The sequence below is a fragment of the Sphaerisporangium album genome (assembly GCF_003323745.1).
GTDB classification, from domain to species: domain Bacteria; phylum Actinomycetota; class Actinomycetes; order Streptosporangiales; family Streptosporangiaceae; genus Sphaerisporangium; species Sphaerisporangium album.
In genome coordinates this window covers 228,637-283,152 of sequence record NZ_QOIL01000014.1, presented here as the reverse complement: position 1 = coordinate 283,152, position 54,516 = coordinate 228,637, and the positions used below count along the sequence as shown (strand labels likewise).

The following is a 54,516-nucleotide window of genomic DNA, read 5'->3' as shown; positions in this document are numbered from 1 at the left end:
TGATCAGGGTCTCGACCGCGACGCGGCTCTTCGGGTCGCCCTTGAGCATGGCGTCGAGAACGGCGTCGCTGATCTGGTCGGCGATCTTGTCCGGGTGGCCTTCCGTGACCGACTCGGAGGTGAACAGGCGGCGGGTCAACTCAGTGGCTCCTCATGCAGCGGCTGCTGACGTCGTCGTGGCTTTGGCGTTTGGGCGGCCAAGGCACTGCGCCGAGTGTAGCCCGATGGGGTGCACCACCGCGCAGGCGTCTCGCTTCGTGGCGGCGGCCTAGAGATCGGGAAGTGGATCCTTCGGCAGATCGCCCGGAGAGAACGCCTCGGTGTCCGCCGCTCCGACGACGGCGACGTATTCATCGTCGACCTCGAAAACGGTATCACCCAACCGTATCGTCGGCCCCTCACCGGGCCGCACGGGACCGAGTCGCGTTCTGCGCGGGTACCTGGCCCACACCACGGCCGGCTCGTTGTGGCTGAAGACCTTCGTCGCCATCACCGTCACCGACAGGCCGGTCACGACGACGATGTAGTGGGCCACTCCTCCCGACCCGACCAGGGTCACGGGGAAGACGTAGTGCAGTTCCTCGCCCGGGGGCAACAGGGATCGGCAGCGCTCTCTGACGGCGGCGGTGACCGGCATGGGATGGCCCTCTCGCTCCAGCGTCCAACTGGAGTATCCGCCCGGGGACGACCGTCATCAAGGCGTCGCCAGGCACGACGAGGTCACAATGGGCCATACCTCGTTAAATCGCCCCGTGGGAAGCGCCACGTCGGGGAGCCCCGCGTCAGGCGAGACGGGCGGCCACGAGATCCCAGACGACGTCGGCGAGGTCTTCCTTGGGGCCGCGCGGCACCTCGACGGGGTCGCCGCCGGCGACCAGGACCACGGCCGCGTTGTCGGGCGTGCCGAAGGCGAGGTTCGGCCCCACCTGGTTGACGACGAGCAGATCGCACCCCTTACGCGCCAGCTTGGCCTGGCCGTTGGCGAGGACGTCGTCGGTCTCGGCGGCGAAGCCCGCGATGACGGCGGGCGAGGGCTTGTGCCCCTCCCGGCGCCGGTCGCACAGCTCCGCGAGAATGTCTGGATTCTTCGTGAGATGAATGGGGTCAGGCTCGGCGGACGACTTCTTGATCTTCGAGTCGCTCCGCGCGGCGGGCCGGAAGTCGGCCACCGCCGCCGCCATGACGACCGCGTCGGCGGACTCGGCGGCCTCCAGCATCGCCGCCCGCAGGTCCAGCGCCGACTCCACGCGCACCACCGTGGCCCCCGCCGGGTCGGGCAGGGCGACGTTGGCGGCGACCATCGTCACCTGGGCGCCCCGCGCCACCGCCGTGCGCGCCAGCGCGTACCCCTGGAGCCCGGACGAGCGGTTGCCGATGAACCGCACCGGGTCGATCGCCTCACGGGTGCCGCCCGCCGACACCGCCACGCGGCGGCCGGCGAGATCGAGCGCGCGCCCGCCGAGGACGCGGCGGCAGACCTCGAAGATCTGGAGAGGATCGGGCAGCCGCCCCCGGCCGGTGTCGGCGCCGGTCAGGCGGCCCACGGCCGGGTCGATGACCAGGCAGCCGCGCTCGCGCAGGGTGGCGACGTTCGCGCGCGTGGCGGGGTGCTCCCACATCTCGGTGTGCATCGCCGGGGCGAACACCACTGGGCAGCGCGCGGTCAGCAGCGTGTTGGTGAGGAGGTCGCCGGCCAGGCCGTGCGCGGCCTTGGCCATGATGTCGGCGGTGGCCGGGGCGACGACGACCAGATCGGCGGCCTGGCCGATGCGGACGTGCGGCACCTCGTGCACGGACTCCCAGACCTCGCTGGTCACGGGGTTGCCGGACAGGGCCGCCCAGGTCGGCTCGCCGACGAACCGCAGCGCGTCCCGCGTGGGGACGACGCGGACGTCGTGGCCGGACTCGGTGAACAGCCGCAGCAGCTCACACGCCTTGTACGCCGCGATGCCCGCGCCGACGCCGAGGACGACCCTGGGCCTGGCGGAGGCCTGGATGTTCATCACGGGTGCGCGGACGGCGGTCGCGTCAGGTGCCCTCGACGGCCTCGGAGGTCAGCAGGCCCTCGGAGACCTCGCGCAGCGCGATGGAGAGGGGCTTCTCCTGGGCGTGGGTCTCGACGAGCGGCCCGACGTACTCCAGAAGGCCCTCGCCGAGCTGGGAGTAGTAGGCGTTGATCTGGCGCGCCCGCTTCGCGCCCATGATGACCAGGCTGTACTTGCTGTCGACGACCTCAAGCAACTGGTCGATCGGCGGGTTGGTGATGCCTTCGGCAACCGGGGCAGTGCCTGCCACGTCGTCGGCCTCTCAGTCGGATGTCGGATCGATCGAAGAATCGGTCTCGGCCTCGAAGAATACCAAGCGCGAAAGGCGCGCAGGTCGCGCGCGCGTGGCCGATCTTCACTTCATCAAGGCTATCAGCCGGACGCATACCTCGTTGACGGCCGTGTTGACCAGCGAAAGGTCGAACTCCTTCTCGGCGGCGAGCTCGACCCGGCCGGCGGCCAGACGGCGCTCGATGACGTGCTCCGGCTCGGTGCCGCGACCGCGCAGGCGGCTTTCCAGTTCCTCCCAGCTCGGCGGGGCCAGGAAGACCAGGAGCGCCTCGGGCATGGTCTCGCGCACCTGACGGGCGCCCTGGAGGTCGATCTCCAGGAGCGTGGGGACTCCGTCGGCGAGCTTGCGCTCGACGGGCGCGCGCGGCGTCCCGTAGCGGTTGCCGGCGAACTCCGCCCATTCGAGGAGCTCACCCGCGGCGACCAGGCGATCGAACTCCTCGTCGGAGACGAAGTAGTACTCGACTCCGTGCGTCTCGCCGGGACGGGGGGCCCGGGTGGTCACCGAGACCGACAGCCACACCTCGGGGTGGGACCGCCGAAGCTCGGCGACGACCGTGGACTTTCCCACGCCGGACGGCCCGGAGAGGACCGTCAGGCGATTGCCCGTCGGTCCGGAGGAGACGTGCGCCGCCTCCGGACTCCCGGATGAAGGCATACAGTCACCGCTACGTGTCCCGAACCCCCCGAAAACGGGCACCTCGTGGGCGCCGCCCTCTTCGGGCCAGGACGTACCGGTCACTCCACACCCCCGTAGATCTTGCTCCAGCTAACCGAGAATCAGCTCTCGGCGCCGCCGAACTCACGCTCCAGAGCGGCCCGCTGGTTGGCGCCGAGACCCCGCACGCGGCGGGACTCGGCGATACCGAGCCGCTCCATGAGCTGCTTGGCGCGGACCTTGCCCACGCCGGGGAGCGACTCCAAAAGTGCCGACACCTTCATCTTGCCGATGACGTCGTCGGTCTGACCATCCTTCAGCACCTCAGCCAGAGAAACCGCGCCGTGCTTGAGCCGGTTCTTGACCTCGGCACGCTCCTTGCGGGCTTTGGCAGCCTTCTCCAGGGCTGCGGCGCGCTGCTCGGGGGTCAGGGGAGGAAGAGCCACGCCGGGTCACCTCGAATTTCTGTCGATGTACTCGGACGGGAGGGGAAACTAGCTGGTCTTGGGCCTTCAAGCAACGTCAAGCCCAGTTTCTCCCCTCACAAAATTGTTTTCATCACTCTTCGTGTTCGAAGAATCGCATTCCGTCGACAAAACCCGCCTGTGCAGGCCCCTTTCGGGCTAGTCACCCCCGGACGGCCCGCCCCCGACCGGGCTAGTCCCGAAGGCCTTCGCGAACCACCCGCGGCGACGCCCGAACGGCGCGCGGGAACCGCCGGAACGGCGCCCGGAAAGCGTTCGCGAAGGCCCGCGCGGCGACGCCCGAAGCCCGCGCGGCACCGTCACGCGGGCCGGAGAACGGGTCGGGAGGAGGCCGCGGTGACGGGCGGCCGGGAGGAGGCGGCTCAGGCCGACAGGACGCGGCGCAGCGCCCCGGCGATGCGCGCGGCGGCGGCCCCGGGGTCGGCGGCCCCCGTGATGGGACGCCCGATCACGAGAAGATCGGCCCCGTCGGCGACGGCTTGCTCGGGAGTCGCTACTCTTGCCTGATCCTGGGTGTCGGAACCGGCGGGCCGCACCCCGGGTGTGATCAGCATGATGCCGGGCCCGACCTCCGCCCGCACCGCGGCGACCTCGCGGGGCGAGCAGACCAGGGCCTGGGCGCCCGCGCCCACGGCCTCGACGGCCAGACGGCGCACGGCGTCGCTCGCGGGTCCCCTGACTCCGATACGCTCCAGATCGGCCTCTGAGAGCGACGTCAGGGCCGTGACGGCGGCGATGCGCGTGTGCGGGGCGTTCTCGACCGCGGCCTTGATCATCGTGTGCCCGCCCGCGGCGTGCACGGTGAGGATGGCCGGCCTGAGACGCGCGACGGCGCGCGCGGCTCCGGCGACGGTGTTCGGGATGTCGTGCAGCTTGAGGTCGAGGAAGACCTGGACGCCCGTGGCGCCTCGCACCGAGGCGATCACGTCGGGGCCGTAACGGAGGTAGAGTTCGAGGCCGACCTTCACGGTGCTCACGTGCGGAGTGACCGCGGCCGCCCAGCGGGCCGCCGTCTCCAGGTCGGGTGCGTCCAGGGCGACGGCGATGGGTGCGGACGTCACAGAGAGCTCTCCTCGAGGTCGATACGGTGCCGGGGTCCCGCCCCGGGCGGACGGTGGGCCAGCCCGACCGCGTCGGCGAGACGCTCGAAGCCGCGCTCCTTGAGCAGGTCCTCGAGCTCCCGCAGGATGCGCAGGCAGGCGTAGGGGTCGTGGAAGAGTGCGGTGCCGACGGAGACGACGCAGGCGCCCGCGAGGATCATCTCCAGCGCGTCGCGGCCGGTCATGACGCCGCCCATGCCGACGATGGGCACGCCGGGCATCGCGGCGTGCACCTGCCACAGGCAGCGCACCGCGAGCGGCCGGATGGCGGGCCCGGAGAGCCCGCCGGTACCGGCGGCGAGCGACGGGCGCATGCTGTCGACGTCGATGCTCATGCCGAGCGGCGTGTTGATCATGGCCAGGGCGTCGGCTCCGCCGTCGACGCAGGCGCGGGCCACCGCGACGATGTCGGCGACGTCGGGAGCCAGCTTGGCGATGACCGGGACGTCGTACCGCATGGTCGCGCGCACCGAGGAGATCACCTCGGCGGAGGCCGCGGGGTCGCGGGCGAACACCCGGCCGAGGTCCTCGACGTTGGGGCAGGACAGGTTGACCTCGACCGCCGCGACGCCGGGCGCGTCCGACAGCCTCCGGGCCAGGGCGGCGTACTCGGCCACGCTGCCGCCCGCGACCGAGACCACGGCCCTGGCGCCCCGGTCGACCAGGCGCGGCAGCTCCCGCTCCAGGAACACCTCCACGCCGGGGCCCTGCAGGCCGACGGCGTTGAGCATGCCCGAGGGGGTCTCGGCCATGCGGGGGGTGGGCCGGCCGGCGCGGGGCGCCATGGTGATCGAGCGGGTGACGACCGCGCCCAGGCGGGCCAGGTCGAAGAACTGGGAGAGCTCGGCACCGGAGGCGGCGCACCCGGCGGCCGTGGTGATCGGGTTGGCCAGTTCGACGTGCGCGAGGTACGTCCGCATGTCAACTGACATTTCGGGTGTGAGCACCCCCCTCCTGTGCTCGTCCCCCGGGCGCGCCCAGGGCGTCGAACGGGATCGTCCCGATGTCCTCGAACCGCACCCGCTCGCCGCGGAAGACCGGCCCGTCCACGCAGGACCGTGCCATGCGGGTCACGCCGTCGTCGCCGATGACCGGCAGCACGCACGTCATGCAGACGCCGTACCCGCAGGCCATCGACTCCTCGACCGAAACCTGCACGGGGATGTCGAACTCGACCGCCACGGCGGTGACGCCGCGCAGCATCGGCATCGGGCCGCACGCGTACACCACGTCGGCCCGCGCGTCGGCGATCACCGAGGGCAGGGCGTCGGTGACCCGGCCGCGCAGGCCGAGCGAGCCGTCCTCGGTGGTGAGGGTGGTCGTCTCCCCCATGCGGCGGGCGCGCAGCGCGCCGAACACCCGGTCGGCGGAGGCGGCCCCGAGCACGAAGTCGACCCGGCAGCCGCGCTGCTGCAGCGTGTCGGCCAGCGCGAACAGCGACGCCGAGCCGTACTCGCCGCCGACCAGCACGCACGTGCACGGGTCGCGCGGCACGGGGAACGGGCGGCCGAGCGGGCCCACCAGGTCCAGGGTCTCCCTGGCCTTGCGCTCGGCCAGCCAAGCGGTGCCCCGGCCGCGCACGGCGAAGACCAGCTCCACCGTGCCGCCGTAGTCGGGCTTGACGTCGTGCACCGAGAAGGCCCGCCGCGACGGCATGGAGGTGTGCGGCCCGCCGACGGCCACGGAGACGAAGTGCCCGGGACGGAAGCGCTCGGCGATGCCCGGCGCCACCACGGTCAGCGCGTGGTAGGCGTCGACGCGGCGCGTCGTGAGCACCGTGCCCGTCACCTGCACCGGAGTTCCGGCCGTCTCCTCCACCTCCCGCCGCGGGGTCAGCCCCTCAGCCTCTTGGCGTGCTCCTGGAGCGACCGTACGCCCACGGAGCCCGCGGCGACCGCCTGGATGCCCTGCACGGCCGCCGCGAGGCCCTGCACGGTGGTGACGCACGGGATGTCCCTCAGGACGGCCGCGGTGCGGATCTCGTAGCCGTCGAGGCGCGGGCCCGACTGCCCCGGACTGCCGAAGGGGGTGTTCACGATGAGGTCCACCTCGCCGTCCAGGATGCGCGTGACGATCGTCGGCTCACCGTCCGTGCCGGGGCCGTCGCTCTGCTTGCGCACGATCTTGGCATGGACGCCGTTCCTGCGCAGCACCTCGGCGGTGCCCTCCGTGGCGAGGATCTCGAAGCCGAGGTCGGCGAGGGCCTTCACCGGGAAGACCATCGCGCGCTTGTCGCGGTTGGCGACCGAGACGAACGCCCGCCCCTTGGTCGGCAGCGAGCCGTACGCAGCGGACTGCGACTTGGCGTAGGCCGTGCCGAAGACCTCGTCGATGCCCATGACCTCGCCCGTGGACCGCATCTCGGGCCCGAGGACGATGTCCACGCCCCGGAACCGGTTGAACGGCAGCACGGCCTCCTTGACCGCGATGGGGGCGTCCAGGGGCATCGTGCCGCCGTCGCCCTCGCGCGGCAGCATGCCCTCCTCGCGCAGCCCGGCGATCGTGGCGCCCATCATCACCCGGGCGGCGGCCTTGGCCAGCGGCACGGCCGTCGCCTTGGAGACGAACGGCACCGTGCGGCTCGCGCGGGGGTTGGCCTCCAGGACGTACAGGATGTTCGCCGACAGGGCGTACTGCACGTTCAGGAGCCCGCGCACGCCCACGCCGCGGGCGATGGCCTCGGTGGCGGCGCGGATGCGCTTGATGTCGAACCCGCCGAGCGTGATCGGCGGCAGCGCGCACGCCGAGTCGCCCGAGTGGATGCCGGCCTCCTCGATGTGCTCCATCACGCCGCCGAGGTACAGCTCCTCGCCGTCGAACAGCGCGTCCACGTCGATCTCGATGGCCTCGTCCAGGAACTTGTCGACGAGCACGGGGTGGTCGCTGGCCGCGCCGGCCCGCTCCATGTACGCGCTCAGCGTGTCCTCGTCGTAGACGATCGCCATGCCGGCGCCGCCGAGGACGTACGAGGGGCGCACGAGCACCGGGTACCCGATCTCGCCGGCGATCAGCCGGGCCTGCTCGACGGTCACGGCGGTGCCGTGCCGGGGGGCCGGCAGCCCGGCCTCGGCGAGCACGCGGCCGAACGCGCCGCGCTCCTCGGCCAGGTGGATGGACTCGGGGCTGGTGCCGACGACGGGCACCCCGGCGTCCTTGAGCGCCTGGGCCAGGCCGAGCGGCGTCTGGCCGCCGAGCTGGACGATGACCCCGGCGACCGGCCCGGTCTCCCGCTCCGCGTGCACGACCTCCAGGACGTCCTCCAGGGTGAGCGGCTCGAAGTAGAGCCGGTCGGAGGTGTCGTAGTCGGTCGAGACGGTCTCGGGGTTGCAGTTGACCATCACGGTCTCGTACCCGGCGGCCGACAGTTCGAACGAGGCGTGCACGCAGGCGTAGTCGAACTCGATGCCCTGCCCGATGCGGTTCGGCCCGCTGCCCAGGATGATCACCTTGGGCCGGTCGCCGTACGGGACCTCGGTCTCCTCGTCGTAGGTCGAGTACAGGTAGGGCGTCTTGGCGGCGAACTCGGCGGCGCAGGTGTCCACGGTGTTGTAGACCGGCCGCACGCCGAGCCCGTGCCGCAGCGCCCTGACCTCGGCCTCGGGCAGGCCGCGGAGCTCGGCGATCTGCGCGTCGGAGAAGCCGTGGCGCTTGGCGCGGGTCAGCGCCTGCGCCGTCAGCTCGCCTCCCGCCAGCGCCCGCGCCTCCTCGTCGATCAGGAAGAGCTGGTCGAGGAACCACGGGTCGACGTTCGTGGCGTCGTACAGCTCCTCCAGGGTGGCGCCGGCCCGGATGGCCTGCTGCATCGTGCGCAGCCGCCCGTCGTGCGGCGTGCGGCAGGCCGCCAGGAGCCCGTCCTTGGCGCCGGGGTCTCCGGCCCACCCGAAGGACGATCCCTTCTTCTCCAGCGATCTGAGGGCCTTCTGGAGCGCCTCGGGGAACGACCTGCCGATGGCCATCGCCTCGCCCACCGACTTCATGTGCGTGGTGAGCGTCTGGTCGGCCCCGGCGAACTTCTCGAACGCGAAGCGCGGCACCTTGACCACGACGTAGTCCAGCGACGGCTCGAACGAGGCCGGGGTCTCGCGGGTGATGTCGTTGGGGATCTCGTCCAGGGTGTAGCCGACGGCGAGCTTGGCCGCGATCTTGGCGATCGGGAAGCCGGTCGCCTTGGAGGCCAGCGCGCTGGAACGCGACACCCGGGGGTTCATCTCGATGACGATCATGCGCCCGGTGCGCGGGTCCACGGCGAACTGGATGTTGCAGCCGCCGGTGTCGACGCCGACCTCGCGGATCACCGCGATGGCGACGTCGCGCATGTTCTGGTACTCGCGGTCGGTCAGGGTCATGGCCGGGGCCACGGTGACGCTGTCGCCGGTGTGCACGCCCATCGGGTCGATGTTCTCGATGGAGCAGACGATGACGACGTTGTCGGCGCGGTCGCGCATGACCTCCAGCTCGTACTCCTTCCAGCCGAGGATGGACTCCTCCAGGAGCACCTCGGTGGTCGGCGAGGCGTCGAGCCCGGCCCCGGCGATGCGCCGCAGGTCGTCCTCGTCGTAGGCGAACCCGGAGCCGGCGCCGCCCATGGTGAAGCTCGGGCGGACGACCACCGGGTAGCCCAGGTCCCGAGCCCCGGCGAGGCATTCGTCCAGCGTGTGGCAGATGACCGACCGGGCGGACTCGGCGTTCAGGCCGTGCTCGGCGGCGACCTTGGCGACGATGCCCTTGAACAGCTCGCGGTTCTCGCCGGCTTGGATCGCCTCGATGTCGGCGCCGATCAGCTCGACCCCGTACCGCTCCAGCACGCCCGCCTCGTGCAGCGCGACGGCGGTGTTGAGCGCGGTCTGGCCGCCGAGGGTGGGCAGCAGGGCGTCCGGCCGCTCCTTGGCGATGATCTGCTCGACGATGCCGGGCGTGATCGGCTCGACGTACGTGGCGTCGGCGAACTCGGGGTCGGTCATGATGGTCGCGGGGTTGCTGTTGACCAGGACCACGCGGTAGCCCTCGGCGCGCAGCACCCGGCACGCCTGGGTGCCGGAGTAGTCGAACTCGCAGGCCTGCCCGATCACGATCGGCCCCGAGCCGATCACCATGATCGTGGAGATGTCCGTGCGCTTAGCCATTCCCGTCCTCCGCCGTAGAACCGGTGTGCCGCCCACGCGCGGGCAGGCCCGCGGCCGTGCCCGTCCCGCCTTCCATGAGGGAGCAGAACTCGTCGAACAGGCCCGCCGCGTCGTGCGGCCCCGCGGCGGCCTCGGGGTGGTACTGGACGCTGAACGCCGGCTGGTCGAGCAGGCGCAGCCCCTCGACGCAGCCGTCGTTGAGGTTCACGTGGCTGACCTCCGCCCGGCCGTACGGCGTCTCGAACGGGCCGTCGAGCGGCGCCTCGACCGCGAAGCCGTGGTTGTGCGCGGAGATGTCCACCTTGCCGGTGCGGCGGTCCTGGACGGGCTGGTTGACCCCGCGGTGGCCGTACCGCAGCTTGTAGGTGCCGAGCCCGAGCGCCCGGCCGAGGATCTGGTTGCCGAAGCAGATGCCGAAGACGGGCCTGCGCGCCTCCAGCACGCCCGCCAGCGTCTCGACGGCGTAGTCCGCCGCCGACGGGTCGCCCGGGCCGTTGGACAGGAACACCCCGTCGGGGTCGAGGGCCAGGAGGTCGGCCGCCGTCGCGGTGGCGGGCAGCACGTGCACCTCGCAGCCGCGCTCGGCCATGCGGTACGGCGTCATCGCCTTGATGCCGAGGTCGAGCGCCGCCACCGTGAACCGCTTGGGCCCGCGGGCGGGCACGACGTACGGCTCGGGCGTGGAGACCTCCTTGGCGAGGTCGGCGCCGACCATCGACGGGCTGGAGCGCACCTTGCCGGCGAGCTCCTCGACCGTGGCGGAGGGGGCGGTGAAGACCCCGGCGCGCATGGCCCCGCGCTCGCGCAGGTGGCGGGTGAGCGCCCGGGTGCCCGGCATGGCGATGCCGACCACGCCCTGGCGGCGCAGCTCGTCGTCCAGGGAGCGGCGCGAGCGCCAGTTCGAGGCGACCCGCGCGGGCTCGCGCACGACGTACCCGGACACCCAGATGCGCGAGGACTCCGGGTCCTCGTCGTTGACGCCGGTGTTGCCGATGTGCGGCGCGGTCATCGCCACGATCTGCCGGTGGTAGGACGGGTCGGTCAGCGTCTCCTGGTAACCGGTCATACCGGTGGAGAAGACCATCTCGCCGTAGGTCTCCCCCTCGGCGCCGTAGGAGACGCCGTGGAAGGCGCGGCCGTCCTCCAGCACGAGGACCGCCGGGGTCTGCCGGGTCACCTGGTCTTCCCTTCGACGAGGACGGGCCGGGTCGTCACGTCAGCTTCCCTTCGAAGACGGTCGGGCGGCCGCGCAGGAAGGTCGCGACGACCCTGCCCGGCAGCGTCATGCCCACATAGGGCGTGTTACGGCTCTTGGAGGCGAACCCGTGCGGGTCGACGGCCGACCGCGCGGAGGGGTCCACCAGGGTGAGGTTCGCGGGGGCGCCCGCCTCCAGCGGGCGGCCGTGGCCGGACAGGCGGCCGATGCGGGCGGGCCGGGCGGACATGCGGTCGGCGACGCCCGCCCAGTCCAGCAGGCCCGTCTCGACCATGGCCTCCTGGACGACCGACAGGGCGGTCTCCAGGCCGATCATGCCCATGGCCGCCGCCGGCCACTCGGTCTCCTTGTCCTCGACCGGGTGCGGCGCGTGGTCGGTGGCCACGCAGTCGATCGTGCCGTCGGCCAGCGCCTCGCGCAGCGCCTGGACGTCGGCGTCGGTGCGCAGCGGCGGGTTGACCTTGTAGATCGGGTTGTACGGGCCCGCGGGCGAGGACTCGGCGCGGGCGTCGGTGAGCAGCAGGTGGTGCGGGGTCACCTCGGCGGTGACGTTCCAGCCCTTCGACTTCGCCCACCGGATGATCTCGACGGAACCGGCCGTGGACACGTGGCAGACGTGCAGGCGGGAGCCGACGTGCGCGGCCAGCAGGCAGTCACGCGCGATGATCGCCTCCTCGGCGACCGCGGGCCAGCCGGTGAGGCCGAGGCGGCCCGACACCGCGCCCTCGTTCATCTGCGCGCCCTCGGTCAGGCGGGGCTCCTGCGCGTGCTGGGCCACCACGCCGTCGAACGCCTTGACGTACTCCAGCGCCCGCCGCATGAGCACCGCGTCCGAGACGCACACCCCGTCGTCGGAGAAGACCCGCACGCGGGCCGCGCTGTCCGCCATCGCGCCGAGCTCGGCGAGCTGCCGGCCCGCCAGGCCCGCGGTGACCGCGCCCACCGGCTGCACGTCGCAGTGCCCGGCCGCCTGGCCGAGCCGCCACACCTGCTCGACCACGCCCGCGGTGTCGGCCACCGGTGAGGTGTTGGCCATCGCGTGCACGGCGGTGAACCCGCCGAGCGCCGCCGCCGCCGTCCCGGACTCCACCGTCTCGGCGTCCTCCCGGCCCGGCTCGCGCAGGTGCGTGTGCAGGTCGACCAGGCCCGGGAGCGCGATCAGGCCGTCGGCGTCCACCCGGGTCGCGCCGGGCGCGTCCACCTCGCCCGGCGCCCCGGCCTCGGCGACGAGGCCGTCCCTGAGCAGCACGTCACGCGGGTCGCCCCCGAGCACGCGGGCGCCCCTGAGAAGGTAGATCACTGGTTCCCCCCGATCGCGGGCTCGGAGCCGGACAGAAGCAGGTACAGCACGGCCATGCGGACGGTCACGCCGTTGGTGACCTGCTCGACGATCGTGGAGCGCTCGCCGTCGGCGACCTCGGCGGCGATCTCCATGCCGCGGTTCATCGGCCCCGGGTGCATGACGATCGCGCCGTCCGGCATGCGGCCCATCCGCTCGGGGTCCAGGCCGTAGCGGCGGCTGTACTCGCGGGCGGAGGGGAAGTAGGACGCGTTCATGCGCTCGTGCTGCACGCGCAGCATCATCACCACGTCCGTCTTGGGCAGCACCGCGTCGAAGTCGTAGGAGACCTCGCACGGCCAGTCGTCCATCGCCACCGGCAGCAGCGTCGGCGGGGCGACGAGCGTCACCTCGGCGCCGAGCGTGTGCAGCAGATGGACGTTGGAGCGGGCCACCCGGCTGTGCAGCACGTCGCCGACGATGGTGACCCGGCGGCCGTCCAGCTCGCCGAGGCGGCGGCGCATCGTGAAGGCGTCGAGCAGCGCCTGCGTGGGGTGCTCGTGGGTGCCGTCGCCGGCGTTCACCACGCTGCCGTCCACCCAGGCGGCCAGCCGGTGCGGGGCCCCGGACGCGCCGTGGCGGATCACCACCGCGTCGGCGCCCATCGCCTGCAGCGTGAGCGCGGTGTCCTTCAGGCTCTCGCCCTTGGAGACGCTCGACCCCTTGGCCGAGAAGTTGATCACATCCGCGGACAGGCGCTTGGCCGCGGCCTCGAAGGAGATGCGGGTGCGGGTGGAGTCCTCGAAGAAGAGGTTCACGACCGTGCGCCCGCGCAGGGTGGGCAGCTTCTTGATCGAACGGCCGGACACCTGGGCGAGCTGCTCGGCGGTGTCGAGGATCAGCAGTGCGTCCTCGCGCGACAGGTCGGCCGTCGACAGCAGGTGGCGCTTCATCGCTGGCCTCCCCTCAGCAGGACGGCGTCCCGCTGGTCGGTCTCCGACAGGCAGACCCGCACCGTCTCGGCCCGGGAGGTGGGGAGGTTCTTGCCGACGTAGTCGGCGCGGATGGGCAGCTCGCGGTGGCCGCGGTCGACCAGCACGGCCAGGCGGACCGCCGTCGGGCGGCCGAGGTCGTTGAGGGCGTCCAGCGCCGCGCGGACGGTGCGGCCGGAGTAGAGGACGTCGTCGACCAGGACGACGATGCGGCCGTCCACCCCGTCCTCGGGGAGGTCGGTGCGGCCGAGGGCACGGGCCGGCCTGAGCCTCAGGTCGTCGCGGTACATGGTGACGTCGAGGGAGCCGAACGCCACCGGGCGGCCCTCGACCTGCTCGATGCGGTCGGCCAGCCTGCGGGCCAGCACCGTGCCGCGGGTGGGGATGCCGAGCAGCAGGAGCTTCTCCGGGCCCTTCGCGCGTTCGAGGATCTCGTGCGCGATGCGCGTGAGCGCCCGGTTGATGTCCGGGGCTTCCAGGACCGCGCGCTCGCCGTCGAGCGGGTCGCCGTTGCGCGCGACCTGACGGTCATCGTCGCGCGCGTCGTGACGGTCGCCGGCATGGGCGTCGCGCCGCGCGTCCTCGTCGACGTCGCCGAGGTCGTTCCGGCCGGGCCGGGCACCGTCGTGCGCCTGATTTCGGGCGCCGTTCATGGAGGTCACCGCCTTTCCCGCCTCACAGGACGGGGTTTAAAGGATCTGGTGCCTTCACGTTAGCAGCCTGTCCGAGAACATCCCGAACCGGTTCGCCCTTCCCAACCTGGGCGGATACCCTTCCGCTGACCTGGGGGGACGTCGCCGCGACGGCGTGCGCGGCCCGGCCCCGCCCGCGCGGCGGGACGGCCCGCGGTCACGCGGATCCGCGCGGCGCGGGCCCCGCGGGCGCGGCGGGAAAGGCGAAGGGGCGGAGACGTGGGGAACGGGAGCGGCGATTGTGACCGCCCAGATCAGCACCCGACCGGACAGGATTCGGCATCTTTTTTCCAATCAGCTTGACCAATCACGCCCACACCTTTACCGTCACTGTCCGTAACCACACCTCGCGACGTACTCGGGTAAACCGCGACGCTCCGGTCACCGATGGTGCCTGCCCCGGGTCCCAGACCCGAGCGCCGCCGCATTCGTCGCTAGGCGCACAATAAGTGAGAACGTTCATAGAAAGCCGGGGGCCAACCAATGCCGTCTGACTACGCCAAGTCGCTGGGCGCGCGACTCCGCGCCATCCGCACCCAGCAGGGTCTATCACTGCACGGGGTCGAAGAGAAGTCGCGCGGCAGGTGGAAAGCCGTCGTCGTCGGCTCCTACGAGCGCGGCGACCGTGCTGTGACCGTTCAGAAGCTCGCGGAGCTGGCCGACTTCTATGGGGTTCCGGTCTCCGAGCTGCTTCCCGGGGGCTCCGCTCCCGCGCCGCTTGGCCCGACGCCCAAACTGGTGATCGACCTGGAGCGGCTCGCCCAGCTCCCCAAGGAGAAGGCCGGGGCCCTCGCCCGCTACGCGGCCACCATCCAGAGCCAGCGTGGCGACTACAACGGCAAGGTGCTGTCGATCCGCCAGGAGGACCTGCGTTCCCTCGCGGTCATCTACGACAAGTCCCCCACCGAGCTGACCGAAGAGCTCATCACGTGGGGAGTGCTCGACGCCGAGGCGCGCCGCGCCGTCGAATCGTTCTGAGAGCCGTTCCTGTCGTTCGGTTCTGAGAACCTTCGAACCGTTCCTCCAGGACCCTCTGCCACCGACGTGCGGACCGGGGATCACGGGGCGATCCCCGCACCCGCCGTCACCCTGTGACGGCCCTGCCCCTCCACGCCGTCCACCCGGAACACGGTCCGCCCATGGCAGCGCACAACGGGGTGCGACGCGGCCACGACACGACCGGCCGAGAACACACGGCACCACTCCGGAAGCGGCGCGCGACGGGGTGCGACAACAGGCTCTGCAGGTGGCCCGGCCGACATACGGCGACACGCTCTGAGGGGTGCCGGGCCGACATGCGGCGGCACGTTGAGCCAGGCGCGACCGGATGCGCCATCGGCTGCCGGGACACCCGTCCTTCCGCGGTTTCGCCATGCCGGAACGGTTTCGCCATGCCGGAACCGGGTGTCACGCCATGCGCAGGCGTGGGCGGGTCAGCCCGCGAGGGGCGAATTCACCGGGAGGGCCGACTGGCCCGGGACGCCGAGGATGTCCTCGACGACGGCGACGAACGTGCGGGCCTCGCCGATCAGCTCGTCGGCGTCCAGCGCCGACACCACGCGCACCATGCCGGCCTCGGCCATCGCCCGCTTGCGCGCGCTCTCGGCGAAGTAGGCCGCCCACCGCGTGAGCTTCGGCTCGGCCTCGGGTAACAGCTCCCACGCGCTGCGCAGCCGCCGCCGGCGCCCGTCCATGGGCCGCGGGAGCGCCGCGAGGATCGCCGCCGCCGCACGAAGCGCCGCGAGGTGAGCCGAGACGTAGCGCTCGGCCGCGGTGCGCGTGGCCGCGGCGTCGGCCAGGCAGGCGTGCGCGTCGGCGAGATGCGCGCGCACGGTCTGGGAGACCCGGGGACCTTCTCCGGGCTGTCGAGTCATGCCACCCTCCTTGGGTCGTGGCCCCGGCGGTGACCGCCGGTGATAACACCGTCGCAGATGCCACCGACAATTCCGATGGCCTGCGGGCCCATGGTCACTTCGGCGGGCTCGTCCCTCGCTCTCTCGGCCCCGCCGGCGGCCTGACGCCAGGGCGGTCGCGGGGTGTGGCCCCGCCTCCGCCGCCTGTCGCTCCAGAGGTGTTCGGTAGAGGTGCTCGGTCCGCGGATCTCGGGTCGTCGTCGGGGTGTCGTGCGGTTTCAGGAGATGCGGTGTCGGAGATGTCGGAGATGCGGTGGTTCGGAGACAGGTCTCGGCATGCCGGTCACTCGCGGCCGGACGAGGAGCTTCCCCTCTCCCCGTCCGGCCAGTGCTTCGCGCGGCGGGCTCACACGACGCTCACCCGCCGGGTAGTGAGGGCAGGCCGCGAGTCCTGCCCTCACTATGTCGAACATAAATTCGATGACCCGCGATGTCAAGCATCACGCGAACAAAGGTTCGATCATGCGAACGACGTGCGGTTCGAACACGACCACGACCCGGGGACGACCACGGCGTTCCAGCGCGCCCGCGAAGCACGGCCCCACCGTACGCAGGAGGAGGCCGCACCGGCCGGCCCGGACACGCGGGGATACGGGAAGAAGCCGAGCCTGGCGGGGCGTCCGGCGCCTTCGGGACGCGAAAAGGGCCGCGAGCGTCGGCTCGCGGCCCTTGGACCGCCGGTTCGGCGGCGGGTGAGTGTCCGGCTCAGCGCCGGCTCAGCGCCAGGTCAGCGCTGGAACTTGCCCCGGACGTGGACCGGGACGCCGGTCCCCAGCAGGGTCGGCAGCGCCTCGGCGACGTGCATCGGAAGCCGGACGCACCCGTGCGAGGCGGGCGCGAGCGGGACCGACAGCGCGCCGTGCAGGGCGATCCCCCCGTTGAAGAAGATCGGGTTGTACAGCTGCCCGAGGTAGGACTTGTGCCAGCCCGACCGCCGCCAGGTGGTCTTGAAGTCGCCGGTGGGCGTCCTCGCGTCGCCGCAGAACCTCTGGACCTTGCCCTGCCAGGTCGCCGTCTCGCAGTAGGGGATGCCGCTGCCCGAGGAGATGTGGGTGATCAGCTTCACCTGCCCCGCCTGGTACAGCACGGCGATCTGCTTGGTCAGGTTGACCTCGACCCGGTCGGGCTTGCCTTTCGGGACCAGGATCTGCGGCGCCTTCGGGTTCTCCAGCGCCCGCCACGTGCGCGCGCTGACCGTGCTCGTCGGCGACAGGCCCTGGACCTTCTGGAACGCCCACACGGCGGACTGCGTGGTGCCCCCGTAGCGCGAGTCGATCTTGCCCGGCGCGTAGCCGAGCTCCCGCAGCCTGGTCTGCAACTGCTTCACCGCGGCGCCCTTGGCGCCGATCTTCAGGCTGACGTGCGGCGCGGTGAACGGCGTGACCGCAGTCCGCGCGCTGACCGGCGTCGTGTGGATCGTGACAACCGCGCTCGCGCCCCCGGCTCCCCCAGCCAGGTCGCTCCGCTGGGTTCCCGCCGCGTGACCCGAGACGAGCCCCGAGGCGAGCACGGCTCCCGCGGTCAGCACCGCCGCGGCGGCGAGCCGCCTTCCAACCCCCATGTCAAAACTTCCTCTCCGCAACACCATGATTGGATGACGGACACTAGCGCAATGATCACCTCCGCCCGCCTACAGTCACGGAGATGTAATGAATGGCTGATGCCGGTCAACCTGTTTAGAGTGTCCGGGTGCCAGAAAAGTTGCATCCGACCGTCCTGAAGGTCACCACGGCGCTGCGCGAGGCCGGCGCCATGGGCGAGGTGGTCGTGTTCGATGACGCGGTCCCGACGGCCGCGGCCGCCGCGGCCCGGCTCGGCTGCGAGGTCGGGGCGATCGCCAACAGCCTGGTCTTCGACGCCGACGGCGAGCCGCTGCTGGTGCTCACCAGCGGCGCCCACCGGGTCGACACGGGCCTGGTCGCCGGCCTGGTGGGGGCGTCCAAGGTGAAGAGGGCCGCCCCGGACTTCGTGAAGACCGCGACGGGGCAGACGATCGGCGGCGTGGCCCCGGTCGGGCATCCGGCGCCGATCCGCACGCTGGTCGACACCTGGCTGGGCGAGCACAAGGTGGTGTGGGCCGCCGCGGGTCACCCGCACACCATCTTCCCGACGACGTTCGACGAGCTCGTGCGCATCACGGACGGCACGCCCGCCGACGTGGAATGACCGGTGGCGCGCGGCACCGCGCGGTCACGGGACGGTGACCGATCCGGCACCCCGCTCCGAGCCGTCCGGATCTTCGCCGGGGAGGCACCCGAAACGCCGGTTTAACGCCCCGAAGCGCGCTCTGAGCCGGTTCGGCCGTGCCTCTTCGCGGTCCTGCTAGTGTGCGACGAGTGATCGAACTGCGACGCGCCGGTGCCGAGGAGTTCACCGCTGAGCTGGATGCCGTGATCGACACGTACACCGCGGCGATGCGCCCTCCGGTCGAGCAGCTCTCTGGCCGGCAGAGCATCATGCGCAACCACGCCACGTTCCCCGACTTCGCCTGCCTGTTCGCCGAGACGCCCGGCGGGCAGATCGTCGGCTTCGGGTACGGGTTCCACGGCGCGCCGGGGCAGTGGTGGCACGACGTCGTGCGCCGGGGCCTGGCCGAGCGCGCGGGCGCGGGGGTCGCGGCGGCGTGGTTCGAGAACGCGCTGGAGATCGCCGAGATCCACGTCCACCCCGGCTACCAGGGCAAGGGCATCGGCCGCAGGCTCGTGCGGGGCCTGTGCGAGGGCCGTGCCGAGCGCACGGCCGTGCTGTCCACCCATGACCAGCCGACGGCGGCGCGGCACCTCTACCGCCGGCTGGGCTTCGTCGACCTGATGGGGATGTTCGTCTTCCCCGGAGGCTACGAGCGGTACGCGATCGTGGGCAGCACGCTCCCGCTCCTTCCTCCGGACTAGCCGCGGCCGCCGAGCAGCCGTCGCAGGTTGCCGGCGTAGACCTTCTCCAGCACCTCCGTCGGCAGGTCGATTCCCGAGATGCGCCACCGGCCGTTGGGCGGGGGGTCCTTCGGCGAGTAGGGGAAGTGCTCGTCCGCCGTCTCGGCGAAGCGGAAGTAGATCTCGTAGACCTCCCGGCGCGGAGGGATCTGGTCGGTGCCGAACAGGACACGGTCGCGGTGGCGCATGATGAGCTCACGCGTCCGGCGCGGCTGGCGGCCGAGCTCGGCGACGCGAGCGGCGATGTCGATGCAGAGGTTCGGGTAGGCGCCCAGCATGCGGTCCACCCACGACAGGTCCTCGGCGTGGCAGCCGGCGTGCAGGCCGATGAAGGCGGTGTCCGGATTGGCCGCGACGAGGGCTTCCAGGGCGGCGATCAACCGTTCGAAGCGCGGGTAACGTTCGTCCGCGAACGACCACTCGGGATGCCGCAGCAGCTCTTCCAGCCGTTCGTTCCGTTCGTCGACCGGGTCGAAGAACGCGACGGGGTCGGCGGTGTGGATGGCGACCGGCACCCCGAGCTCCGCCGCCTTCTCCCACAGAGGCGCCAGACGGCGATCGTCCGGCGAGACCAGGCGCCCGTCGCCGTCCCGGACCTCCAGGCCGAGGTCCTTCCACACCTTCAGCCCCCGTGCGCCGCTCGCCACCGAGCGGGCGAGGTCGCCGGCGAGCCGCTCCCCTGGCCGGGGCTCGGCCAGCGCATTCCAGTCGACGTGGCAGAACGTCGCGAACCGGTCAGGATGCGCGCGATCGTACCGGTCAAGGTTCGCCTCCAGCTCGCCGCCCCACCGGCCGTCGAGGTTCACCATCGCCGCGATGTTGCAGGCCTCCATGAGGTCGATCAGCTCCGCCACGTCAGGAACCGCCCAGTCACCGCCGGTCAGCCATCGGCCGAGATGGGCGTGGGCGTCCATCGCCGAGACGGCGGCCCGCGCGCGACGCCGGTTCGGGGCACGCATGCGCGAGTAGGGCCTGTAGTCGCGAAGGCGCAGGTCGGCGAGGTCGCCTGGCTCCGGCATCGTCGTGCCCCTCACAGGCGCGACCACGCCCGGCGGATCCGGGCGTAGTCGTCGGGGGTGAACGCCTCACCGGTGGTGTCCAGGTGGGTGGCGTAGAGCAGGCTCGGCACGCCGAGAACCGGCTGCAGGTCCATGTACTCGCGGAACGCCGACAGGGAGGGCATCGGATAGCCGTTGGTGTCGATCAGCCAGCCGGGATCGGCTATGCGCGCCATCGACGCGCTGTGAGTGGCCTCCGCCACGACGGAGTCCGGGTACAAGGGCCAGGGGCTGATGCGGACCATGTCCTGGACGTCGGCCATGTAGGGGTTGGGCGACTGCCCGCTCAGCAGGGCGTCCGGCTTCACCTCCTTGGCGGTCTCGTACAGCAGGGCCAGCACCTCGCGGGCCGCCTCGATGCCGAACAGGCGGCCCGAGCCGTGCGGGAACGCCATGCCGTAACTGCCCGGTGTGGCCGACAGGTGGTCGATCTTCAACCCGTCGGCGTCGAGGCCGTCGGGGCCGAGCAGCCTGCGGATCTGCTCCCGGACCCGCTCGCGCACGGAGGGCAGGGTGACGTCGACGGCCAGCTTCGTGCCGGGCGCCAGTGCGTTCAGCGGAATGTTGCCCTGCGGCGTCTTGGCGCGCCGGCCGGGCCGGTTGCGCCGGCCGCGGCTCTGCTCCGGCTGATAGCGGATGCACTCGCCCGCGGGGATGCCCTCGGGGTCCCAGGGGCCCCACCACAGCAGCACGCGCCTGCCGAGCCGATGCTGGCGGTCGATGAAGCCCCGCAGGTCGGGCCACCTGCCGGTGTCGACGTCCTTCAGCCCGCCGGCGAGAAACCAACGAGCGTCGATGGTCAGCGTGCCCCAGGGAAGGTCGTGGGCGTCCAGCCGTTCGACGAGATCGCGGTAGGTGGCCTGAGTGCACAGCGTGTACGCGGCGTTGTCGGGCGGCCGTTCGGCGCTGCTACGGACGCGGAAGAGGTCGGCCTGGTAGCACTGGTGACCCCAGCCGCACACGATGGGCCGGCTCCACCAGTCCGGCTGCTCCCTGCGCGGCCTCGGCACCAGGCCGGACGCGTGAAGCACCTCGACGTAGTCCGCCACGGCCTGCTCGGCGGTGGCGGCGGGAACGATGACCATGCGTGGCGTGTGGAACGTGCCGGTGATCCGGCGGGCGCCCCAGCCGCTCACCGCGAGCGCGAAATCGCTTCCGCCGTGGTACTCGAAATCGGAGAAAAGATACTCGCCCGGCTCCACCGCCAGGCCGAAGGCGAGCCATTCACGACCGGGGTCCGCAGCGACCGCGAAACACAGCGGGCCGGGATTGGCGATGAGATTACCGCCGCAGTAGTCGGTGTCGCCGGTGACGCTGATCAGGCCGTACTCGAAAGGCTCGAAATGCTTGCTGCCGTGATAGTTCGGCTCCGGAGAGAAGACCCGGCTGAACGCCACAGGAGAACCGGCCGAGTATTCCCGGGCCGGGGTGTGGCCCCGGTCGACCAGGTGCCTGGTGCGCAGAGAATAGTCCCGGTGGCCCTGGTCCGGTATCGAGTCGAAGTAGCGGATGACGTCGAGATCGCCTGTGCCGTACACCTCGGCATGGAACTCCAGGTGCTCGGCATAGACGTCCAAGTGGTACCGCTTGTCCCACAGGGTGCTCTTCGCGGCCCAACTCAGCCGCTCCCGGCCTCCCTGGACCTCAGCGCCCAGCCAGGTGACCGAGACATTACGGTCCAACGAATCGAGGGTCTCGACACTGACGTGTAATCGCAGGGATTGGCTGAACGTCGCGAGATCGATGCACGCGGACGCGTTCTCAGGGTCTACCCGAACCCGCCACCGACCACGCGAGATCTGTATTTCGTCGCGCATCCCGTAACCTCGCCGCACACGGATGAGGATGGAGATCGCCGGAACCATGATGAGCCGTACATCCGGCATGCGAAGTAAACCACACCGGCAGCATGACTGAAAGACACCATCGCCCTCTCCAGGGGAAAACCGGGGAATTCATATCCGGACGGCGCTATCCGGCCTTCCTGCGGGCGAGGTAAAGCACCGTCACGTAGTTCTCGACGACCTCGCCGCCGAACTCCACGTCCACCAACGTCGCGATGTCACCGAGCAGGGCGGCGCGCTCGGCCTCGGGCAGATCGGTCACCTCGGTGAACGTGGCGAACAGCGCGGTGAGGCCCCGGCTGTCGAACGGGACCGACCAGCGGATGTCCTCCACCCGCACGTCGTCGAACATGCCCGCCCCGGCGAACTCCGCCAGCCAGGCGTCGTGATCGAGCGCTCCCGGCATGCCGCCGCCACCGCGCCCGAGCCGGTGACGACGGAACACGGCTTCCAGGGAACGGCGGAACGGCGTCTCCCGCTCGGGGTCGGCGTCGCGGTAGACCGTCCACCACGCGGCCAGCCACGCTCCCGGCAGCAGCGCCCGCCCGATCTTGGGGAGCGCGACGGCGAGGTCCAGCCAGTGGAGGCTCGTCGCGGCGACCGCGAGGTCGAAGCCCGCCTCCGCCGGCGTCACCGTGTCGAAGTCGGCCTCGATGACGGTGAGGGGCCGCCCCTGGAACCGGGCCCGCAGGTATCCGGCCAGGTGGGACCCCAGTTCAACGGCCACCACCTGGGCGCCCGCGCCGAGCAGTTCATTGGTCGCCTGCCCGGTGCCCGGCCCGATCTCCAGGACCCTGCGGCCCTCGGCGAGCCCGCAGACGTCCCTCAACCGCTCGAGCACCGCCGACGGGTAGCCCGGCCGCGCCGCATGGTAGCCGTCGGGGTCGGCGTCGAAACTCCACCTCCGCCGCAACCGGTCGCCGTCGCCCGCCACGTCACCTCCCCAGACCGTGGCCCTCACCGAGCCCGCGGACGTGGCCACGCCGCCACCGACGTCCTCGCCGTCATGCGGATCGGCTCCTCCGGCCATGGCCGCAGCGTCGGCTCACCTTAGGTGTCCGCCCTGTCAAGGTCAAGAGACGGGCCGGGCGGCAGGGAGCGCCACAACTTGACCTCGGCCAGCCGTCCCTTGAGGACACGCTGATCGGCGTCCGGCCACGCGCCGATGCTGAGCCCGAAGGGCCATGCGACCCCGTTGGCCGCGCCCAGCCTCCGGTACTCCTCGGCCACCGTCTCGCCGTCCAGCGACAGCGTCATCACCCCGTCCTCGGTGTACAGGAACGTGACGGTCACCCAGCGGCCGGTCGGGACGACCGCCCGCGGGCTCTGCACGCCGTACCACTCAAGATGGCGGTAGATGCCCGCGCCGATGGCGCCGTCCCCCTCGACATGCACGGCGAAGGACAGGTATCCCTCGACGAGGGTGCGGCGGTGTCCCAGCTCGTCGACGTTGACCACGACGTCGGCGCGGATGCCGCCGCGCCGGGTCAGCGTCGCGGAAGGCGGGACGAAGATACGGTCGCGCTCACCGTCGAAGACCGCGGCGACCCGCCCATCGCCGGCGACCCGCGGCACCGTCCCGTAGCCGTGGTTGCCGTGACCGGAAAGGTCCTGGAAGTCCGGATCGGCGTAACGGTGGTGGAGGACGAGTTCGTACAGGCCGGGATGGTTCATCGCCACCAGTCCATCGTGTCGGCGAGGCCGGCGGCGACGGCGCGGACTCCCGCCGCCCCGTCGAGAGTGCCCACGATCGCGAGCCAGCTGGGCAGGCTCTCCAGGATCTCGCGCCGGAGACGCGCCGCGAACTCGCCCACCGCCGCGTCGAACCGTGCCTCCAGCGAAGCCTGGGCCCCCTCCCCTCGCAGCCAGGCGGCGTGCAGCGCGACGAGGGCGCCGAGGCGCACGCGGGCGCGCGCGTCCGCGTCGGTGAGGGCGTCCGCCAGCCGGGCCACCTCGCGCGCGGTTTCGTGGGAGCCGTCAACGGCGAGCAGGGCCGCGAACGCGTCGGCGCGAACGCGCTCGGTCGGGATGCCGGCGCACGCCCGCAGCGCGCCGGGCGTGTCACCGCCCGCCACGAGCGCCTCCACGACCGGGATCAGCGCGACCGACCGTTCGTAGTCCTCCTCGATGATGCCGGCGGCGTCCAGCGCCATCGTGGCGACTCCGGCCCGGTACGGGCCCGGCGCGGCGGCCGCGACCGCCGCGAGCACCATGGTCCTGGAGGTCGCGGTCGCGGTGTCCGCGAGCCGTACCGCTTCCTCGATCACCGCACCGGCGGCGACCGGGTCCAGCCGGTGCGCGGCCAGCGCGAGCACCTCGCCGCGCCAGGTGAGGTAGGGCAGGCCTGCGGCGAGCCGCAGCGCCTCGGCGGGATCGCCGGCGCGCGCGTGGAGCCGTGCGAGAGCACGCGCCAGCGCTGGACGCCATGGAGCACCGGACGCGCCCGGCGCCCCGGCCTGCCGCTCCAGCGTGCTCAGAAGCCCGGCCACGCGCTCCAGATCGCCCAGCGCGCAGTGGCGCATCCCGACGGCGGCGTGCACCGCGGCCCGCACCTCCGGGTCTTCGAACGCGGAGGCCATCGCGGCCACGGCCTCGAGCGCCTCGGCGGGCACGAAGGCCGCGGCCCGGCTCAGCATCCCGGCCCGGCCCGGCAGCGTGGGCCGTTCCCCAAGAACCGCCAGCACGTCGCTCCCGATTCGCCCGGCGTCGGCGGGCGCGGCATGCGCGGCCACCGCGAACAAGGCGCGAAGGCGCGCGCCCGGGTCGCCGACCAGTGCCGTGACCTCCCGGATGGGCCGCACCCCGAGGCGCGCCAGCGCGGGCGCCGCCGCGATCAGGATCTCGGCGCGGTCCTCGTCCCCCTCGATCCGGCTGAGCGCGTCGATGATCGTCCCGGCGGACTCCGGCGTAGCCGTGGCGATGGCCAGCGCCGCACGGTGCCCCCGGTCAGTGATCTCCGGCCACGCGTCGCCGGCCGCGCCCGCCGAAGTTCCGGCCGCGAGCACGAACGCGGCCCACGCGGCGGTCGCGTACCGCCCGTCGCCGATGCTCTCCCCCATCTCCACGGCGGCCGCGGCCAGGCGGCGCCTCTCCTCGCCCTCCGCGTCCGCCACGGCGAGGGCCAGCAGATGCGCGCGCCAGTATCGTTCGGCCGGGTCGCCCGGGACCTGCGGGACCGCGGTGATCACATCGAGGCCGGCCTGCCGCAGGCAGCTCGCCGCGAAGTGGCGGCGATGCAGGTACTCCTCGACGAAGTCCGCCGCCGCCTGCCAGTCTCCCCGGTGCCGGGCCGAGGTCCGGCCCGAACGGGTGCCGGCGCGGACCGACACCGCCGGCGCGGCCTTCTCGACGTTCAGCATCCTGTAGGCCACGAACTGGTAGTAGTCGTCGGCCAGCGACCGGACGATCGCCAGCAGTTCCTCCCGCAAATCGGCGGCCACCAGTGAGTGCAGCCGCCACAGCTCCCCGAGGCGCCAGTAGCCGTCCGGCACGGCGCGTACGGCCGCGAGCGCCTCGCGCTCGACCTCGTCCCGAAGGCGGCCGGGCACCACCTCGATGAGACTGGTCAGCGTCTCGGCCCGCTCTTCGGGCGTGGGGATCTGCCGGGCCCACGCCAGCGCCTCCTCCGCCGTGAGGTTGTCGCTCTGGACGAGGATCGGCCACAGGATCGGGGGCGTCGTCGCGGCCATGCTGTTCAACGACGAAAGCACGAGCGCGTAACGCATCTGCCGGGCGGCGCGCAGCGGGCCGCCGGCCTGGCGTACGGCGTTCCAGGCCGTGCCCACGTCGCGCCGGAACCCCGCGAGCCGGCCCGTTCGGCGGTGGACGGTGAACCACGCGTTGACCCGGCGCGGCCCGTCCGCCCACGACAGCGCCAGCAGCTCGTGCAGGTCGGCGGCGCGGCCGGCCCGGTCGAGGTGCTCGGCGAGGTGCCGCAGCCCGTAGCCGCCGTCCAGATCGGACGAGCCGCCCTCGCGCAGCACCGGCAGCCCGGCGGCGAGCCCGCCCCAGCCGTTCAGGCAGCGGTCGGCGAGGAGCGAGTGCGCCGACCTCGTGGCGCGTGCCAGACGGCCGGCCAGCGACCGTTCGGCCGACGTGAGCTGCCCGGAGCCGACGTCTCCGTGGAGGAACTCGCGCAGGCTGTCATGGAAGGTGTGGTAGCGATTGCCCTCGTCGGACTCCTCCACCTGCACGAACGGCCGCCAATCGTCCTCCAGCAGGGTCTCGACGGCCGCGACAGGCGCACGCGTGAGCTGGGCGAGGAGCTCCCCCGGCAACGGCTCGGCCGCGGCGGCCAGGACCGCCAGGACCGGCAGGTAGAACTCCGCCCAGCGCTCGGCGTGGCGGCGCTGCCACTCGTGCCAGTACTGGGCGTAGTAGTGCCACAGGCCGGTCGGCAGGTGCGCCACGTCGGCGGGCGAGCGCTGGCCTCGGCGCACCTCGGCGAGAACGTAGTGGAGGTAGATCCACACACCGCCGGACCTGGCGAGCAGGGTCTCGACGAAGATCTCGGTGGGGACCCCCGCCTCCCTGAGCCTGCCGGCGAGTTCCTCCGATCGGGCCACCCGTTCGAGGTGGTCACGGACGTCACGCATGTTCCCCTCGCTTTCGGCCTCGATCGCGACCACGGCGCGGGGGACGTCGACGCGCAGCGGGACCTGGACCGGCCGCTGCGACGCGATGACGTACACGCCGCAGGGCAGCGACACCGGGAGTCCCAGTGGGTTCTGGCCCGCCGGTGGAACAGTCTCGTTGAGGCCGTCGACGACCAGGACGATCGGCTCGCCCGGGCGCACCTCGTCACGGCGTGCGGCCACGTCGACCAGCAGGTCCTGCATGAAGTCGGGCCGGCCCGCCGACGGCGGGAGCATCCCGCCCACCGAATGGGTCTCGACGTCCCAGGCCGTGATGAGCTGGGCGCTGAGGCTGCGCACGGCGACCGCGATGTCCTGCGGGTCGGGCATGAGCCGGACGAAGTGGTGGGCGTAGCCGCGTGCCCGGGCGAGCCAGGCCAGGAACGTGCTCTTGCCCATGCCGGCGTCGGCTTCCACGATGAGGTATCCGCGGTCATTGCCCGCGAGGAACCGGTCGACCCCCTCCACGAGCCACTCGCGGCCGGTGAACATGTCGAGTTCCTGGTACAGGGCGGCCGGGCTCAGGTAGGCGTCGACGAGCCGCTCGTACCGGCCGATGAAGAAGGTGTTGCCGTCGCCGGTCACGAGCAGGCTGTTGATCGCGTCGCCTCCGATGGCGATGCTCCGCTCGCCGTCGGCGGTGGCGGTTCGCATCTCACCCGGCGCGGTCATGAGGCGGCTCAGACGTCCGGCACGGGCGGGCGGGGCGCGTCGCCGGTGGTGATGGTGCCCTTCACATCGCCGCCCACGGCGACGGAACGGTGGCCGAAGGCGGTGACCGTGGTCACGGTCACGCCCGCGGCCGCGCCCTCCCGCCACAGCCGCGCGAGGTCATCACGTAGAGCGGTGTCGGAGGCGAGCAGCTTCTCCAGCTGCCAGGCGAGCGCGCCCCGGGCCCCCTCGCTGTCGGGGTGCTCGGCGACGTCCTCGGCGGCCTCCTGGGCGGCGGGGCGCTCGGCGACGTGGCCGGCCAGCCGCCGCCACAGCTTGGTGGCCTGCTCCCAGGCGGCCTCCCCGAACTCGCCGGCCACCTCGGCGGCCGTCGTGCCGGCCTTCCCGAGCAGGGAACCCAGGAACGGCGCGAGGAACGCGGCGAGTTGCGCGACGTCCATGTCATCCCCTCATCGCGGCGCGGTGGCCGGTCGGCGATTTCTTCCCAGAAGTATCGCAGTTCACGAGTTATCCGGGAAAGAGCAACGCACGGCTCCGACTGGGTGACCGAAATGGATGGAAATCGATATGGCGTCCGAGGTGGAAACCGCCCGGCAGGACCGGTCCCGGGTGTGCGTCACCCGCACGACCTGGCGTTCCACCCGTGCCGAGGATCGTCGATACGCCACCCAGGTTCATCCGAATTAGGGAGTTAAGTCCCTCAATATGGATTTTTCCGGATTTCCGCTACGGGCGCGGCGGGCGTTCAGGCCTTCACGCCGGCGGCGGCCGGCACGAGTGCCTGGTACACCTCGCGGGTGGCGCTGGACTTGTTGAAGGTGATGAAGTGGATGCCCGGGGCGCCCTCGTCGAGCAGCGTCTGGCACAGCTCGGCGGCGTGCTCGATGCCGAGACGGCGGACGGCCTCGGGGTCGTCGGCGACGGCCTCGAAGCGCTCGGCCACCTCGGGCGGGAACGGAGCGCCCGACAGCTTCTCCGACCGCGCGATCGTGCTCATCTGCGTGACCGGCATGATGCCCGGGATGATCGGCGTGTCGCAGCCGCGGGCGGCGACGCGGTCGCGCAGCCGCAGGTAGTCCTCGGCGCGGAAGAACATCTGGGTGATCGCGTAGTCGGCCCCGGCCCGGCACTTCTGAACGAAGTACTCGGTGTCGGAATCGATGGACGGCGACCTCGGGTGGCGGTAGGGGAAGGCCGCGACGCCGACGCAGAACTCGCCCGCCTGGCGGATCAGCCGCACGAGGTCCTCGGCGAACTCGACGCCCTCGGGGTGCTTGATCCACTCGGCCAGCGGGTCGCTGCCGGGCGGGTCGCCGCGGACGGCGAGGATGTTGCGCACGCCGGCGTCGGCGAACCTGCCGACGAGATGGCGCAGCTCGCGCAGGGAGTGGTTGACGGCGGTGAAGTGGGCGACCGGGGTGAGCGTGGTCTCGTGGGCGAGCCGCTCGACGATCTCGATGGTGCGGTCGCGGCTGGACCCGCCGGCGCCGTACGTGACGGACACGAAGGTCGGGCGCAGCGCCTCCAGCTCGCGGATCGCGCGCCACAGCAGACGCTCCCCCTCGTCGGTCTTCGGAGGGAAGAACTCGAAGGAGAACGACCGGCCGCCGGAGGCGAGCAGTTCCCTGACGGTGGGAACGCGGTCGGGGCGCATGGAGGATCGACCCAAAGCCATGCCCCCAAGGCTACAGGTCGGATCCATGCCGGACCCCGTGTGAACGCGCTGTTTTGACGGGGCTTCGGTACGTCGGACGCCAATCCCGGCCGGTTCGCCCCTCTCGTCCCGCCTCGTTCCCGGCGGGCGTTCCCGGCCGGAGGAGGCAACGGAGGGCCACGGGGCGCGGCGAATGCGGGGGACGGGGATCAGTACGTCATAAAGCTCCCACTAATCTCAGAACATGACCGCTTCGTTCCAGTGGGACTACCTTCGTTCCGAAGTCGACCGCCGCCTCCGGATGTTCGTGGACCGGCAGCGCCCCCTGGTCGGCGCGCCGGAACTGGCCCCTCTGATGACGACCGCGGAGGACTTCCTCGCGGGCGGCAAGCGGCTGCGTCCCGCCTTCTGCTACTGGGGCTGGCGCGGCGCGGGGGGCGAGGATGACCCGGCGATCTTCACCGCCGCCGCCTCACTGGAGTTGTTGCAGGCCAGCGCCTTGATCCACGACGACGTGATGGACGCGAGCGACCTGCGCAGAGGCCGGCCCTCGGCGCACAGGCGGTTCCAGGCGCTGCACGAGCGGTCGGGCTGGCGCGGCTCGTCCACCCAGTTCGGCGAGGGCGCGGCCGTCCTGCTGGGCAGCCTTCTGCTGGTCTGGTCGAGCGAGATGTGGCGGACGAGCGGCCTGCCGGCCGAGGCGCTGGCCGCCGCCGAGCCGGTGCACGACATCATGCGCACCGAGCTGATGTGCGGCCAGTATCTGGATCTTCTGGAGCAGGCGCACTTCGAGAACACCTTCGACAGCGCCCTGCGGGTCGCCCTGCACAAGAGCGGCAAGTACTCCGTGGAGCAGCCGCTGCGGCTCGGGCTGGTGCTCGCCGCGCGCGGCCAGGAGCCGTGGATCGACCGGCTGTGCGTGGAGTACGGGCAGAAGGTCGGCATCGCCTTCCAGCTGCGCGACGACGTGCTCGGCGTGTTCGGCGACCCGGCCCAGACCGGCAAGCCGGCGGGCGACGACCTGCGCGAGGGCAAGCGCACCATGCTGATCGCGCGCACGCTGTCGGAGGCCTCGGAGCGCCAGGCCGAGGACGTGCGGCGCCTGCTCGGCGACCCGGCCCTGGACACGGACGGCGTCGAGCGGCTGCGCCGGATCATCGAGGACACCGGGGCCCTGGCCGCGAGCGAGGAGATGATCAAGCGCTACCACGACGACGCGCTGACCAGCCTGGAGCGCGCGCCGATCACCGCCGAGGCCCGCGCGGCCCTGGAGGAACTCGCGGCCGCCGCGACCTCGCGCCAGAGCTGAGCGTGTCGCGCCCTCAGCCCGCGCGCAGGCGACGGGCGAACTCCGCCGCCGCCGCGCCCGGGTCCTCGGCCTCGGTGATGGCCCGCACGACCACGACCCGCGTCGCGCCGTAGGACATGACCTCGTCCAGCGTGCCGAGGTCGACGCCGCCGATGCCGAACCAGGGACGTCCGGTCCCGAGCGAGGCCGCGTGCTTCAGCAGCTCGGGCCCGGGCGCGAAACGCCCGGGCTTGGTCGGCGTCGGCCAGATCGGCCCGCAGCAGAAGTAGTCCACGCCGTCCTCGACGGCCGCCGCGGACGCCTCCGCGTCGCTGTGCGTCGACCGCCCGACGAGGATGTCCGGCCCCAGCATCGCCCGCGCCACCGCCACGGGAAGATCGTCCTGCCCCAGGTGGAGCACGTCGGGACGGGCGGCGAAGGCGATGTCGGCGCGGTCGTTGACCGCGAGCAGGGCTCCGTGCCGGTCGCAGGCGTCGCGGAACACTTCGAGCAGCTCCAGCTCCCGCCGGGCCTCCAGGCCCTTCTCACGGAGCTGGACGATGTCGACGCCAGCGGCCAGAACGGCGTCCAGGAACTCTTCCAGATCGCCCTGCCGACGACGGCCGTCGGTGCAGAGGTAGAGCCTCGCGTCAGAAAGCGAGCGCTTGGGCACGCCTCTTCACCTCGGTGTGCCGGCCCGCGACGATTGCGTCGACCGGCGCCCCCGGCAGGGAGTCGTCGGGGGTGAAGAGCCACCGCAGGGCCGCGACGTCGTCGTACCCCGCGTCCGCCAGGACGGTCAGCGTACCGGGCAGGCCCTTGAGCACGTCGTCCCCGGCGATGAAGACCGCCGGCACCTCCGGCTCGGGGCCGCCCCTGCGGACGCCGATGAGCTTCTTGTCCTTGAGGAGCTGCTTGGCGCGCCCGGAACTGAGCCCGAGCCGGCCGCCAACCTCCGAGAGGGTGAGCCACTCCCCCACGAGCTGGTCGGTTTCCCGGTCGATCTGCGCAACAGAAAGCGTCACGAGTCCACAACTACCACGTCGCAGCAGGTCTCAAACACCCCCACAGGGGTCACAAGCAGTCACGCAAGGGTATCGATGGGTCTTTCGCGCGATCTTCGTCGAGCCTTTGCCCGCCCTCGACGATCCGGCGGCCCTGCACGAGGTCGCGGGGGCGGTCGACCGTGAAGATCGCCGCGAGGCGGTGGTCCTCGGTCAGCCAGATGGCGGCCCACTTGGGGTCGGACGCCGGATCGCCGCGCAGCACCAGGCGGGCTCCGGTGTGGTGGCCGGCGTACTGCAGCATGCGGCCGAACTGCTCCGACCAGAAGTACGGGACGGGGTCGTACACGGCGGTCTGGCCGAGCAGGGTGGCGACCGCGGTCTCGGGGGCGTGCAGCGCGGTGTCCCAGTGCTCGACGCGCAGGCGGCGGCCGAAGCGGCGCGACCACCAGTTGGCGCAGTCGCCGACCGCGACGATGCGGTCCATGGACGTGCGCAGGTGCTCGTCGACCAGGACGCCGTTGTCCAGCGCTATGCCGGACCCGGCGAGCCATCCGACGGCCGGGCGCACGCCGATGCCGGCCACGACGACGTCGGCGGGGATCCAGGAGCCGTCCATCATCGTCAGCCCGCCCGGGTCCACCGAGCCGACCATGGTGCCGAGCCGCAGCTCGATGCCGGCCTGGGCGTACCAGGGGGCGGTGTGGCCGCCGATCTCGGGGCCGAGGGCCACGGCCAGGGGCGAGGCGGCGGCCTCGACGACGGTCACCTCGCAGTCCGCCCGGCGCGCCGCCGTGGCGACCTCCGCGCCGATCCAGCCCGCGCCGACGATGACCACCCGGGTCCCGGGGGTCAGGCGCGCCCGCAGGGCCAGGGCGTCGTCGATGGTGCGCAGCGTGTACTGGGGCCCCTCTCCGCGCAGCCTGATCGGGGTCGCGCCGGTGGCGATCACCAGCCCGTCGTACTCCAGCTCGCCCTCGGTCGTCTCCACGACACCCTCGCGCAGGCCCTTGGCGGCGACCTCGGTGCGCAGGTCGATGTCCAGGGCCCCGAGATCGGAGTCCACGACGGTCGAGTCCAGGTCGCCGAACATGACGGCCTTGGACAGGGGTGGCCGATCGTAGGGGCGATGGCTCTCGTCGCCCACCAGAGTGACGCGCCCGTGGTACCCGCGCGCCCGCAGCGCCTCGACACTCCGTACGCCGGCCAGCCCGGCGCCCACCACCACGACATGATTCACAACTTGACAGTAAGCGGGGAGCCGGGTAACCCGCCAACGGCGATTTGGTAACGAATTGGCTCACTACTACACACGCGGGGTGATGAGAACACTCAAGCGGGTGCGCAGGGCGTACCAAGGCAGGAATAGGCTTGTGCCGTCAGACGCGCGGGAGTCCGGCGAGACCGGGCTGAGAGGAGGGCTGGCGGCCCTCGACCGCAAAGACCTGATCCGGATCATGCCGGCGAAGGGAGCGGGACCTCATGGGTGTGATCGATCTCACGGACGTCGTGGTCGTGGGCGGCGGCATCGCGGGCCTGTCGGTGGCCTGGCGCGCCGCGGCGGCCGGGCACCGGGTCGTCGTCGCCGACCCCTCCCCCGGCTCGGGGGCCACCCACGCCGCCGCGGGCATGCTCGCCCCGGTGAGCGAGGTCACCTACACCGAGGAGCCGCTGCTGCGCCTCGGCCTGGCCTCGCTGGAGCTGTGGCCGTCGTTCGCGGCCGAGCTGTCCGAGGAGTCCGGCCTGGACGTCGACCACCGCGCCGACGGCACGCTGGACGTCGCCTTCGGCGCGGACGACCTGGCCGCCCTGGACGAGCTTGCCGACTTCATGCGCAAGCTGTCCCTTCCGGTCGAACGCCTGACCGGGCGCGAATGCCGCCGCGCCGAGCCGATGCTCGCCCCCTCGGTGCGCGGAGGGCTGCTGGCCGCGGGCGACGCGTGGGTGGACCCGCGCCGCGTCACCGCCGCCCTGCTCGCCGCGCTGCCGCGCCGGGGGGCGGCCGTGGTGCGCGAGCGGGTGACCGGCCTCTCCGTCGAGCGCGGCGCCGCGCGCGGGGTGCGCCTGGCGGACGGGCGCGTGCTCGCCGCCGAGCGGGTCGTGCTCGCCGCCGGGGCGTGGTCGGGGTCCCTGGAGGGCTTCCCGCCGGAGGTCGCGCCGCCCGTGCGGCCGGTCAAGGGCCAGATCATGCGGCTGCGCGGCGCGCCGGGGTTCCTCGGCCGCTGCGTGCGCGGGGTCGTCCACGGCTCCAGCGCGTACCTGGTGCCGCGCGGCGACGGCGAGATCGTGCTGGGGGCGACACAGGAGGAGATGGGGTTCGACACCCGGGTGACCGCCGGCGGGCTGTGGGAGCTGCTGCGCGACGCCCGCGAGCTGGTCCCGGGAGTGACCGAGCTGGAGGTGTCCGGCCTGAGCGCGGGCCTTCGCCCCGGGACGCCCGACAACCTTCCCGTGCTGGGGGCGACGGCGATGGAGGGCCTCCTGCTCGCCTCGGGCCACCACCGGGGCGGCGTCCTGCTCGCCCCCCTGACCGCCGGCCTTCTCGCCGCCGAGCTGGACGGGACGCTCGCCGGCGACCCGTCCGCGTACGGGCGCGCGGCGGCGGTCTGCTCGCCGCTGCGCTTCCACCAGGCGCCCGCGGCGCACGGATCGGGGAACGGCACCACCGCCCACCATCGATGACCAAGGAGGATCGGGGCGCCCCCGGTCCCCGCCAGGGATCCCGCCCCGGAACCGCGATGAACGTGACGATCAACGGAAACCCCTGCCGGCTGCCCGAAGGCGCCACCGTCGCCCACGCCGTCGAGGTGCTGACCTCGACCGCGGCCGGCGTGGCGGTGGCCCTCAACGACGAGGTGGTCCGCCGCGGCGCGTGGCGTTCGACCCCGCTGGGCGAGAACGACCGCGTCGAGGTGCTGACGGCGGTGCAGGGTGGATGACCCCCGTACGGCCCAGGCGAGCGAGACAACGGAGGTGGCGAGGATGACGAACACGGGTTCGACAGGCACGGAAGAGGAGGACCGCGACGCGGGCGCGGCGGACGACACGCTGGTGCTCGGCGGCGAGAAGTTCACCTCGCGCCTGATCATGGGCACCGGCGGCGCGCCGTCGCTGGAGGTGCTGGACGAGGCCTTGGCCGCGTCCGGGACCGAGATCACCACGGTGGCCATGCGGCGGCTGGACCCCTCGTCGCGGGGGTCGGTGCTGGACGTGCTGCGCGCGCGGGGCATCAAGGTGCTCCCCAACACCGCGGGCTGCTACACGGCCGGAGAGGCCGTGCTGACCGCGCGCCTGGCCCGCGAGGCGCTCGGCACGCCGTGGGTGAAGCTGGAGGTGATCAGCGACGACCGCACCCTGCTGCCCGACCCGATCGAGACCTTCGACGCCGCCGAGCGGCTGGTCGCGGACGGTTTCGTCGTCCTGCCCTACATCGGGGACGACCCGGCGCTGGCGCGGCGCCTCGAACAGGCCGGGTGCGCCGCCGTCATGCCCCTCGGCTCCCCCATCGGCTCGGGCCTCGGCATCCGCAACCCCCACAACATCGAGCTGATCGTGGAGGCGGCGGGCGTCCCGGTGATCCTCGACGCCGGCATCGGCACGGCGAGCGACGCGGCGCTGGCGATGGAGCTAGGATGCGACGCGGTCCTGCTCGCCAGCGCGGTCACCCGCGCCCGCAGGCCCGGCCTGATGGCCGCGGCGATGAAACACGCCGTCACGGCGGGTCGTCTGGCGCGCCTAGCGGGCCGGATCCCCCGGCGGCGGTACGCTGAGGCCTCCTCACCGGCGATCGCGGCCGGTGCGCACGTGTAAGTAGCCCCTTCCTGACGGGAAAACATGTCGGCATCGGTTTGGGATGTGCTTGCCCTCGTCCTGGCAAACCGCCCGTAAACTCACTCCCGTGGACACGACGGTTGCGGACCCCCTCGTAGGGCGAGTGCTGGACGGGCGCTATCGCGTTGAGTCGCGCATCGCCCGCGGTGGCATGGCCGCTGTCTACCTGGCCATGGACGTGCGGCTCGACCGCACGGTCGCCCTGAAGGTCATGCACCGGTCCCTCGCCGAGGACCCCGACTTCGTGCGGCGGTTCATCGGCGAGGCCAAGTCGGTCGCCAGCCTGTCCCACCCGAACGTCGTCCACGTCTTCGACCAGGGCACCGACGGCGACCACGTCTACCTGTCGATGGAGTACGTGCCGGGGCGCACCCTGCGCGACGTCCTGCGCCAGCGTGGCCGCCTGCCGGCGCGCGAGGCCCTGGAGATCATGATCCCGGTGCTGGCCGCGCTCGGCGCGGCCCACCAGGCGGGCATGGTGCACCGCGACGTCAAGCCCGAGAACGTCCTGCTGAGCGACGACGGCCGTGTGAAGGTCGTCGACTTCGGGCTCGCCCGCGCCATCGAGGCGGGCAACCAGACCCGCACCGGCGTCATGATCGGCACGATCGCATACATGTCGCCCGAGCAGGTCACGGCCGGGGTCACGGACGCGCGCAGCGACGTGTACGCCGCCGGGGTGATGCTGTTCGAGCTGCTCACCGGGCGGCAGCCCTACCAGGGCGAGACGCCGATGTCGGTGGCCTACCGGCACGTCCACGACCGGGTGCCCGCGCCGTCCTCACTCGCGCCCGAGAGCCCCGCCGTGCTGGACAGGCTCGTGCTGTCGGCCACCGACCGCGACCCGAACCACCGCCCGGCCGACGCCACGGCGCTGCTCGTCGCGGCCGTCGAGGCCCACCGCACGCTGCCGCGCGACCCGGCCCCGCGGCCCGCCCACGCCGCCCCCGCGGGGGCGCACCCGGCGCCCGCCAACCCCACGCTCGTCCAGTCTCGCACCGAGATGCTCACCACGCCGGGGGTCGCGCCCCCGCCGCCCGGCCACCGGGAGCGGCGGCGCGTCCGGCCGGTCTGGTTCATCGTCGCGCTGGCCGTGGTCATGACCGGCGCGATCGGCGCCACCGGCTGGTGGTTCTCCGAGGGCCGGTACACCAAGGTTCCGGACCTGCTCGGCATCAACGTGACGGTCGCCAAGGCCGAGGCCGAGAAGGAAGGCTTCGCCGTCAAGATCGGGCAGCCCGAGAACGACAACAAGCTCGGCGAGAACAAGGTGCTGCGCACCGACCCGGAGTCCGGCCGGGAGGTCGTCCAGGGCGCGGTCATCACGCTGATCCCGTCCGCCGGACCGCGCAAGATCGCGGTGCCCAACGTGGTGAACCTCTCCGAGGCCGACGCCCGCAGCAAGATCTCCGAGGCCGGGCTCACCGCCGGGGCCGTGAGCCGGGTGCCGAGCGACACCGTGCAGCGCGGCCTGGTCCTGCGCACGAGCCCGCAGGTCGGCACGCGGGTGAAGGAGGGCGGCACCGTCCAGATCGTCCTCAGCGCCGGTCAGCTGATGCCCGACGTCAGCGAGATGCAGTGCGACCAGGCCGACGCGTTCCTGCGGGGCAAGGGGTTCACCCCCACGGTCGTCCAGCAGACCGACGACGCCCAGCCCGGCACGGTCATCGCCCAGTCCCCCGCCGCGCGGGCCGAGGTCACCGCCGGTCAGGGCGTGCAGCTCACCTGCTCCAAGGGCCCCGACACCGGTTTCCACTGGCCCTGGGAGAACCCGGAGAACGTCCAGCCCGGCCAGGCGCTCGTGGCGATCCCGGACGTCCGGTTCAAGAAGGTCGGCGAGGCGGCGCAGGAGCTGCGCACGGCCGGGTTCAAGGTCCGCGTCCGCAAGATCGCGGGCACGGGCGCGGTCGTCGCCGAGAACCCCCTCGGCCAGGCCCCGGCGGGCACGCGCATCACCATCTGGCACTGAGCGGGGGCGGGCCCCGCACCGGGACGTCCGGAGCTCGTAATCCGGGTACGGCGCCCGGCCTGCTCCCTCAGCCGGCGTCGGGCTGCTGTTGCTGCGAGAAGGCCCGTCAGGTGCCGGAGTCGGACGAGACGCCCGGGTAGGGGTCAGGGGCGCCGTAGAGGCGCAGGCGGGCCATACCCCCGTCGGGGAAGATGTCGAGGCGGACGTGCGAGGCCACGCGGTCGCCTCTGAGGCGGAAGCGGTGGCGGTTGTCGGGCTGGAGGCGGGTGCGGGGCAGGAGTTCGAACCACTCGGCCTCCTTCTGCTGGTGGCCATCCGGGAGGAGGGCTCCCATCAGGGAGGCCGCGCCGGGGGCGTTGTAGACGAGGTTGGTGGTGTCGAGTTCGGCGACCTGGATGACGCCGGGGACGGCCAGGCGCACGGTGAGCCAGTCGTTGCCGCCGTCGCGGCGGCGCGCGGTCTCCCAGCCCTCAGCCTGGTGCCGGGCGAGGCCGGGGGCGATCACGTTGGCGGGCGAGGAGTAGAAGTCGTCCGAGCAGCCGGTGATCAGGGCGCCGTTCTCCAGCGCGGCCAGGTCGATCGTCATCCCGGCGAACATGGCCAGGTCGGGCACCACCTCGCCGTGGACGCGCAGGCGCGAGACGCCGCCGTCGGGGAAGATGTTCAGCCGCACGTGGGTGAAGACGCGCTCGCAGGCGACCGGGAACTCGTGCAGCGCGTCGCCGGAAAGCGGGCTCTTCGGCACGATCTCGGTCCACTCGGCGTCGCGCACCTCCTGCGGGGACGGGTGGCCGGCGGCCGTGCACGCCTCCACCGAGGCGTAGGGCGGGTAGTTGCCGGTGAACCACGCCGTGTCGACGACGACGCGGCGGACGACGCCGGGCATGCCGAGGCGGACGATCGCCCAGTCGTGGCCCTCGTCCCGCCGCCTCCGCGTCTCCCAGCCGTCGTAGACCTGGCCGCGGGGGCCGAAGGTCTCGGGCTGGAACGCAGGGCGGCCGGGACGGACCAGCGCCTGGCGCTCGGCGAACGACTCGTCGCTGGCCGCCACCACCGACCCGCCGTACGTGCGCAGCGCGAGGTCGGGCAGGCGCGCGAGCTCGCTTCGGCGAGGGGCGCGGGAGGCGCCGGCCGGGTGGGAGGGGATGGGCGGGGTGGACGCGGTCATGCGAGCGCTCCGAACAGGGTCGTCGCCAACGTGGAGAACGAGCCGGGCCTGGTGGGTGCGGTCAAAGGAGGACTCCGAACGGCGGGGTGGCGTCGGTCACGGGGCGGCCGCGCAGCCAGGTGGCGCGCACCACTCCGGTCAGGGTGCGTCCGTGGTAGGGGGTCACCGGGTTGCGGTGGCGCAGGCGCTCCGCCTCGACGGTGAAGGTCGCGGTGTCGTCGAAGGCGCACAGGTCGGCGTCGTAGCCCACGGCGATGGCGCCCTTGGCGGCGAGGCCGGCCAGGCGGGCGGGGGCGGAGGACATCCAGCCGGTGACGTCCGCCAGGGTGTGCCCCCGCGCGGTGGCCTCGGTCCAGACCGCGGGCAGGCCGACCTGAAGGGACGAGATGCCGCCCCAGGCCGCGGCGAAGTCGGGTACCTTCAGGTCCGGCGTGGACGGCGAGTGGTCGGACACCACGCAGCTCAGGACGCCGGCCGCGAGGCCCTCCCAGAGGCGCTCGCGGTTGCCGCCGTCCCGGATCGGCGGGCAGCACTTGAACTCGGGCCCGCGCACCTGCTCGGCCGTGAGCGTGAGGTAGTGGGGGCAGGTCTCGGCGCTGACGCGGACTCCGTCGCGCCGGGCGGCCTCCAGAGGTTCGAGGCAGGCGGCCGAGGAGACGTGCAGGATGTGCGCGCGGGCGCCGGTCTCGCGGGCCGCGGCGATGACCCGTTCGACGGCCCGGCGTTCCGCCTCCCCGGGGCGCGAGGCGAGGAATTCCGGATAGGTCGGGCCGAGGGGGTCGGTGAGCAGCACCGGGTCCTCGGCGTGCACGATGAGCAGCCCGTCGAAGGACGCCACCTCGCGCATCGCCTCGGCCAGGCCCGCGTCGTCCAGCGGCGGGAACTCGTCCACCCCGGACGGCGACAGGAAGCACTTGAACCCGTAGACGCCGGCCTCGTGCAGCGGCCGCAGCCGCCGGACGTTCCCCGGGACGGCCCCGCCCCAGAACCCCACGTCCACGGCGCACTGCCCCCGGGCCGCCGCGCGCTTGACGGCGAGTGCGCCGGGGTCGACCGTCGGGGGCAGCGAGTTGAGCGGCATGTCCACGATCGTCGTCACCCCGCCCGCCGCGGCGGCCCTGGTGGCGGTCGCGAACCCCTCCCACTCGGTGCGGCCGGGCTCGTTGACGTGCACGTGGGTGTCCACGAGGCCGGGCAGCAGGCACACGTCCCCGAGGTCGGCCTGTTCGCCGGCGACGGCCGGGGCGTCGTACGCCGTCACGGCCGCGATCCGGCCCGCGCGGACGGCCACCGCCGCGGGCCGCTCCCCGTCGGGGAGCACCACCCGCCGCGACCGCACGACGAGGTCGAACGGTTCCCCGGCGGGCCCCTCCTCTTCGCCCGGCAGGCGGCCGGTCACGGTCATCGCGCGCTCCCGCTCACACCAATGATCATGTACGGGTTCCCCCCAGGGGGCCGGCGGAAGGCTCGGGGAGCCAGTCGGCGGCCAGGGTGGCGGCGAGGCTCTGCAGAAGCGGGCCGGCCTGGGCGATGCAGCGCGCGACGTCCTGCTCGATGTCGGTCAGGGCGAAGGCGGACTGGATGCCGGCGCCGCGCAGTTGCTCGGCCGTGAGCGTGCGGCGGCCGCAGACGGCCACCACCGGCACCCCCGCCTCGGCGGCGGCCGCGGCCACGCCCATGGGGGCCTTCCCGCGCAGGGTCTGGCCGTCCAGCGAGCCCTCGCCGGTGATCACGAGCCGCGCCCCGGAGAGCCGCGCGGAGAACCCGAGCAGGTCCAGCAGCAGGTCGATGCCGGGCCGGAACCGGGCGCCGAGGAAGGCGAGGGCCGCGAAGCCCACCCCTCCCGCCGCCCCCGCGCCGGGCTCGTCGCGGACGCGCACGCCGAGCTCGGCCTCGGCGACGTCCGCCCAGCGGGCGAGGCCGTCCTCCAGCAGGGCCACGTCGGCGGGGCTCGCGCCCTTCTGCGGCCCGTACACGGCCGCCGCGCCGTCGGGGCCGAGCAGGGGGTTGTCCACGTCCCCGGCGACGACGAACTCCACGCCCGCGGGCCGCTCGAAGCCCGAGAGGTCCAGGGTGCGCAGCTCGGTGAGGGCGCCGCCGCCGGGCGGCAGTTCGCGGCCGCGCGCGTCCAGCAGGCGGACGCCGAGGGCGCGCATCATGCCGGAGCCTCCGTCGGTGCAGGCGCTGCCCCCGATGCCGAGCACCACCCGGCGGGCGCCGTGCCGCAGGGCCGCCGCGATGAGGTCGCCGGTGCCGTGGCTGGTCGCCGTGAGCGGTTCGAGGCGCCCGCCGGGCAGGCGGTGCAGGCCGGAGGCCTCGGCGAGCTCCACCACCGCGACGCCGTCCCTGAACGCGTAGGAGGCGGTGACGGGCTCGCCGGTCGGCCCGGTCGCCGCGGCCTCGACGCGCGCGAACCCGGAGGCGACGGCGGCCTCGACGGTGCCGTCCCCGCCGTCGGCCACGGGCACGCTCACGACCGTTACCTCGGGGCGCGCGGCGCGCAGCCCCGCGGCGACGCGCGAGGCTACCTCGACCGCGCTGAGCGATCCCTTGAACTTGTCGGGAGCGACGAGCACGTGTCCGGTCACGAGTGGACCTGCTTGCTCACGGTGAATCCCCTTTCGGCGGCCAGCCGGGTGAGGCGGCGGTGGGCTTCGGCGCCCGCGCGACCGGCCACGTCGTGGGGTACGGTGCGCAGCTCGCCGTCCTGGACGATGGTCTCACCGCCGACCAGGACCCGGGCGACCCGGGGGGAGCCTCCGAAGACGAGCGCGCACACCGGGTCGTCGACCGCCGCGGCGAAGCCGTCCACCCGCCACAGGACGATGTCGGCCAGCTTGCCCGGCTCCAGAGAGCCGATCTCGTCCTCGCGGCCGAGGCAGCGGGCGCCGCCGAGCGTGCCGATCTCCAGGGCCTGCCGGGCGGTGAGCGCCGTGGGGCCGTACCGGGCGCGCTGGAACAGCAGGGCCTGGCGCATCTCGCCCGCGAGCGGCGTGAGCTCGCTGGAGGCGCTGCCGTCCACGCCGAGCCCGACGGCGGCCCCGGCGCGCAGCATCTCGGACACGCGGGCGATTCCGGCCCCGAGGCGGCCGTTGGAGCTCGGGCAGTGCGCCGAGCCGGTGCCGGTGGCGGCGAAGCGGCGGATGTCGCGGTCGTGCAGGTGGACGGCGTGCGCCACCCAGACGTCGGGGCCGAGCCAGCCGAGCTTCTCCATGTAGTCGACGGGCGTGCAGCCCATCTGCTCCAGGCAGTGCTCTTCCTCCTCCACGGTCTCGCAGAGGTGGGTGTGCAGGCGCACGCCCTTGGCGCGGGCGAGCGCGGCCGCTTCCGTCATCAGGTCGGCGCTCACCGAGAACGGCGAGCAGGGCGCGACGGCGACGCGCAGCATCGAGCCGGGCGAGGGGTCGTGGTAGGCGTCCACGGCCTCGGCGGTCGCGGCGAGGATCTCGTCCAGGGTCTCGACGACCTCGTCGGGTGGCAGGCCGCCCTGGGAGACGCCCCGGTCCATGGAGCCGCGGCACGGGTGGAAGCGCAGGCCGACGTCGCGGGCGGCCTCGATCTCGGCGGCGAACAGGTCGCCGCGGCCCTTGGGGAAGATGTAGTGGTGGTCGGTGGTCGTAGTGCAGCCGGACAGGGCGAGCCAGCCGAGCCCGGCGGTGGCCGCGCCCGCGACGATCTCGGCGTCCATCGCCGCCCACACCTGGTAGAGCGCGGTCAGCCACTCGAACAGCGTGGCGTCCTGGGCCACGCCCTGGGAGGCCCACTGGTACAGGTGGTGGTGGGTGTTGACCAGGCCGGGGGTGGCCAGGCAGCCGGCGCCGTCGATCCGGGTCGCGCCGGGGACGTCCGGCGCCGGGCCGGGGCCGAGCGAGGCGATGCGGCCGTCGCGGACGTGGATGTGGCCGTGGGGGATGTCGGGGCCTGTGACGGGGGCGATGGCGACGTTCTCGATCAGGACGTCCGCCGGAGGGGTCACCTGCGGCCCGCCTTCCGCGCGGCGGCCAGGCGGACGGCGTCCAGGATCTTCTCGTACCCGGTGCAGCGGCACAGGTTCCCGGCCAGGGCCTCGCGGATCTCGGCGTCGCCGGGCTCGGGGACGCGGGCCAGCAGGTCGTGGGCCTGGACGAGCAGGCCCGGGGTGCAGAAGCCGCACTGCACCGCCCCGCACTCCAGGAACGCCTCCTGCAGCGGGTCGAGCCGGTCGCCCTCGGCCAGGCCCTCGACCGTGCGCACCTCGCGGCCCTCGGCCTGCCCGGCGGCGACCAGGCACGCGCAGACGGGCACGCCGTCGAGGTACACCGTGCAGGAGCCGCACTCGCCCTGCTCGCAGGCGTTCTTGGAGCCCGGCAGGCCGACGCGCTCGCGCAGCACGTACAGCAGGCTCTCGCCCTCCCAGACGTCGTCCACGGCCTCGGCGCGGCCGTTGACGGTGAGGTTCACGCGCATGCCTCCACCTGCTTCCGGTAGTCGTTCCACGCCCAGCCGAGCGTGCGGCGGGCCATCACGGCGACGGCGTGACGGCGGTAGGCGGCCGTGCCGCGCACGTCGTCGATCGGCGAGGCCGCCTCGGCCGCCAGCTCGCCGAACCGCGACCGCACCCGGGCGTCCAGGGCGGCGCCGCCCGTCCAGTCGAGCTCGGCGGCGAGGAACTCCTCGGCGGCGCGGGCCCGGCGCGGGGTCGGGGCGGCGGAGCCGACGCCGGTGCCCACGCGGCGCTCCGCCGGGTGCAGGGCGAGGGCGAAGGAGCACACGGCGATGACCATGGCGTTGCGGGTGCCGACCTTGGAGAAGTACTGCGGGCCGGTGGCGGGGGCCATCCGGAACGCGCGGATCAGCTCGTCGGGGGCGAGCGCGTTGCGCTTGACGCCGAGGTAGAACTCGGCGGCGGGGATCAGCCGGGTGCCGCGCGCCGCCGACTCGGCCTCGACCACGGCGTCCCCGGCCAGCAGCGGCGGGTGGGCGTCCCCGGCCGGGGAGGCGGCGCCGAGGTTGCCGCCGACCGTCCCGCGGTTGCGGATCTGCGGCGAGCCGACCGTGCGGGACGCCTGGGCCAGGCCCGGCAGGGCGTCCCCGAGCTCGGCGACGACCCGCGCGTACGGCAGGCCGGCGCCGACGCGCAGCCGTCCGTCCGCCGCGCGCTCCCAGGTGGCGAGCTCGGGGATCGAGGTGAGGTCCAGCAGCGCCCCGGGGCGCCGCACGTCGAAGTTGATCTCCACCATGACGTCGGTGCCGCCCTGGAGGGGCACCGCGTCCGGCCGGTCCGCCCTGGCGGCGAGGGCCTCCGCCCAGGTGGTGGGTCGCAGGAAGTCCATCAGCGCTCTCCCGCTAGTCCCAGGCCGGGCCGGCGTCCGGCGCGGCGTCGTCCAGCACGGCGCCCTCGATCAGCCCGTACGGGCGGTCGGCGGCGTAGTAGACCTCGTTGTCGTTGTCCATCCCGAAAGGCGAGAGGTCGACGAGGAAGTGGTGCTTGTTGGGGAGGGCGAGCCGGACCTCGCAGACCTCCGGCCGGGTCTCCACCACCCGGGCGCCCATGGCGTACAGCGTCTGCTGGAGCGAGAGGCTGTGGGTGCCGGCGAAGGCGTCGATCAGACATCGCCGCACCTCCTCGTAGGACTCCCCGAAGTCGTAGATTTCGAGCGTATCCGGAGAAGTCCGGCCGTCCGGCGGCGTGGTGTGGCGCCAGCGGGCGGTCACGGCGGTGGCGAGGACGCGGTCGGTGGCCGGGGGCAGGGTGGTGTACTCGTCGCGGGCGAAGCCGTGGAACTCCGACCCCGTCGTGTTCAGCAGCACCAGCCCCTCCAGGCCGGAGACGACCGTGGTGGTGCCGTCCTGGTCGTGGTGCACCACGCACGTGCGGACCTCGCCGGAGGACCGCGCGAACGAGTGCGGGCCGCGCCGCTCCCAGGCGTACTCCTCGATCGACACCCGCGCGTGGCGGATCGCCGGCTGGGAGTCGACGAAGTGGCGGGCCAGCAGGCGGGCGAACTCCTCGATCTGCGTGATCCCGTGCTTCTTGGCGAAGGCGTAGACGGTGTTCTTCTGGGAGTCGGTCGGCAGCACGGCGGAGTTGTCGCCGGTCAGGTGCACGTCGCGCATGTCACCGGACAGCGAGACGCCGACGTTGCAGTCCTTCAGGCGATGAACCTCGCCGTCACGGGTGACGCGGACGACGCGGGTCTCCGCCTTGCCGTAGCGGTTCGGTCCGAGCACGGCGGTCATTCGCTAGCTCCCACGGTAGGTCGAGTAGGCGTACGGGCTGAGCAGCAACGGCACGTGGTGGTGCTCGCCGGGGTCGTCGATCACGAAGGTGACGACGACCTCGGGGTAGAACGCCTTCACGCCCCGCCCGGCGAAGTAGGCGCCCGTGCCGAACACCAGCCGGTGGACGCCCTCGCCCGGCTCGCCGGCGGGCAGCCAGTCGCGCAGCCGCCCGTCCTGGTCGGTGACGCCCCCGGCGATCAGGCGGTCCCCCTGGTACAGGGCGACGGTCACGCCGGCGGCGGGGCGGCCGGCGCTCGCGTCGAGCACGTGCGTGGACAGGCTCACCGGCCCTCCCCCGCGTCCCGGGCGTCTCCCGCCCGCCCGGCCTCTCCGGCGTCCGGCGCGGCGAGCAGCCTGGCCACCCTCAGCCGAGTGATCGCCGCCAGCTCCTCCCGCACGACGGCCCGCTCGGCCGTCTCGTCGTTGCCCAGCCGTCCCTCCAGGCGGTCGAGCATCTCCTCCGCCGTCAGCCCGGTGGCGCAGACGAGATAGACGTGGCCGAACCGCTCCTCGTACCGCGCGTTGCCCGCGGCCAGCGCCGCGAGCACCTTCCGGTCGGCCCCGGCCGTGCCCGACTGCTCCTGCCGCGACCAGGACGACTCGCGCGCCGGCCCGCTCGCCCGCTCACCAATGCGGGGGTGGGCGTCCAGGGCCTCTTGTACATCCTGCCAGGCCAGCGCGCGGACCGCCTCGACGGCCGCGGCGGTGAGCGCCGTCTCGTCGTCGTAGGGCCTTCCCGCGGCGACCCCGCGGGCGAAGGCGCGCGAGGCGCAGCAGGCGAGCAGCTCGCGCTCGGCCTCGGGCGGGCTCAGTGCGTTGAAGCCCGCGAGGCCCTGAGCGGGTGTCACGTTCGGCATGGGTGCAAGTACATCCGCGCCGGCGGGCGCGGTCCAGCGGCAGGAGCTCCCAAGCGGGCCAACGCCTCGCCACGACTTTTCGTGTCATGCTCCAAGTCGCCCGCGAGCGGGCCATGGACGGGCAGGTCACCGCGCCGTCTCCCCTAGGCTGTGGCCATCATGACCGCACCGTTCCCACCCTCGCGTCCCTCCCCCACCACTCTGATCGGCGGCCACGTCCTGGTCGCGGGCGGCCTGGCCACGGGCGGGCTGAAGTACGCGGCCGACATCGAGGCCGAGGTCGTCCAGGTGTTCGTGACCAACCCGCGCGGCTGGGCGCTCACCGACGGCAAACCCTCGGAGGACACCGCGCTGCGGGAGTCGCCGCTGCCGGTGTTCATCCACACGCCCTACCTCGTGAACGTGGGGTCACCGAACGCCGAGGTGCTGGAGAAGTCGCTCGGGTCGATCCGGCACGCGCTGCGGCGCGGCGTGGAGGTCGGCGCGCTCGGCGTGGTCGTGCACACCGGCTCGTCCGTCACGCAGTCCCGCGAGGACGCGCTGCGGCAGATCCACGACCACCTGCTGCCCGTGCTGGACGAGATCCCCGACGACGGCCCGGACCTGCTGCTGGAGCCGATGGCCGGCCAGGCCAACATGCTGTGCGCCACCGTGCAGGACCTCGGGCCCTATCTGGAGACGCTGGAGTTCCACCCGCGCGCGAACGTCTGCCTGGACACCTGCCACGCCTTCGCCGCCGGCCACGACCTCGCGGCCCCCGGCGGGGTGAAGGCGATGATGGACGCGCTCCACGCGATCGCGCCGGGGCGGCTGAAGCTGCTGCACGCCAACGACTCCAAGGACCCCTGCGGCTCGGGGCGGGACCGGCACGAGAACATCGGCGCGGGACTGATCGGCGCGGCGGCGTTCGGCGAGCTGCTGGGCCACCCGGCCGCGGCCGGGATCCCGCTGTGCATCGAGACCCCCGGCAAGGTCGAGGGGCACAGGAACGACATCCTGCTGCTGAAGCGCCTGCGCGACGAGCTCGCCTGAGCCGTACGCCCGAACGGCCGGGGACGCCACGCGGCGCCCCGCCTTCGGACCGGCGTCCCCAGGGCCCGGGTGGAGAGTGCGGCGGGGTGCCGCAGGGTGTGGCGGGGTGTTCGCCGGCGTGATCCGGCCGCCCCCCTTGGGCCGGATCACCGCGTCGTCCTGGACGCCGGATGGCGAACACCCCGCCCCGCCGAGGCCGACGGGCCCTACCCCCCGGTGAGGGCCCGGCGACCTAGGGCGGCCGCCTGTTTCACGCGCGGGTGCGGAATCCAGGCGGGCGCCGTGGGGATCGCGTATCCGGGGTGAGTCCGGCCTTTGGGGCGGACCTCCCCCACGGTTACGCAGTGTGGCCTTTCGCTGCAAGTGACATTACGCTGGGTCATCTGCGCTGCGTGGCCGACTTGGCGGCCGTCTCGCCGAGCGGTCACTGGCCCGCGATGTGCGGACCGCCCGGCCGCGACGAGCGGTGTCCCGGTGTCGCCGAGCGGCGCTCCGGGGGCTCGCGCCGCGCGCGCTCACGGCCGGCGCGCCCCGGTTTCTGGCCCGAGCGGCGGAATCTGCCGGGGAACGCCGTCGGGCGGTAGCGGCGCCGGGCGCGGGTCCTGGGAGCCGGGCGGCGGGGTGCGGAACTGCCGGACGAGCTGCTCGCGGACGCGCCGCGTGTGCCGCCGGCTCACCGGCAGCGTCGTGGCGCCCACGCGCAGCACGATGCGTCCCTCATCGAAACGCATCTCGGTGACGTGCCGCGCCGACACCAGCGTGCTGCGGTGCACCCGGATGAACCCGGAGGCGGCCCAGCGCCGCTCCAGGGCGGCCAGGGACATGCGCACCAGATGGGTGCCCTCGGCGGTGTGCAGGCGCACGTAGTCGCCGCTGGCCTCGGCGTAGGCGACGGCGTGCTGCGGGACGAAGCTGGTGCGCCCGCTGAGCTCGACGGGGATCACGTCGTCCATGGGCGCCTCGACGGCCTGCGGGCCGTACACCGCCGACTCGACCCGCCGCACGGCCTCGGCGACGCGGTCGGGGCGCAGCGGCTTGAGCAGATAGTCCACGGCCTCCAGCTCGAAGGCCTGGACCGCGCGGTCGTCGTGCGCGGTCACGAACACCAGCCGGGGCGGGCTCGGGAACGCGCCCACGAGCCGCGCGAGGTCGAGCCCGTCGAGGCCGGGCATGCGGATGTCGAGGAAGACGCAGTCGAGCCGCTCACCCGCGCCGATCATCGCGACCATGTCCTGGAGCGCCGCGACCCCGTCGGAGGCCGTCAGCACCTCCTCGACACGACTGTCCTGCCGGAGAAGGTAGGCCAGCTCCGACAGCGCGTGCACCTCGTCGTCGACCGCCAAGACACGGAGCATGGCACTTACGCTGCCGCCCGGACGTGCCCGCGGGCAAGACCCATCTTGACTTCGTGTGCTTGATCGACTGCGATTAGTCACACCTTGGGCGCAATTTCGGCACGCGCATGCGTACCGTCGTGCCCTCGCCGGGCGCGGTGTCGATCGTCAGCCCGTATTCCTGGCCGTAGATCTGGCGCAGCCGTACGTCCACGTTGGCCAGGCCGATGCCGCCGCTGTCCCCGCTCGGCGGCTCGCCGTCGAGCATCTCGCGCACCCGGCCCGGCTCCATGCCCGCGCCGTCGTCCTCGACGGTGATGTGCACCTCCCCGCCCGCGTCGCGCACGACGACGTTGACCTCGCCCGTCCCTCCCCTGCGCCGGATGCCGTGGGTGATGGCGTTCTCGACCAGCGGTTGCAGGCACAGGAACGGCACGGGCACCGGCAGCACCTCGGGGACGACGTCCACGGCGTACCGCAGCTTCTCGCCGAACCGTGCCCGCTCCAGCAGCAGGTAGCGGTCGACGCAGGTCAGCTCGTCCGACAGCGTGGTGAAGTCGCCCGCGCGGCGCAGGGCGTGCCGGGCGAAGTCGGCGAAGTCGAGCAGGAGCTCGCGGGCGTGGTCGGGCTCGGTGCGGGTGAAGGAGGCGATCGTGGCCAGGGAGTTGCACACGAAATGGGGGGAGATCTGCGCCCGCAGGGCACGCGTCTCGGCGGACAGGGCCCGCCGGCGGGTGGCGTCCAGCTCGGCCAGTTCGAGCTGGCCCGACGCCCACTGCCCGACCTCGGTCGCGGCGCGGACGAGCGCGGCGTCCACATCGGGGTCGTAGACGGCGAGCGCGCCGATGACCCGTCCGTCCACGGTCAGCGGGACGACGACGGCGCTGCGGACCGCGCAGTCCTCGGCCTCGCAGAACAGCTCGTCGCCCGCCACCAGGTAGGGCCGGCCGGCCGCCAGGACGCCGTGGACGTGGCCGAGCAGGTCGCGGGTGTGCGCCTCACTGGGAGGCTCGCGGGCGCCGTCCCAGGCCAGCACCTGGTCCAGGGACGTCACCGCGAGCGCGGAGCACCCGACCAGGGAGCGCAGGTGGCGCACGGCCCTGCGGGCGGAGTCACGGGCCAGCCCGGCGCGCAGGTAGGGGGCGGCCATGGCGGCGAGGTGCAGGGTGGCGAAGGTCGCGTCCTCCCGGGGGGCGCCTCCGCGGGCGGTGGCGCCGCGGCGGCCCAGGCCATAGGCCACGAGCCCGCTCAGGACGCATAACAGTGCCCAGCCGGTGTCGAGCATGCGGGCAACCGTAATCGGTCACGTAATGTGATCGTGCCCGAACCATGAAGGACCGTCCCCGGCGTCCTCCTGGTAGGAGTAACGCTGCTCGCGCCAGGGATCGCCCACATTGTGGTAGCCGCGCTCCTCCCAGAACCCGCGCCTGTCATCGACGAGGTACTCCACCGCGCGCACCCATTTCACACTCTTCCACGCGTACAGATGCGGCACGACGATCCGGACCGGATGGCCGCGCTCGGGGGTGAGCGGCTTCTCGTCCAGCTCCGTGGCGAAAAGCGTGGTCTCGCGTGCGAAGTCCGACATACGAAGGTTCGCGCTGTAGCCGTACTCGCCCCAGACCATGACGTGCCCCACGCCCGCGGCGGGCGGGACCGCCCGCATCAGCGTGTCGGCCGAGACGCCCCGCCACTCGTTTCCCATGATCGAGAACTTCGTGACGCAGTGGAAGTCGGCCAGCACGGTCACCCGCGGGAGGGCGGAGAACTCCGGCCAGCTGAGGCGCGCCTCGCCCCCGGTGGCGGTGGCCCCGAAGACCATGAGGCTCCACCGATCGGGCCGGAACTGCGGGACCCGGCCGTAGTGGATCACCGGGCGGCCACGTGGGATGTACTGCCCCGGGGGCAGTCGGGATTCCTCGCTTGGATCCGGCACGCAGTCATCCTGCCATCGCGCCGGTGACGGCGCGTCATCGGCACCCCATCAGGCGTGAACGGGGACGTCGCGTGGGCCTTCGAGCAGGTGGGTACCGTCTCCTGGCAGCCGTCCACTTCAGCCGCCGACGAACGGCCGCCCGGGGAGCCGTAGCTTACCCCGCTCCCATCCTCGGCTTCAGGCGTCGGTGTCCTTCGGGTCACGAGGCGACGCGTAGATCACCCAGACGATCCGGGCGACGTCATCGATGGCGTAGCGGACGCGTCCACCGCTGGTGACCTCGAATTCCCACTGCTCGAGGTCTTGGCCGTTATGACGATGAGTGGCGAGGTCGCCGCGCAGGCGGTGCTGACGCTCGTGACCCGCCCGTGAGCGCGGATCGGCGCGCAGCGCTTCGAAACACCGGCGCGTGTTGGCCAGGGCGTAACGGCACAACTCCTCCCAGCCCTTGACCGCGTCACTGGTACCGAACCGGACATCCCACTCATGCCCAGGAGGGGGGACCGTCACCCGGTCTCCACGCTTGGGACTCACGCCGATACCTCGACCGGCCCGAAGTCGCCGCTCGTAGCCGTACGCGCCTGGGCGTAGCGCGCGGGGTCGGCCTTGATTCGGGCGCTCGCCCGCCAGCCTGTGATCACTTCCTGGATGGTGGCATCGACGTCAAGCTCCGCGGCATCGGAAATGGCCTCCACCAGTTCGAGAGTGAAGTCACGCAATTCGGCGGACGTGAGGTGGCGGACCCAGGGGAAGACCTCGGGCATGGCGATCACCAGCGCGCGGGCGGTCGGATCATGCTTGACGAGGGCGAGGAACAGGCGGGATGCCGTGGCCAGCGTCCGCTCGCGCTGTTCCTCACGGTCGGCGGCGGTCAGGTAGAAGTCCGGAGCGTCTCGGTGGGTGACACGTACTCGACCGAGGCGTGCGGCGCGTTCGGCGACGGCCCGGGGGTTTCTTGACAGGTCCGAGAAGGTGACGGCGTCGGCGTTGCTGGTGCTCACTCTGGCCATCCTAAGTCAGAACACATTCTGATAGAGGTGAACCCGAAACCAGGTGTCCACGCCGGGGAAGGCCTTCGGCGGCGATCGGCCAGAGGGGGCCGGAAGGCGGTCGCGGGCATGCGCTAGACTCCTCGGCATGCGTGCAGCGCAGGAGTTTTGGTATGGCGACGGACCCGTGGAGGTGGCCGTTCGCCGTCAGACGCTGCGCTGACAGGTAGACGTCGATCGAAGGCCCCGGGTCCGCAGGCATCCGGGGCCTTCGTCGTTCCCGGGCCACGCGGACACCGGCCGCCGAGATCAAGGACTGACCAGGACGACAAGCGGGTACATCGCCAGAGAGGGCACTCACCATGGTCATCGTCATGAATCCCGACGCCACCCGCGAGGACGCGGACGCCATCGTCGCGCTGATCGCCGCGGCGGGCGGCGAGGCGTTCGTCAGCCGCGGCGTCAGCCGCACGATCATCGGGCTCGTCGGGGACGTCACCCACTTCGAGACGCTGAACCTCAAGAGCATGCGGGGCGTGGCGGACGTCGTGCGCATCTCGACGCCGTACAAGCTGGTGAGCAGAGAGAACCACCCGGAACGATCTACCGTGCGGGTGGCCGGGGTGCCGATCGGGCCCGACACCGTGACCCTGATCGCCGGTCCCTGCGCCGTGGAGACGCCGGAGCAGACCCTGGAGGCCGCGCTGATGGCGCGAGCGGCGGGCGCGACCCTGCTACGCGGCGGCGCGTACAAGCCGCGCACCTCGCCGTACGCCTTCCAGGGGCTGGGCGAGGCGGGCCTGCGCATCCTCGCCGACGTCCGCGCCGAGACCGGGCTGCCGATCGTCACCGAGGTCGTCGACGCCCACGACGTCGAACTGGTCGCCTCCTACGCCGACATGCTGCAGGTCGGCACCCGCAACGCGCAGAACTTCACGTTGCTGCAGGCCGTGGGCGCGGCCGGGATGCCGGTCATGCTCAAGCGGGGCATGAACGCCACCATCGAGGAGTGGCTCATGGCGGCCGAGTACATCGCGCAGCGCGGCAACCTCGACATCGTGCTGTGCGAGCGGGGCATCCGCACGTTCGAGACCGCCACCCGCAACACCCTGGACGTCTCGGCGGTCCCCATGGCGCAGCGCCTGTCCCATCTGCCGGTCATCGTCGACCCGTCCCACTCGGGCGGCCGCCGCGACCTGGTGCTCCCGCTCACCCGCGCGGCGATCGCCGTAGGCGCCGACGGCGTCATCATCGACGTCCACCCCCACCCCGAGCAGGCCCTGTGCGACGGCCCCCAGGCCCTGATCCGCGACGACCTGGACGAACTGTCCCGCGCGATCCGCGCCTTCGCCCCCCTGATGAACCGCACCCTGGCCACCCCCGAACCGTCCCTGCTCACCTAGACCCCCGGCATCACGAGCCTGTGAGCCCTCGCCTTACAGCGCGGGGGCTCACAGGCCCACCCGTTTCCCCCAAAGAGGCCACCCGTCCCGGAAACGGTCCTCGCCTCCGGCTCGGGCTGTACTTCCAGGGCCTCCGGCTACCCCCTCAGGGACCTATGGCCCACGTCGGTCCCACCCCGCCCCCGTTCGGGATCACGGAAGGACCCATCACAAAGACGCCATTACGCCGCGCCTCGACGTGAGACTGCTTGCTCATCCAGCCGCACCGCGAACTCAGCCAGGGTGTCGGCGCCCAAGACGTCACGGATGCCGGTGTGGGCGGCCGCCTGCGCATCCGCTGGGAGATTCGCGACGACGTCCACGAAGCCTTCATGACCCTCGCCGCCGCCATCATCTGCCGGCGACGCCTCATCCACTGATCGTCCCGATAGGACTTCTCGTAGCAGTCGGGCCGCGCAGCCTCACAGCCGGGATCGCAGCACGTCGATCTCACATCCCGGCGCGAACGGGTCGAAGCCGTGCTCGGCCAGCCAGCGAACCGCCAGCAGGCTTCGCAACGACCACCACGCGCGGATCACGTCGAGGTCGACATCGGTGCCATAGCCGGCGACGACGTCGCCCAGGTGCTCCTCGTGTCCGAGCGTCAGGATGGCGAGGTCGAACAGGGCATCACCTTGACCCGCCTCGGACCAGTCGATGATGCCGGTGATCTCGTCGCCTTCGACGAACACGTGAGCGATCTGCAGGTCGCCGTGCGTGAACACCGGAGCCCACGGCCGGAGCGCGGCCTCGGCGACCTGGCGGTTGCGGGTGACCAGGCCGGCGGGCAGGACACCGTTCGTCACGAGCCACTCGCACTCGCCGTCGAGTTCCGCCGCCCACTCGTCGATGCCCCGGCCGGCCTGGCCGAGCCGGGGCGGCAGCGGCGCATCGTGCAACTTCCGGATGGCGGCGCCCGCCGCGGCCCACGCCGCCGGGGACGCGGTCGACGGCTCGCCGAGGCGGCCGAGCGCCGTCCCCGGGACCGCGGCGATCGCGAGCACCGGCGGCTTGTGCCACAGGACCTTCGGGGTCGGGACCGGCGCCAGGGCCATCGCCTCGACCTCGACTTCGATGCGTGCCTGATCGGCGTCCACCTTCAGGAACACATCGCCGACGCGCAGGGTCGCGCGCTCGGAATGGGCGACGACCACTTGGACCTCATCCATAGGCGACCAGTATCCCGGGGGTGATCGTCGACGTCACCAGGTTTATCTCGTGCGATTGCGCGGCTGACCGCGTCCCGCTTCGTGCGCGACACCGACCGCTGACCAGGTCAGGTCCACCACTTTTGCCAGGAGCCTGGCTGCGCGTCCACGCGCGGGCGGGCGGCGTCATCGGCGAGGTCGCGGCCCGCTCGATGACCATCGCGGGCACGCTGCGGGAGTGGCGTGAATGGACGGGGCCGCCGTTCGACACGACCGGCGACGGCGAGCCGAGCCAGGCGGAAAGGCACGGCTCGGCGGCGGCTGGCCTGCCAGGTGGAGGGGTCAGGCGGGGTCGTCCAGCTTGTACTCCTGGATCGAGGCGGCGAGTTGGACGGCGAGTTCTTCGGCGTCCAGGCGCTTCTCGATCTGGCGGAGGTCGGCGATCCTGGCGCGGGTCTCGGCGCGGCGGGGGGCGAGCAGGGTGCAGCAGTCCTCGTCGGGGAGTTCGGAGATCGCCAGGGTGCCGATGCGGCGGGCCTCGGCCATGATCTCGGTCTTGTCCATGCCGATGAGCGGCCGCAGGATCGGCATCGCGACCGCGTCGTCCAGCGCGGTGAGGTTCTGCAGGGTCTGGGACGACACCTGGCCGAGGGAATCTCCGGTGACGAGCACGTCGCGCCGCAGGCGGTGGGCGACCTCCTCGGCGGTCTTGAGCATCAGGCGGCGCTGCGCGACGACCTGGAGCCGGTCGGCGCCGGAGGAGCGCAGGGACTGCTGCGCCTTGCCGAACGGCACCACGAACAGCCGCGCGCGGTCCTGGAACTTGGACAGCTTGCGCACCAGCGCGTACGCCTTGTAGATCGACTCGGAGGTCGTGAACGGGATGCCGGAGAAGTGCAGGAAATCGACGCTGAGGCCGCGGCGGAGCATGCGGTAGGCCGCCACCGGCGAGTCGATGCCGCCGGACATGAGCACCAGGCCGCGCCCGCTGATGCCGACGGGCAGGCCGCCGTGGCCCGGCAGGCCGTCGGTGAAGACGAACACCTCGTCCCTGTCGACCTCGATGTGCACGGTCAGCTCGGGGTTCTTCAGCCGCACCGGCAGGCCGTACTTGTCGTTGATCTCGCCGCCGACCACGCGGTCGAGCTCGTTGGACCGCAGCGGGAACCGCTTGTCGCGGCGGCGCGAGCGGACGGCGAAGGTCGCGCGCCGCTCGATCAGCTCGGTGCGCCCGGCGACCAGCTCCAGCGCGGCGGCCGTGACGGCGTCGGGGTCCTTGGCGACGCGCCAGGCGCGGTGGATCCACACCAGGCCCATGACGTCGGTGAGACGCTCGGCGACCGCATCGGCGACGTCCACGCTCGTGCCGTCGGGCAGCAGGATGGCGATGACGCCGTGCCGCTGGCGGACGTCCGCACGCACGTCGAAGCCCTTCAGCGCGGACTTGATGTTCGCCTGGAGCCGCCGCTCGAACAGCTCGCGATTCTTGCCCTTGAGGACGACCTCGCCCAGCTTCAGCAGGACACAGGGCTCGCCCAGAGCTGAGGGGGGCACGACGGACATACGGTGGGCCTCCGGGCATGAGGGTCGGGATCGGGCACGCGCCGGGTGACGACCGTTCCGGCGTGCGGCACCACTCAATTTATCCCGGATGACGACCTGCCGGTCCCC

53 protein-coding genes and 1 riboswitch are annotated in these 54,516 nt (G+C 72.6%); of the genes, 11 read left to right on the top strand and 42 right to left on the bottom strand.

Going from position 1 to position 54,516, the window contains the following annotated elements; translation table 11 throughout:
- The 14 genes from DQ384_RS24975 to pyrR all read right to left on the bottom strand — a co-directional run.
- Positions 1–139: S-adenosylmethionine synthetase N-terminal domain-containing protein (locus DQ384_RS24975; RefSeq protein WP_245966758.1), on the bottom strand; the 139-nt coding region annotated here is incomplete at its 3' end.
- 129 nt (positions 140–268) lie between these two features.
- Positions 269–637 carry a hypothetical protein gene (locus DQ384_RS24970; RefSeq protein ID WP_114031280.1) on the bottom strand — a complete coding sequence of 123 codons (369 nt, stop codon included), beginning with the start codon at positions 635–637 and terminating at the stop codon, positions 269–271.
- 145 nt (positions 638–782) lie between these two features.
- The gene (gene coaBC, locus DQ384_RS24965; RefSeq protein WP_114031279.1) at positions 783–2,003 is read right to left on the bottom strand and encodes a bifunctional phosphopantothenoylcysteine decarboxylase/phosphopantothenate--cysteine ligase CoaBC; all 1,221 of its coding nucleotides are present in this window, start codon (positions 2,001–2,003) and stop codon (positions 783–785) included.
- A gap of 25 nt (positions 2,004–2,028) precedes the next feature.
- Positions 2,029–2,295, bottom strand: a complete 267-nt coding sequence (gene rpoZ / locus DQ384_RS24960; RefSeq protein ID WP_114031278.1) for a DNA-directed RNA polymerase subunit omega — start codon at positions 2,293–2,295, stop codon at positions 2,029–2,031.
- Between the two features lie 105 nt (positions 2,296–2,400).
- Complete coding sequence (gmk, locus tag DQ384_RS24955; RefSeq protein ID WP_114031277.1) at positions 2,401–2,994, bottom strand: guanylate kinase; 594 nt, start codon at positions 2,992–2,994, stop codon at positions 2,401–2,403.
- Between the two features lie 122 nt (positions 2,995–3,116).
- Entirely contained in the window at positions 3,117–3,440 is a 324-nt protein-coding gene (mihF, locus tag DQ384_RS24950) for an integration host factor, actinobacterial type (RefSeq protein WP_114031276.1), read from the bottom strand.
- A gap of 401 nt (positions 3,441–3,841) precedes the next feature.
- Positions 3,842–4,540 carry an orotidine-5'-phosphate decarboxylase gene (gene pyrF, locus DQ384_RS24945; RefSeq protein ID WP_114031275.1) on the bottom strand — a complete coding sequence of 233 codons (699 nt, stop codon included), beginning with the start codon at positions 4,538–4,540 and terminating at the stop codon, positions 3,842–3,844.
- Positions 4,537–5,511, bottom strand: a complete 975-nt coding sequence (locus tag DQ384_RS24940; protein WP_114031274.1) for a dihydroorotate dehydrogenase — start codon at positions 5,509–5,511, stop codon at positions 4,537–4,539. The genes pyrF and DQ384_RS24940 overlap by 4 nt, the downstream gene beginning before the upstream one ends.
- Positions 5,501–6,373 (bottom strand): dihydroorotate dehydrogenase electron transfer subunit, encoded by an 873-nt coding sequence (locus DQ384_RS24935; RefSeq protein ID WP_114031273.1) that lies wholly within the window; start codon positions 6,371–6,373, stop codon positions 5,501–5,503. The genes DQ384_RS24940 and DQ384_RS24935 overlap by 11 nt, the downstream gene beginning before the upstream one ends.
- A 38-nt stretch (positions 6,374–6,411) precedes the next feature.
- Positions 6,412–9,702 carry a carbamoyl-phosphate synthase large subunit gene (carB, locus tag DQ384_RS24930; protein ID WP_114031272.1) on the bottom strand — a complete coding sequence of 1,097 codons (3,291 nt, stop codon included), beginning with the start codon at positions 9,700–9,702 and terminating at the stop codon, positions 6,412–6,414.
- On the bottom strand, positions 9,695–10,879 hold the full coding sequence (gene carA, locus DQ384_RS24925; protein WP_114031271.1) for a glutamine-hydrolyzing carbamoyl-phosphate synthase small subunit: 1,185 nt from the start codon (positions 10,877–10,879) through the stop codon (positions 9,695–9,697). Before carA ends, carB begins: the two co-directional genes overlap by 8 nt.
- A gap of 34 nt (positions 10,880–10,913) precedes the next feature.
- Positions 10,914–12,218, bottom strand: coding sequence for a dihydroorotase (locus DQ384_RS24920; RefSeq protein ID WP_114031270.1), 1,305 nt, complete (start codon positions 12,216–12,218; stop codon positions 10,914–10,916).
- Entirely contained in the window at positions 12,215–13,150 is a 936-nt protein-coding gene (locus DQ384_RS24915) for an aspartate carbamoyltransferase catalytic subunit (protein WP_114031269.1), read from the bottom strand. The genes DQ384_RS24920 and DQ384_RS24915 overlap by 4 nt, the downstream gene beginning before the upstream one ends.
- The gene (gene pyrR, locus DQ384_RS24910; protein ID WP_114031320.1) at positions 13,147–13,842 is read right to left on the bottom strand and encodes a bifunctional pyr operon transcriptional regulator/uracil phosphoribosyltransferase PyrR; all 696 of its coding nucleotides are present in this window, start codon (positions 13,840–13,842) and stop codon (positions 13,147–13,149) included. Before pyrR ends, DQ384_RS24915 begins: the two co-directional genes overlap by 4 nt.
- 522 nt (positions 13,843–14,364) lie before the next feature.
- On the opposite strand from pyrR, the gene bldD reads away from it, so the two are divergent.
- Positions 14,365–14,859: a transcriptional regulator BldD gene (gene bldD / locus DQ384_RS24905; RefSeq protein WP_114031268.1), complete on the top strand. Its 495-nt coding sequence runs from the start codon at positions 14,365–14,367 to the stop codon at positions 14,857–14,859.
- Positions 14,860–15,314: 455 nt separating this feature from the next.
- On the opposite strand, the gene DQ384_RS24900 is transcribed toward bldD, so the two are convergent.
- Together DQ384_RS24900 and DQ384_RS24895 are read right to left on the bottom strand one after the other, a co-directional pair.
- Positions 15,315–15,755, bottom strand: coding sequence for an SAV_6107 family HEPN domain-containing protein (locus DQ384_RS24900; protein WP_114031267.1), 441 nt, complete (start codon positions 15,753–15,755; stop codon positions 15,315–15,317).
- A 766-nt stretch (positions 15,756–16,521) separates the two neighbouring features.
- Positions 16,522–17,355: a L,D-transpeptidase family protein gene (locus tag DQ384_RS24895; RefSeq protein WP_114031266.1), complete on the bottom strand. Its 834-nt coding sequence runs from the start codon at positions 17,353–17,355 to the stop codon at positions 16,522–16,524.
- A gap of 128 nt (positions 17,356–17,483) precedes the next feature.
- Here DQ384_RS24895 and DQ384_RS24890 point away from each other — a divergent pair, with 128 nt between their 5' ends.
- Positions 17,484–17,960, top strand: a complete 477-nt coding sequence (locus tag DQ384_RS24890) for a YbaK/EbsC family protein (RefSeq protein WP_245966751.1) — start codon at positions 17,484–17,486, stop codon at positions 17,958–17,960.
- 170 nt (positions 17,961–18,130) lie between these two features.
- Positions 18,131–18,685, top strand: a complete 555-nt coding sequence (locus DQ384_RS24885) for a GNAT family N-acetyltransferase (protein WP_114031265.1) — start codon at positions 18,131–18,133, stop codon at positions 18,683–18,685.
- Here DQ384_RS24885 and DQ384_RS24880 read toward each other — a convergent pair.
- The 7 genes from DQ384_RS24880 to metF form a co-directional block, all read right to left on the bottom strand.
- The gene (locus tag DQ384_RS24880) at positions 18,682–19,743 is read right to left on the bottom strand and encodes an amidohydrolase family protein (protein WP_114031318.1); all 1,062 of its coding nucleotides are present in this window, start codon (positions 19,741–19,743) and stop codon (positions 18,682–18,684) included. The two genes, DQ384_RS24885 and DQ384_RS24880, sit on opposite strands and share 4 nt — an antisense overlap.
- A gap of 11 nt (positions 19,744–19,754) precedes the next feature.
- A complete protein-coding gene (locus DQ384_RS24875; RefSeq protein WP_114031264.1) occupies positions 19,755–21,464 on the bottom strand; it encodes a TIM-barrel domain-containing protein in 1,710 nt (569 codons plus the stop codon).
- 289 nt (positions 21,465–21,753) lie between these two features.
- The gene (locus DQ384_RS24870; RefSeq protein ID WP_114031263.1) at positions 21,754–22,656 is read right to left on the bottom strand and encodes a class I SAM-dependent methyltransferase; all 903 of its coding nucleotides are present in this window, start codon (positions 22,654–22,656) and stop codon (positions 21,754–21,756) included.
- Between the two features lie 20 nt (positions 22,657–22,676).
- Positions 22,677–23,300, bottom strand: a complete 624-nt coding sequence (locus DQ384_RS24865) for a LamG-like jellyroll fold domain-containing protein (RefSeq protein ID WP_245966756.1) — start codon at positions 23,298–23,300, stop codon at positions 22,677–22,679.
- Positions 23,297–26,932 (bottom strand): hypothetical protein, encoded by a 3,636-nt coding sequence (locus tag DQ384_RS24860; RefSeq protein WP_114031261.1) that lies wholly within the window; start codon positions 26,930–26,932, stop codon positions 23,297–23,299. The genes DQ384_RS24865 and DQ384_RS24860 overlap by 4 nt, the downstream gene beginning before the upstream one ends.
- Before the next feature lie 8 nt (positions 26,933–26,940).
- Positions 26,941–27,372 carry a hypothetical protein gene (locus DQ384_RS24855; RefSeq protein WP_114031260.1) on the bottom strand — a complete coding sequence of 144 codons (432 nt, stop codon included), beginning with the start codon at positions 27,370–27,372 and terminating at the stop codon, positions 26,941–26,943.
- A gap of 305 nt (positions 27,373–27,677) precedes the next feature.
- A complete protein-coding gene (gene metF, locus DQ384_RS24850) occupies positions 27,678–28,607 on the bottom strand; it encodes a methylenetetrahydrofolate reductase [NAD(P)H] (RefSeq protein ID WP_114031259.1) in 930 nt (309 codons plus the stop codon).
- Between the two features lie 223 nt (positions 28,608–28,830).
- Here metF and DQ384_RS24845 point away from each other — a divergent pair, with 223 nt between their 5' ends.
- Complete coding sequence (locus DQ384_RS24845) at positions 28,831–29,895, top strand: polyprenyl synthetase family protein (RefSeq protein WP_114031258.1); 1,065 nt, start codon at positions 28,831–28,833, stop codon at positions 29,893–29,895.
- A 13-nt stretch (positions 29,896–29,908) separates the two neighbouring features.
- On the opposite strand, the gene thiE is transcribed toward DQ384_RS24845, so the two are convergent.
- The 3 genes from thiE to DQ384_RS24830 are packed head-to-tail and all read right to left on the bottom strand — an operon-like array spanning position 29,909 to position 32,118.
- Complete coding sequence (gene thiE, locus DQ384_RS24840) at positions 29,909–30,547, bottom strand: thiamine phosphate synthase (protein ID WP_114031257.1); 639 nt, start codon at positions 30,545–30,547, stop codon at positions 29,909–29,911.
- Positions 30,525–30,899, bottom strand: coding sequence for an Rv2175c family DNA-binding protein (locus DQ384_RS24835; protein ID WP_114031256.1), 375 nt, complete (start codon positions 30,897–30,899; stop codon positions 30,525–30,527). The genes thiE and DQ384_RS24835 overlap by 23 nt, the downstream gene beginning before the upstream one ends.
- Positions 30,900–30,948: 49 nt before the next feature.
- Positions 30,949–32,118, bottom strand: coding sequence for an NAD(P)/FAD-dependent oxidoreductase (locus tag DQ384_RS24830; RefSeq protein WP_114031255.1), 1,170 nt, complete (start codon positions 32,116–32,118; stop codon positions 30,949–30,951).
- A gap of 137 nt (positions 32,119–32,255) precedes the next feature.
- Positions 32,256–32,367, top strand: a riboswitch (TPP riboswitch).
- On the opposite strand from DQ384_RS24830, the gene thiO reads away from it, so the two are divergent.
- From thiO to pknB, 4 genes are all read left to right on the top strand, one after another.
- Complete coding sequence (thiO, locus tag DQ384_RS24825) at positions 32,361–33,560, top strand: glycine oxidase ThiO (protein ID WP_114031254.1); 1,200 nt, start codon at positions 32,361–32,363, stop codon at positions 33,558–33,560. It overlaps the preceding riboswitch by 7 nt.
- Before the next feature lie 56 nt (positions 33,561–33,616).
- On the top strand, positions 33,617–33,817 hold the full coding sequence (gene thiS, locus DQ384_RS24820; RefSeq protein WP_114031253.1) for a sulfur carrier protein ThiS: 201 nt from the start codon (positions 33,617–33,619) through the stop codon (positions 33,815–33,817).
- A 43-nt stretch (positions 33,818–33,860) separates the two neighbouring features.
- Positions 33,861–34,688 (top strand): thiazole synthase, encoded by an 828-nt coding sequence (locus DQ384_RS24815; RefSeq protein ID WP_114031252.1) that lies wholly within the window; start codon positions 33,861–33,863, stop codon positions 34,686–34,688.
- Positions 34,689–34,776: 88 nt separating this feature from the next.
- Complete coding sequence (pknB, locus tag DQ384_RS24810) at positions 34,777–36,678, top strand: Stk1 family PASTA domain-containing Ser/Thr kinase (protein ID WP_114031251.1); 1,902 nt, start codon at positions 34,777–34,779, stop codon at positions 36,676–36,678.
- Positions 36,679–36,784: 106 nt separating this feature from the next.
- Here the strand turns inward: pknB and alc are convergent, their stop codons facing one another.
- The 9 genes from alc to uraD form a co-directional block, all read right to left on the bottom strand.
- Entirely contained in the window at positions 36,785–37,846 is a 1,062-nt protein-coding gene (gene alc, locus DQ384_RS24805; RefSeq protein ID WP_114031250.1) for an allantoicase, read from the bottom strand.
- Positions 37,847–37,907: 61 nt separating this feature from the next.
- On the bottom strand, positions 37,908–39,251 hold the full coding sequence (gene allB / locus DQ384_RS24800; protein WP_114031249.1) for an allantoinase AllB: 1,344 nt from the start codon (positions 39,249–39,251) through the stop codon (positions 37,908–37,910).
- Between the two features lie 25 nt (positions 39,252–39,276).
- Positions 39,277–40,434 carry a glycerate kinase gene (locus tag DQ384_RS24795; protein ID WP_245966750.1) on the bottom strand — a complete coding sequence of 386 codons (1,158 nt, stop codon included), beginning with the start codon at positions 40,432–40,434 and terminating at the stop codon, positions 39,277–39,279.
- A complete protein-coding gene (locus tag DQ384_RS24790) occupies positions 40,431–41,798 on the bottom strand; it encodes an 8-oxoguanine deaminase (RefSeq protein WP_220183119.1) in 1,368 nt (455 codons plus the stop codon). Before DQ384_RS24790 ends, DQ384_RS24795 begins: the two co-directional genes overlap by 4 nt.
- Before the next feature lie 20 nt (positions 41,799–41,818).
- Positions 41,819–42,292, bottom strand: a complete 474-nt coding sequence (locus DQ384_RS24785) for a (2Fe-2S)-binding protein (RefSeq protein ID WP_114031248.1) — start codon at positions 42,290–42,292, stop codon at positions 41,819–41,821.
- Positions 42,283–43,158 carry an FAD binding domain-containing protein gene (locus tag DQ384_RS24780; RefSeq protein WP_114031247.1) on the bottom strand — a complete coding sequence of 292 codons (876 nt, stop codon included), beginning with the start codon at positions 43,156–43,158 and terminating at the stop codon, positions 42,283–42,285. The genes DQ384_RS24785 and DQ384_RS24780 overlap by 10 nt, the downstream gene beginning before the upstream one ends.
- 13 nt (positions 43,159–43,171) lie before the next feature.
- Positions 43,172–44,065 carry a factor-independent urate hydroxylase gene (gene pucL, locus DQ384_RS24775; protein WP_114031246.1) on the bottom strand — a complete coding sequence of 298 codons (894 nt, stop codon included), beginning with the start codon at positions 44,063–44,065 and terminating at the stop codon, positions 43,172–43,174.
- A 3-nt stretch (positions 44,066–44,068) separates the two neighbouring features.
- Complete coding sequence (gene uraH, locus DQ384_RS24770) at positions 44,069–44,392, bottom strand: hydroxyisourate hydrolase (RefSeq protein ID WP_114031245.1); 324 nt, start codon at positions 44,390–44,392, stop codon at positions 44,069–44,071.
- Positions 44,389–44,964, bottom strand: a complete 576-nt coding sequence (gene uraD / locus DQ384_RS24765) for a 2-oxo-4-hydroxy-4-carboxy-5-ureidoimidazoline decarboxylase (RefSeq protein ID WP_114031244.1) — start codon at positions 44,962–44,964, stop codon at positions 44,389–44,391. The genes uraH and uraD overlap by 4 nt, the downstream gene beginning before the upstream one ends.
- Before the next feature lie 159 nt (positions 44,965–45,123).
- On the opposite strand from uraD, the gene DQ384_RS24760 reads away from it, so the two are divergent.
- Positions 45,124–45,996, top strand: a complete 873-nt coding sequence (locus DQ384_RS24760) for a deoxyribonuclease IV (RefSeq protein WP_114031315.1) — start codon at positions 45,124–45,126, stop codon at positions 45,994–45,996.
- Between the two features lie 515 nt (positions 45,997–46,511).
- Here the strand turns inward: DQ384_RS24760 and DQ384_RS24755 are convergent.
- From DQ384_RS24755 to DQ384_RS24735, 5 genes are all read right to left on the bottom strand, one after another.
- The gene (locus DQ384_RS24755; RefSeq protein ID WP_114031243.1) at positions 46,512–47,351 is read right to left on the bottom strand and encodes a LytR/AlgR family response regulator transcription factor; all 840 of its coding nucleotides are present in this window, start codon (positions 47,349–47,351) and stop codon (positions 46,512–46,514) included.
- Positions 47,352–47,424: 73 nt separating this feature from the next.
- Positions 47,425–48,615 carry a histidine kinase gene (locus tag DQ384_RS24750; RefSeq protein ID WP_114031242.1) on the bottom strand — a complete coding sequence of 397 codons (1,191 nt, stop codon included), beginning with the start codon at positions 48,613–48,615 and terminating at the stop codon, positions 47,425–47,427.
- Between the two features lie 18 nt (positions 48,616–48,633).
- Positions 48,634–49,266 carry a molybdopterin-dependent oxidoreductase gene (locus DQ384_RS24745; RefSeq protein ID WP_114031241.1) on the bottom strand — a complete coding sequence of 211 codons (633 nt, stop codon included), beginning with the start codon at positions 49,264–49,266 and terminating at the stop codon, positions 48,634–48,636.
- 177 nt (positions 49,267–49,443) lie between these two features.
- On the bottom strand, positions 49,444–49,800 hold the full coding sequence (locus tag DQ384_RS24740; RefSeq protein ID WP_114031240.1) for a hypothetical protein: 357 nt from the start codon (positions 49,798–49,800) through the stop codon (positions 49,444–49,446).
- On the bottom strand, positions 49,797–50,267 hold the full coding sequence (locus DQ384_RS24735; protein WP_181871392.1) for a hypothetical protein: 471 nt from the start codon (positions 50,265–50,267) through the stop codon (positions 49,797–49,799). The genes DQ384_RS24740 and DQ384_RS24735 overlap by 4 nt, the downstream gene beginning before the upstream one ends.
- A gap of 350 nt (positions 50,268–50,617) precedes the next feature.
- On the opposite strand from DQ384_RS24735, the gene aroF reads away from it, so the two are divergent.
- Together aroF and DQ384_RS41490 are read left to right on the top strand one after the other, a co-directional pair.
- Complete coding sequence (gene aroF / locus DQ384_RS24730; RefSeq protein ID WP_114031238.1) at positions 50,618–51,658, top strand: 3-deoxy-7-phosphoheptulonate synthase; 1,041 nt, start codon at positions 50,618–50,620, stop codon at positions 51,656–51,658.
- A gap of 248 nt (positions 51,659–51,906) precedes the next feature.
- Entirely contained in the window at positions 51,907–52,077 is a 171-nt protein-coding gene (locus DQ384_RS41490; RefSeq protein WP_181871391.1) for a hypothetical protein, read from the top strand.
- A gap of 42 nt (positions 52,078–52,119) precedes the next feature.
- Here DQ384_RS41490 and DQ384_RS24720 read toward each other — a convergent pair whose 3' ends face one another.
- Positions 52,120–52,866 (bottom strand): phosphotransferase family protein, encoded by a 747-nt coding sequence (locus tag DQ384_RS24720; RefSeq protein ID WP_114031237.1) that lies wholly within the window; start codon positions 52,864–52,866, stop codon positions 52,120–52,122.
- A 321-nt stretch (positions 52,867–53,187) separates the two neighbouring features.
- Positions 53,188–54,408, bottom strand: a complete 1,221-nt coding sequence (gene thiI, locus DQ384_RS24710; RefSeq protein ID WP_114031236.1) for a tRNA uracil 4-sulfurtransferase ThiI — start codon at positions 54,406–54,408, stop codon at positions 53,188–53,190.
- Positions 54,409–54,516 lie beyond the last annotated feature (108 nt).

Bases quoted from the DNA above. Each gene is read 5' to 3' on its own strand.
- DQ384_RS24860 (WP_114031261.1), bottom strand. From the start codon at position 26,932: ATGACCGCGCCGGGTGAGATGCGAACCGCCACCGCCGACGGCGAGCGG.
- DQ384_RS24785 (WP_114031248.1), bottom strand. From the start codon at position 42,292: ATGCGCGTGAACCTCACCGTCAACGGCCGCGCCGAGGCCGTGGACGAC.
- pucL (WP_114031246.1), bottom strand. From the start codon at position 44,065: ATGACCGCCGTGCTCGGACCGAACCGCTACGGCAAGGCGGAGACCCGC.
- DQ384_RS24870 (WP_114031263.1), bottom strand. From the start codon at position 22,656: ATGGCCGGAGGAGCCGATCCGCATGACGGCGAGGACGTCGGTGGCGGC.
- gmk (WP_114031277.1), bottom strand. From the start codon at position 2,994: ATGCCTTCATCCGGGAGTCCGGAGGCGGCGCACGTCTCCTCCGGACCG.
- alc (WP_114031250.1), bottom strand. From the start codon at position 37,846: ATGACCGCGTCCACCCCGCCCATCCCCTCCCACCCGGCCGGCGCCTCC.
- carB (WP_114031272.1), bottom strand. From the start codon at position 9,702: ATGGCTAAGCGCACGGACATCTCCACGATCATGGTGATCGGCTCGGGG.
- pyrR (WP_114031320.1), bottom strand. From the start codon at position 13,842: ATGAACGGCGCCCGAAATCAGGCGCACGACGGTGCCCGGCCCGGCCGG.
- DQ384_RS24865 (WP_245966756.1), bottom strand. From the start codon at position 23,300: ATGAACCATCCCGGCCTGTACGAACTCGTCCTCCACCACCGTTACGCC.
- uraD (WP_114031244.1), bottom strand. From the start codon at position 44,964: ATGCCGAACGTGACACCCGCTCAGGGCCTCGCGGGCTTCAACGCACTG.
- DQ384_RS24750 (WP_114031242.1), bottom strand. From the start codon at position 48,615: ATGCTCGACACCGGCTGGGCACTGTTATGCGTCCTGAGCGGGCTCGTG.
- DQ384_RS24940 (WP_114031274.1), bottom strand. From the start codon at position 5,511: ATGTCAGTTGACATGCGGACGTACCTCGCGCACGTCGAACTGGCCAAC.
- DQ384_RS24915 (WP_114031269.1), bottom strand. From the start codon at position 13,150: ATGAAGCGCCACCTGCTGTCGACGGCCGACCTGTCGCGCGAGGACGCA.
- DQ384_RS24755 (WP_114031243.1), bottom strand. From the start codon at position 47,351: ATGCTCCGTGTCTTGGCGGTCGACGACGAGGTGCACGCGCTGTCGGAG.
- DQ384_RS24895 (WP_114031266.1), bottom strand. From the start codon at position 17,355: ATGGGGGTTGGAAGGCGGCTCGCCGCCGCGGCGGTGCTGACCGCGGGA.
- thiS (WP_114031253.1), top strand. From the start codon at position 33,617: ATGAACGTGACGATCAACGGAAACCCCTGCCGGCTGCCCGAAGGCGCC.
- DQ384_RS24855 (WP_114031260.1), bottom strand. From the start codon at position 27,372: ATGGACGTCGCGCAACTCGCCGCGTTCCTCGCGCCGTTCCTGGGTTCC.
- DQ384_RS24970 (WP_114031280.1), bottom strand. From the start codon at position 637: ATGCCGGTCACCGCCGCCGTCAGAGAGCGCTGCCGATCCCTGTTGCCC.
- metF (WP_114031259.1), bottom strand. From the start codon at position 28,607: ATGGCTTTGGGTCGATCCTCCATGCGCCCCGACCGCGTTCCCACCGTC.
- thiO (WP_114031254.1), top strand. From the start codon at position 32,361: ATGGGTGTGATCGATCTCACGGACGTCGTGGTCGTGGGCGGCGGCATC.
- DQ384_RS24880 (WP_114031318.1), bottom strand. From the start codon at position 19,743: ATGCCGGAGCCAGGCGACCTCGCCGACCTGCGCCTTCGCGACTACAGG.
- coaBC (WP_114031279.1), bottom strand. From the start codon at position 2,003: ATGAACATCCAGGCCTCCGCCAGGCCCAGGGTCGTCCTCGGCGTCGGC.
- bldD (WP_114031268.1), top strand. From the start codon at position 14,365: ATGCCGTCTGACTACGCCAAGTCGCTGGGCGCGCGACTCCGCGCCATC.
- DQ384_RS24720 (WP_114031237.1), bottom strand. From the start codon at position 52,866: ATGGATGAGGTCCAAGTGGTCGTCGCCCATTCCGAGCGCGCGACCCTG.
- allB (WP_114031249.1), bottom strand. From the start codon at position 39,251: ATGACCGTGACCGGCCGCCTGCCGGGCGAAGAGGAGGGGCCCGCCGGG.
- thiI (WP_114031236.1), bottom strand. From the start codon at position 54,408: ATGTCCGTCGTGCCCCCCTCAGCTCTGGGCGAGCCCTGTGTCCTGCTG.
- DQ384_RS24900 (WP_114031267.1), bottom strand. From the start codon at position 15,755: ATGACTCGACAGCCCGGAGAAGGTCCCCGGGTCTCCCAGACCGTGCGC.
- DQ384_RS24815 (WP_114031252.1), top strand. From the start codon at position 33,861: ATGACGAACACGGGTTCGACAGGCACGGAAGAGGAGGACCGCGACGCG.
- DQ384_RS24760 (WP_114031315.1), top strand. From the start codon at position 45,124: ATGACCGCACCGTTCCCACCCTCGCGTCCCTCCCCCACCACTCTGATC.
- DQ384_RS24780 (WP_114031247.1), bottom strand. From the start codon at position 43,158: ATGGACTTCCTGCGACCCACCACCTGGGCGGAGGCCCTCGCCGCCAGG.
- aroF (WP_114031238.1), top strand. From the start codon at position 50,618: ATGGTCATCGTCATGAATCCCGACGCCACCCGCGAGGACGCGGACGCC.
- DQ384_RS24845 (WP_114031258.1), top strand. From the start codon at position 28,831: ATGACCGCTTCGTTCCAGTGGGACTACCTTCGTTCCGAAGTCGACCGC.